We start from the raw sequence: 55140 nt of genomic DNA, 5'->3' as shown, positions 1-55140 counted from the left end.
TGGCGGCACGGCGGTGCGCGATGCCTGGCAGAAGGAACCGGGCGAGGCGCTGCAGGGCAGCGGCCTCACCTGCATTCTCGAAGGCGGCGCGCTGTTCGAGCGCGCCGGCTGCGGCTTCTCACGGGTGCGCGGGCCACGGCTGCCGCCCTCGGCCACGCAGCACCGACCCGAGCTGGCGGGTGCACCCTTCGAGGCCATGGGCGTGTCGCTGGTGTTCCACCCGCGCAATCCGTACGTGCCGACCGTCCACATGAACGTCCGCATGATCGCGGCGCAGCCCGAAGGCGGTGCGCCGGTGTGCTGGTTCGGCGGTGGCATGGACCTCACGCCGATCTATGGCTTCGAAGACGATGCGGTGCACTTCCACCGCAGCTGCCGCGATGCCCTGGCGCCCTTCGGCAACGACAAGTACCCGCGCTTCAAGACCTGGTGCGACGAGTACTTCGTCCTCAAGCACCGCAACGAGCAGCGCGGCATCGGCGGCGTCTTCTTCGACGACTTCTCCGAGCTCGGCTTCGACGACAGCTTCGCGATGCTGCGTGCCGTCGGCGACACCTTCCTGCCGGCCTACCTGCCGATCGTCGAGCGTCGGCGCGACACGCCCTACGGCGAGCGCGAGCGCGCCTTCCAGCTGTACCGGCGCGGCCGCTACGTCGAGTTCAACCTGGTGTGGGACCGCGGCACGCATTTCGGCCTGCAGTCGGGCGGCCGCACCGAGTCGATCCTTCTGTCGATGCCGCCGCTGGCGAGCTGGGCCTACCAGCAGTCGCCGGCGCCGGGCACGCCCGAAGCCGCGCTCTACAGCGACTTCATCGTGCGCCGCGAATGGCTTTGATGCCTGCGCGCCTGGGTGTGTTCGGCGGGGCCTTCGACCCGCCGCACAACACGCACGTCGCGCTGGTCGAAGCGGCGCTGGCGCAGCTGTCGCTCAGCCAACTGCGCATCTTCCCGACCGGCGACGCCTGGCACAAGACCCGCCCCCTGAGCCGGGCCGCCGACCGTCTGGCGATGGCGCAACTGGCCTTCGGCCCATTGCCGCAGGTGGTGGTGGATGCGCGCGAACTGCAGCGCACCGGGCCCACCTACACGCTGGACACGCTGCGCGAGCTGCGGCGCGATTTTCCGGCGATGCAGCCGGTGCTCATCATGGGCAGCGACCAGGCGGTGGCGCTGCCCCGCTGGCACGGCTGGCAGGAGATTCTGTCCATTGCTATTGTTTCCATAGCTGAGCGGTTAGAATCCGCCGGCTCCGATGGATCGGCGATTCGCTTCGATCCGCGGACGCTGCCCGGCCTGCCGGCCGGCGCGCGCTTCGAGACGCTCGAACTTCCCCCGGTGGACACCAGTGCAACCGACATCCGCACCCGCGCTGCCCGCGGGGAGAACGTCGCTGCGCTGGTTCCCCCCGACGTTGCGCGCTATATTGACCAACACCACCTCTACGCTCCCGCCTGATGACCACTGAAGCCGCCGCCAAGAAAGACACCCAGAAACTCCAGCGAGCCATCATCGACGGGCTCGAAGACGTCAAGGCGCAGGACATCCAGGTTTTCGACACCGAGCATCTTTCGCCGCTGTTCGAGCGCGTGATCGTCGCTTCGGGCACGTCCAACCGCCAGACCAAGGCGCTCGCCTCCAGCGTGCGCGACGCGGTGCGGGAAGCCGGCTTTCCGAAGCCGCGCATCGAGGGCGAGGACAACGGCGAATGGATCATCGTGGACTGCGGCGCCGCCGTGGCGCACATCATGCAGCCGGCGATCCGCCAGTACTACCACCTCGAGGAAATCTGGGGCGACAAGCCGGTGCGGCTCAAGCTCGGTGCGGCCAAGCCGGCCGCGGTGAATGCCGACAGCAGCGCGCCGAAGGACAAGAAGGCCGAGAAGCCGGTGACGTCGCTGCGCCGCGCGAGTGCCGCCAAGACCGCCATCCGCGAAGCCGAGCTGGAAGCCAAGGCCGAGAAGCTGAAGGCCAAGCCGGCCCCGAGAAAAACCAGTCGCGCCCCGGCACGCAAGACATCGGCCTCGGGCGCCGCCCCCGCCAAGAAGATTCCGGTGAAGAAGATCGGCGCACCCCTGAAGAAGGCCGCCGCCAAGAAGGCGCCCGCGCGCAAGACTGCTCCGCGCAGCAAATGAAGCTGCTGGTGGTCGCGGTCGGGCAGCGCATGCCCGACTGGGCGCAGACCGCCTGGGACGACTACGCCAAGCGCTTCCCGCCCGAGCTCAAGCTCGAGTTGCGCGCCGTCAAGACCGAGCCGCGCGGCTCGAAGACGCTCGACACGCTCTACGCGGCCGAGCGCGAGCGCATCGAGGCCGCCATCGCCAAGGGCATGCGCATCGTGGCGCTCGACGAGCGCGGCACCGCGCTCACCACCAAGGCATTGGCCGCGCGGTTGCAGAACTGGCAGCTCGAAGGCGACGACGTGGCGCTGGTCATCGGTGGTCCCGATGGGCTCGACCCGGCCTTCAAGGCCGCCGCGCACGAACGCATCCGCCTGTCCGACCTCACCTTGCCGCATGCCATGGCGCGCGTGCTGCTGGTCGAGCAGCTCTACCGTGCCTGGTCGGTCAATGCCGGCCATCCGTACCACCGCGAATGAGTGACCTGTTTCTTTATCTGGCCTCGCAGAGCCCGCGCCGCGCCCAGTTGCTGGGGCAGTTGGGTGTGCGCCACGAACTGCTGCTGGCCGCGCCCGACGAGGACGCAGAAGCGCTCGAAGCGCTGCGCCCCGGCGAGTTGCCGTCGGCCTACGTGCAGCGTGTGACCGGGCTCAAGCTCGATGCGGCGGTCGCGCGGCATCGCCGGCTCAAGCTCCCGCCTGCGCCGATCCTCTGCGCCGATACGACGGTCGCCTTCGGCCGCACGATCCTCGGCAAGCCGGAGGACGGGCGCGATGCCGAGCGCATGCTCTCGCAGCTTGCCGGCCGCACGCACCGCGTGCTCACTGCCGTCGCCGTGCAGCAGGGGCGCCGGCGCCACGCCGCCCTGAGCGTGTCGCGCGTGCGCTTCGCGCCGATGACCCGCGCGCAGATCGCCCGCTACGCCGCCAGCGGCGAGCCGCTCGGCAAGGCCGGCGCCTACGGCATCCAGGGCGCGGCCGCGGCCTTCGTCGAACACATCAGCGGCTCCTATTCGGGCATCATGGGTCTCCCGCTGTTCGAGACGGCCACGCTGCTGCGGCAGGCCGGCCTGAAGCTCTAAGCTCCCACGTCAGAGACACGCATGCAAGACATACTGATCAACTGGTCGCCGCAGGAGACCCGGGTTGCGCTGGTCGAGCATGGGGCGGTGCAGGAACTGCACGTCGAACGCACGCTGGAGCGCGGCCTGGTCGGCAACGTCTACCTTGGCAAGGTGTCGCGCGTGCTGCCCGGCATGCAGTCGGCCTTCATCGACATCGGCCTGGAACGCACGGCCTTCCTGCATGTGGCCGACATCGTCGCGCCGTTCACGCCGGGCTCGCGCCCCGTCACGCAGGCGGCCGACCGCGACCATCGCAACGCCAGTGCGATCGTGCCGATCGAGAAGCAGGTGTTCGAAGGCCAGTCGCTGCTGGTGCAGGTGATCAAGGACCCGATCGGCACCAAGGGGGCCCGGCTGTCGACGCAGATCAGCATCGCGGGACGGCTGTTGGTGTTCCTGCCGCAGGACAACCACGTGGGCGTGTCGCAGAAGATTCCGCTCGACCAGCGCGAGAGCCTGCGCAAGCGCATGCAGACGCTGATCGATGCCGCCGCGGCGGCCGACAGCGGCGGCACGGTGCCGGCGAACACCGGTGGCTTCATCCTGCGCACCAACGGCGAGGATTCGGCCGACGCCGAACTGGCCGAAGACATCGCCTACCTGCGCAAGACCTGGTCGCGCATCCGCGACATGTCGACCCGGCTGCCCGCCATGTCCCTGTTGCATCAGGACCTGAGCCTGCTGCAGCGCGTGCTGCGCGACATGACCAGCGAAGAGACGCAGACCATCCGCATCGACTCGCGCGATCAGTTCGACGTGCTGCTGAAGTTCGGCCTCGAGTTCATGCCGCAGGCCGCCGGCAAGCTGCAGCACTACAAGGGCGAGCGCCCGATCTTCGACCTGTACTCGATCGACGAGGAGATCGCCAAGGCCCTGGGCCGACGCGTCGACCTGAAATCGGGTGGCTACCTGGTGGTCGACCAGACCGAGGCGCTCACCACCGTCGATGTGAACACCGGCGGCTTCGTCGGCGCCCGTAATTTCGACGACACGATCTTCAAGACCAACCTCGAAGCCGCGCAGGCCATCGCACGGCAATTGCGGCTGCGCAACCTGGGCGGGATCGTCATCGTCGACTTCATCGACATGGCGCGCGATGACCACCGTGAACAGGTGCTGGCCGAGTTCCGCAAGCAGCTGGCGCGCGACCGCGTGAAGACCAGCGCCGGCGCGTTCTCGCCGCTGGGCCTGGTCGAGATGACCCGCAAGCGCACCCGCGAATCGCTGGCCCACATGCTGTGCGAGCCTTGCGTGGCCTGCGGCGGCCAGGGCATCGTCAAGACAGCGCGCACCGCGGCCTACGACGTGATGCGCGAGATCCTGCGCGAGGCGCGGCAGTTCACGCCACGCGAATTCCGCATCGTCGCGGCGCCCCAGGTGATCGAGCTGCTGCTCGACGAAGAGAGCCAGCACCTAGCCGGGCTGAGCGACTTCATCGGCAAGCCGATCTCGCTGCAGGCCGAACCCGCCATGGGACAGGGCCAGTTCGACATCGTCTTGCTGTGACGGCGGCTACAGCGTCGGCGCCTGTCCGGGTGCCGCCGTGCTGACGGCCCGCGTCTGCAGCCGCGCATAGAGCCCGTCGAGCGCCATGAGCTGTGCATGGCTGCCCTGTTCGGCGATGCGGCCGCGCTCCATCACGACGATGCGGTCGGCGTGCTGGATGGTCGACAGGCGGTGCGCCACGATCAGCGTGGTGCGACCCTGCATCAGGCGCTGCAGGGCCTCTTGCACCAGCCGTTCGGATTCGGTGTCGAGCGCCGAGGTGGCTTCGTCGAGCAAGAGCACCGGTGCGTCCTTGTAGAGCGCACGTGCGATGGCCAGGCGCTGACGCTGGCCGCCCGACAGCTGGGTCGCGTTGTGGCCGAGCACGGTGTCGATGCCTTGCGGCAGGCCCTTCACGTGGTCCGCCAGATTGGCCGCGGCCACGCAGGCCAGCACGCGCTCGCGATCGATATCGGCACCGAGCGCGACGTTGGCGGCAAGGGTGTCGTTGAGCATCACCACGTCCTGGCTGACCATCGCGAACTGGCCGCGCAGGCTGGCCAGTTGCCAGCCGCTGACCTCGTGGCCGTCGACCGACACCTGGCCCTCGGTGGGCAGCACGAAGCGCGGCAGCAAGTTGACCAGCGTGGTCTTGCCCGAGCCCGAGGGACCGACGAAGGCGACCACCTCGCCCGGTGCGATCGAGAGGCTGACACGGTCAAGCGCCGGCGCCTCGTCCTCGCCGCGATAGCGCACCTCGACGTCGCGCAGCTCGATACGACCTTCGGCGCGCGGCAGCGAGAAGCCGCCTTGCGCTTCCGACGCCACATCGTCGATCAACGCGACACCACGCTCCAACGCCGCCAGGCCTCGGGTGATCGGGTTGGCCATGTCGGCGAGGCGACGGATCGGCGCGATCAACATGAGCATCGCCGTGATGTAGGCAACGAAACTGCCGACCGTCAGGCCCTGCTCGCTGCTCTGCCACAGCGCGATCATCACCACGACCGAGAGCGCGACGGCCGCGAGCAACTGAGTGAGCGGCGTCATCGCGGCAGAGGCGATGGTCGACTTCACGGCGAGGCGGTTGAGGGTCTGGCTGAGCCGGTCGAAGCGCTCCGTCTGGCCGGCCTCCGCGCCGTGCAGCCGCACCATGCGGTGCGCCAGCACGTTCTCCTCGACGACGTAGGCGAGGTCGTCCGTGGCGGTCTGGCCCAGGCGCGTGAGGTGGTAAAGCCGCTTGGAGAGCACCTTCATGATCCACGCCACGCCGGGCACCAGCACGCCGACGATGAGCGTCAGCTTCCAGTTGAGATAGACGAGATAGAAGAGCAGGGCGACCAGCGTGAAGCCATCGCGCGTGAGCCCGAGCAGCGCCTGCACCAGCAGCATCGAGCCGGTCTGCACCTCGTAGACGATGGTGTTCGACAGGGTGCTGGCCGACTGGCGCGAGAACAGGGTGAGTTCGGCCGTGAGCAGGCGCTGGAAGAGCACCCGGCGGAGGCGCTGCATGCCCTCGTTGGCGATGCGCGCGAGCGCGTATTGCGAGACGAACTGCGCCAGCCCGCGCACCGCGAACAGCAGGATGATGGCCGCCGGCACCATCCACAGCGCGAGCTGGCCGCGCGTGAAGCCCCGGTCGAGCAGGGGCTTCAACAACGCCGGCATCAGGGGTTCGGTGAGCGCGGCGACCAGAGCTGCGCCGATGGCCAGCGACCACCACCGCAGCGAGCCACCGAACCAGGACATCAGTCGGGCGAGGCGGCGCGTCAGGCGAGGGCGCGCGATATCGCCGGAGGGGGAAGACTGCATGGCGGCGGATTCTACGGGCGGATGTTTCACCTCTTCTCTGTAGGACCACGCTGATGTATTTGGCGCGCGTCACGAGTTGCGCTTTGGCAATGTGTACCATCGCGGGTTGCCGACATCAGTGATCCCATCCATGAAACTTTGTCGCCGCGAAACTCTCCGAACTGCATGAAAAAGCCGTTGCCAGTATCTTCCTTGCCTACTTCTTCATCGTTCAACGCCCGCCGCGCGCTTGTCGCGGCCATGGCTGCAACGCCCCTGATTCCCGCGCTGGCCCAATTCCGGGTCGAGGTGTCGGGTGTGGGGCTGACCCAATTGCCGATTGCGCTGGCACCCTTCAAGGGTGAGGACGCCTCGCCGCAGAAGATCTCTGCGATCGTCCAAGCCGACCTCGAGCGCAGCGGTCAGTTCCGCGGCGTGGATGCGTCCGGCCAGGCGCTCGACGAGGCCTCGCGGCCCGACCTCACGCTGTGGCGTCAGCGCACCGCCGATTCGCTCGTGGTGGGCAGCGTCACCAAGCTGGCCGATGGCCGCTTCGACGTGCGCTTCCGCCTGTGGGACGTGGTGCGCGGGCAGGACCTCGGCGGTCAGAGCTATACCGTGCCGCAGGGCGACCTGCGCCTTGCGTCGCACCGCATCGCCGACTACGTCTACGAGAAGCTGACCGGCGAAAAGGGCATCTTTTCGACCCGCATCGCCTATGTGACCAAGGGTGGCAGCCGCTACAGCCTGTGGGTGGCCGACGCCGACGGCGAGAACGCGCAGGCCGCCCTGGCCAGCCCGGAACCCATCATCTCGCCCGTGTGGTCGTCCAACGGGTCGCAGCTGGCCTACGTGTCCTTCGAGTCGCGCAAGCCGGTGGTGTACGTGCACAACGTGGCCAGCGGCCAGCGCCGTCTGCTGGCGAACTTCCGCGGCTCCAACAGCGCACCGGCCTGGGCGCCCGACGGCAACTCGCTGGCCGTCACGCTCAGCCGCGACGGCGGCTCGCAGCTTTACACCATCGCGTCGTCCGGTGGCGAGCCGCGCCGGCTCACGCAGAGCAGCAGCATCGACACCGAGCCGACCTTCTCGGCCGACGGCAGCACGATCTATTTCGTGAGCGACCGCGGCGGTGCGCCGCAGATCTACAAGATGGGCGCCAACGGGGGCTCGCCCACGCGCGTGACCTTCAGCGGCTCTTACAACATTTCACCTTCTGTCAGCGGAGACGGCCGGTGGTTGGCCTACATTTCCCGCGTAGGCGGCGCGTTCAAACTGCATGTGATGGAACTGGCGACCGGCAATGTGGCCGCGATCACCGACACCACCGCCGACGAGAACCCCAGCTTCGCCCCCAACAGCAAACTGCTCGTCTATGCCACGCAGCTCGGAGGGCGCGAGGCACTGATGACGACCACGCTCGACGGCAAGATCAAGGCGCGGTTGGCCGGCCAGGCCGGAGATATTCGGGAACCGGACTGGGGTCCGTTTCAAAAGCAATGATTAACTTGAGGAGTCTTTAATGTTGAAACGCACGATTTATTCGCTGGCCATCGTGGCCCTGATCGCCGGTTGCTCGTCCGGTACCAAGCTGAACGACACCCCGGTGGTAGACCGTTCCGGCGGCGCCGGGCAGGGCAGCGGTGCAGCCAGCGGCGTGGCACCCGTCACCATCGACCCGAACGCCGGTACGGCGCAAGGTCCCGTCGGCGTTGCACGCATCGTCTACTTCGACTACGACAGCTACACCCTCAAGCCCGAGTACCAGTCGCTCATCGACGGTCACGCGCGCTTCCTGAAGGCCAATCCGCAGCGCCGCATCTCGGTCGAAGGCCACACTGACGAGCGTGGCGGACGCGAGTACAACCTGGCACTCGGCCAGAAGCGTTCGGAAGCCGTCCGCCGCGCGCTCAACCTGCTGGGCATCAGCGACAACCAAGTGGAAGCCGTGAGCTTCGGCAAGGAAAAGCCGGCCGCGCAGGGCAGCGGTGAGTCCGTCTGGGCGCAGAACCGCCGCGCCGAAATCACCTACCGTTGATGAATCGGCCATTCGGTTTGCGTCACGCCGCGCTCGCGGTGCTGATCGCATGCGCCTCGGTCGGTGCCAACGCCGCCCTGTTCGAGGATGACGAGGCGCGCCGCGCCATCCTCGAACTTCGCCAGCGCGTCGAGGCGATGCGCACGCAGACGGAACAGCGGCTGACCGACGAGAACGCGCAGTTGCGCCGCAGCCTGCTCGACCTGCAAAACCAGATCGAGACGATGCGCGGCGACATGCAGCGCATGACCGGGCAGAACGAGCAGCTTGCGCGCACCGTGTCCGAGTTGCAGCAGCGCCAGACCGACATCGACGACCGTCTCAAGAAGAATGAGCCGGCGAAGGTGGCGGTCGATGGCCGCGAGTTCACCGCCGACCCACGCGAGAAGTCCGACTTCGATGCCGCCCTGGGCGTGTTTCGCAGTGGCCAGTTCGCGCAGGCACAGACCGCTTTTGCCGAGTTCGTGAAGCGCTACCCCCAAAGCGGCTACACGCCCTCGGCGCTGTTCTGGCTGGGCAACGCGCAGTACGCGACGCGCAACTACAGCGAAGCCATCGCCAATTTCCGATCGATGCTGTCGCTGGCGCCGGACCACGCGAAGGCCCCCGAAGCGGTGCTGTCGATCGCCAACTGCCAGATCGAACTCAAGGACACGCGCGCGGCCCGCCGCACGCTGGAAGACCTGACGAAGGCCTACCCGCAGTCCGAGGCCGCGCAGGCCGGCCGCGAGCGTCTTTCGCGCCTGAAGTAAGACAGGGCGCTGCGCCATGGACGCCGCGGCGCTCGCATTTCCCACCGTGGCGGATCCCGACCTGGCACGCCGCTTCGGGGGGCTCGAGCGCCTGTATGGTGTTGCAGGAGCGCGGGACATTCGCGGCGCTCACATCATGGTGGTGGGCATCGGCGGCGTCGGTTCGTGGGCGGTCGAGGCGCTCGCGCGCAGCGGGGTCGATCGCCTCACGCTGGTCGATCTGGACCATATCGCCGAATCCAACATCAACCGTCAGATTCACGCGCTCGCGTCCACTGTCGGCCAGGCTAAGGTCGAAGCGATGCGCGAGCGCATTGCTCAGATCAACTCGGCCTGTGCGGTGATCGCGATCGACGATTTCGTCGAACCCGAGAACTGGCTGGCGCTGGTCGCGCGCGCCGAACAGACGAACGGCCCCCTCACGGCCGTCATCGATGCCTGTGACCAGGTGCGTGCCAAGGTGACGATGAGCGCCTGGGCGCGTTCGACGCGCACCGGCTTCATCACCGTCGGCGCTGCGGGCGGCAAGCGCCTGGCGCACCGGGTCGAGATCGATGACCTGACCCACACCACCCACGACCCCTTGCTGGCCCTGGTGCGCAATCGCCTGCGCAAGGCCCACGGTGCACCGCGAGACGGCAAGAAGATCGGCGTCGCCTGTGTCTTCAGCCGCGAAAGCGTTGCACCGCCGGATGCCTCGTGCGCGGTGGAAGGCGACGGTTCGCTCAACTGCCATGGCTACGGCTCGGTGGTCAGCGTCACCTCGACCTTCGGGCAGTGTGCAGCCGGGTGGGTGATGGACCGAATCGCCTCTCGCGCCACGCTATAATCGTAGGCTTTGCCGGACTCGATGCGACGCCGGTGAACAGTGAAGATCGACAACAAGATCGATTCGGGACGTTAGCTCAGTTGGTAGAGCAGCGGACTTTTAATCCGTTTGTCGTGGGTTCGACCCCCGCACGTCCCACCAATTTACCCGCATGGGTGCTAGAAAGCCTGCTACTGAAAAGATAGCATGCTTTTGGCTTTGGTGGTTCGTTGCCAGAACGTTGCCAGAATGCAAGGGCGTCATTTCTGCACAAATTACTTGCCACTACGCCGGCAACCGCATGACACTCTGGTGAAAGTTCTGAGGGCTCTGACATGTGCAGCTTGTCCGGTTTCCAGATTGCGGCGCAGGCCGAAAAAGACGTCATCCAGCAGAGCAACTGCAGTTTGACGCAGGATGCCGTGCTCGAAAGCGCTTGGGTGAAAGCAGTGGCCGCCTGTCTGACAAGCAACGTTGGGTTGCTGCCCGGAAGAGGCGATCGCGGAGCAACCTATGAGGTCAGATATATCGACGTTAGCGCGTGGAGTGCCAAAGGATTGGCGACTGCGCGAGTAGCGGCTGCGGCGTTTCTGCACAATGGGACGAGTTGCCAAAACGTTCTAGCCGCGGACATCAAGGCGAGCCCTTGGTGGCACGGTAACGATCCGAAAAGCCGGGCAGCATCAAGAGCAGCTTCCTTTTTGCCCTAACTCAAAAGGTGAAACGATGTTTGAATCGGATGAACTCTTGGTGCTCTCAGAGCTATACCCTGAGCACGAACGCACCGCACTTCAACGCTTCGTCATCGAGAACGAGGCTGCCTTCGATGCCTTCCGATTGCTCTTGGAATTGTCCGTAACTGGGGAGGGCGGACCTTTACCAAGATCGGTGAACCTTGTTGGCGGCAATGAGCAGTTGGATCTGCTGAGTAGGCTTGCAGAGGAAAATGACCTCGATGCACAGCAGATTCGCCTGTCGTCAGGAGAGCTTGCGCTAGTTGTCTCTCACCCCACAACAAACCTATCCTTCGCAGCGGTTTCTGCCGAGCCCAACGCAGAATCATTGTTCGCTGTGGGGCAACATGGCGCCTGAATGGCTCGAAGTTACCTCTGACATCGTTGGTTTTGTCAGCGCAGTGGTGCTCGCCATTCCAACGCACAACGTGCTTGCAGCTCGACGGGTAGTACACCAAGCTCGATTAGATCTGTTAGGCACATTCGGCCTAGACCCTAGCAAGGGCATCGAAGCCCAATTGGTGGCCTTTGAGAAGAGTGATCCAACGAGAGCAAGAGTGCTTGTGGATGGTCTTGCTCGTGTCGACGCGAGAGCAGGCCGCTACGAGCCAGGCGACTCAAAGATGTTCCAGTGGGGCACCTGGCTGCTGGTGACATCGTTCCTAATAAAGCTTGTCTCGCACGCCCTTAAATAGGGCTGGCTAGGTCTGTTGCGTCGCGTCGGCGTCTGAAGGAGCGCCTAAGGCCGGCTTTTGCACCACCAGACTGGCGCACCTTCGGCACCGGAGAGGCGTCTCCCCGGGCCCCTAGACCAATGCAGCAGCCCTCCGCACGCTCGTCGCTCCTTACTTGGACGCTGAAGAGTGGCATGCAAGTTAGTAACAAATCGGGCCGTGATCGTAGGGCTTGCCACCAAACATGGCTGGCAGCACAACGCGCACGGCATGAGCAGAGTCAAAATACTCCTTGGCCGCCCCGCTGATCTCCACCGCCAAGGATTGCCATGGCGCGCCGGGAACTGCCGTTGCTTGGCAATCACTCACAAAGGTCTGAGAGGCGTTGAGGCCTGCCAGCGCCAGACGCGTTCCGCCGGCGTTCAAGATTTCAAAGTGAAGGGATGGGAACGGCTGCTGCGATCTGTTAGAGGACCAGTGGTCAAGAGTCACCAAGAAAAAGAGCTTCGGCGCGGGCTGACGTTTAAGACGCAACGTAACGACCAAGTTTGAAATTACTAGCGCGTCGACGGCTTTCGATCCGTCTGAAAACGTGTATCTATATGAGGCTGGCATTTTTGCCAAACGGTACTCCCATTCGACGTCAGCGACTGGCTTTTCAAAGGTTGCAATGGCTTCACTTACAGGCTCAAGACCCCATGAGATCCACCGATTGATGGGATTTTCGAGTGGATCATCGATTGGAAATTGCGCCATGTTGTCGTCCTGGAGTTGACCTTGTCAGCATGACACCTTGCACCGGCGTCGTCCAGCATTCGCTGAAAGGCGGATTTGGCTCCGCCAAAGCGAAGTTCGTCGCTCGGATGGAAGCCGGAGGCTGCGCACGGCAATCTTCAGCTTGCCTCGTCGGCGTGCCCACCTCGAACATGCGATACCAGCGATGCGTTGGCTCGTTTTCAACGCCCTGCTACTCAACGCTAACTAGGTAGCCGCTAGGAACCTGCGGAATGTAGAAGTCGGATTGTTCCTACGCAAAGACCGCACCGGCGGCATGAATGTCCGTCGATGTTCTTCCTCTTTTCCAACCGACTGGGATGTCTCGGCTCGATCGTGGTCTCCGTGCTGCTAAGCGTTCTGGTGCTCTGGCTCGTTAACGTGATTTAAAGCAGCTCGCCAAGGGCTGGCTTGCACCACCAGACCTGGGGCACGCTCGGCGCCTGATAGGCCGGTTGCTCCTCCTGGCCGTAGATCAGGATGCCGCCGCGATCGATCTTCTTGACGTGCGCGTGCACCAGCGGCTCGATCACGTCGATCAGGATCTCGCGGGTTCGGAACAGCCGAGCAGTGGTCTGCGGGTAGAACCTGCGCGAGTCCTGGCTCATCAAAAGCCAGCCGCTCTCTGAGAGCTTTGGGACGACCTCGCTCGGCAGCTTCCGCCAACCTGACGCAGCACGAACACAGTGCAGAGCACGGCTAAAAGGGCACGTCGGCGCGAACTGTGTGGGGTAGATGTGAAGCCCAGCGTTGCCGCGCGGAGGCTCCCATTCCGGCGGGAGCTTGATGCCCCAGCGCTTCTCGTAGTAGCTGCGGCGCTTTTCGGCCTGGTAGTGGCTGCACATATGCCCATTGTGGGGGCGGTCGCGCTGGCGCTGCAGCTATCGAATCAAGCGGGGTCGTGGCATGCTCATCAAAACTCCATCACCGATCCATGAAGCTCTCCGTTGCTCTGCTCATCTCTTTAGCCTCGTCGGCCACGTTTGCAGAGGGGACGGCGCTGTCCGTGCCATCTGACGCCAAGGCAATCTATTACGTGCTCGAAAAGTCAACTAAAGGCACCGTGCGGACGATCGTAACGAAGCGCGCGGGGTCAAGCGGTGAGTCGTTTTCTAAGAGGGAAGTTGACTGTAAAAATGACTTGATCCGGTACATCGGGACGGGCGATACCATCGCTGAAATGAAGGCGTCTCGACCGAACGAGAAGCTGTCGCCGATTGTCCCGGGATCGATTGCCTACTACATAGGTAAGGCCGCCTGCGCGTGACGATGTGGTGTCCGGCTGGTGCCCCTCCAGCGTCTCGCCGAGCCTGTCTAGCGCATAGGTGTTATGGCGGCTATGAGAGCGGTCGGCAGGCGAGCGCAGTCGACTACGGACCTTCTGCGACAACCGCTCTAGCGAGCTTCAATCGAGCATATCGTTGTCGCGCACCGCGAGCCAGTGGGTGTGCTCACCGTGAACGAAGTTCTCGGACATCACGATCAGGCGCAGGCCTACTCGGATCTCGGGGGAATCGAAGAACCAAAAGCCCCCGTCGCGGAAGACGCCTCGCTCTTCGTGCTCAACATCGGGGCTCCAACAAACTCGAATCTCACGCATCGAGCCGAAGCTTACGGTACTCCTTCCCCTGCACTGGTTTTCGAATGACCCGTGGCCACGCTACCCGCTCGCTGAGCACATAGGCGCGCGCTCCGGTAAGCGTGACAAATGTCCGAGATGACGTTTGATTCTGGCTGCGATCGCGTTGCCGTTCGAACGACGACGCCTTGCGCGGATAGAGTTCCCGGGACACACAGCCGCAGCATGCGGTCGAGCGCCGCCCCTGATATGACCTTAGACATGAAATCCATTGTTCTTGCCGCCCTGACGGCTTCGTGCTTCTCTGCGACGGCCGCGCAAGTGGGTGAATGGACCTACCTCCTGACCCCCGGCAACATTGGTCGCACAGCGAGCATGGTTGGAAACCGAAATGGTCACATCTATGGCCAAGCCGAATTATTCAAAGAGGAAGGCGACTCCTACTTTTTCCGCCTTCGAGGCGTGACTGCCGATGAGTGTCTCAACGTCAAAGTCGCTGCGGTCGTCGATGACAGCGAGACCGGTCAGTTGGTCATCACCCCAGCGAAACGCTTTCCAAGCTGCCCCTCGATCCGCCTGGTCATCAAGACTAACGGGTCGGGCGGTGTGGTCCAACAGCTGGTGGGCAAAAAGAGCAGCCAAACGTGGCTTACTGACGAGGACCATGACTACGGGTTGACGCCGCGTTGAGCTGTAGCGGACTGCCGCGATACGATGCCGCTCAACCAACGAGGAGTGAGACATGGCTGTGCCGCCTTGGCTGACCGAGCTGCTGCATTCGATCAGGGATTTACTGCACGACAACCAGACGTTCGCTGCTGCCTTGATCGCAGGGGTCGTGGCCATCGTTGTCGCTCGAACGACGCTGCATGGTGTAAAACTCTCCCTCGAAGCGACCGAGAAGAAGACAGCCATTGAGTTGCGGCACTCTGTCGAGCAGGAGCACCGCAATCGCGAACATTCCAGGCACGAAGCTGAGCGAGAGCGAGAACTCAGCGCGCGCAAGGATCGGCACTCTCGCTTAACCACGATGCGCCGTGATGTGTACCTAGCAGCGGTCTCTGACTTCGTGCGCTTTCAGACTCTCTTGGGGTCGCTGCCAACCCGAGAACTGAAAGACCTCAATGCAGCCGTTGAGATCGGGGGTGTTTCGCTGGCAGCGCAGCGAATCACCTTGGTAGCGGAGCAGGCGACCGCGGTTGTGGCGCGCGAGACGTTCAATGCGTACATGGGCATCCTCATGGAATGCCTGTCGAAAATGATCCCGCTCGCACACATCAAGGGCCAGGTCGTTGTGGCAGAAGCTTCCAGGGCTCGCGCGTATGAGCAGGCGCAAGCTCAACTCGAGACCATGCGGCAGTTCAATTTGGAACGCAGAGACGATCGGCACGCGTTCGATGCCATCAAAGCGCAACGTGACGCATCCTTGAAAGAGGTAGAAGAACAGTCTCATATCGTGGCGAGCGGGTATTCGCAGCTCACTGCCACCCAGCTCGAAATGACCGACTTCATCACCGAGTCGCTTCGGCTGCGAGTCTCCGAGCAGATCGATAAGCTGGCCGTTGCCATTCGAACAGAGCTGGAACTAACGAGTGACCTCAAGGTGTTCCGAGCGCTCAGCGAGGCAGCTTACGAGCAGGCTGCGAGCGCGCTGCACCGATTGAGAGAGGATCTGTCGCGCCAATAGAAACATTTGGCTCGAAGACGCATTGCGACACTTCCCGATGTCGACCGCCCGCAATCGTCGCGCGGTGACGAACGGCCCTGACTTTCAACCCGTAGGAGATGGACATGCGTGACGATTTCATCAATGTCGAGGACCACGGCGAATGGCTGAACTTTCGCTTTCGGGAAGTGGGGGAAACCACCAGCATTCCCGTAAAGATGAGCCGGGAGGCTTTGACGGACCATTTCGGCGCTGGCAGTGAGTCAGGTGAATTGGTCAAGGCCTATGCCCAGAACCAAGAAGAGATCCATGCAGTCGTGCGCACGAAAGCCAAGGGCAGCGGTCCTTACACCGTGGCCAATCCGCTGGAGCTGAGAACGGCCGACTTCTAGGCTCGCAAGGGAGATCAGGGCGTCAAGCGCGTTGCCGCTGAATGCCCCGGCCGTATTGGCGCCTCCGTGGGCACCTTACCGGCCGCCACCACCGGCAGGCGAGCAGTCCTGCCGTCAGCGGGCCGGTGATGGTCTGCTGCACGGCGATGCGCGCCAGGCTCGCGACGATGGAGTTATTGCGTAGATGTGTGATCGGTCTCCCCGACTGCATGGATCACGGTGGCCGTTGACGTTCCGAGGTGCTCAACGAGGAGGATCGCCGGAACCTTCAGTCGCGAGCTAAACCATGTTCCGGACCACTTCCCTGAAAGCGCCGCAACGTTTGGGGGGGGACCACGCCTTCTGGCGGTGCATTGGCGCCCGCGCCGCGAGGCAACGGGGGCGGTCGCAGATACCCGGCCGGCGCCGGGGCATTCTCCGAGCATCCGCCGAGCAAAAAGAGGCTGAGGATGACCCCTGAGCGAACGTGCATGGCCCCCATCGATCACATCTAGAGTCGGGTCACGCCATTCATTGGCGCTGCGGCATCGTCTTTCGGCTTGGTCACTGAGCTACTTCCCGAGGGGACCGACGTCGAGCGGGTTTGACTTGGAACCAGTTGGATTGCCTGGCGTACCCGGAAGGGAGTACTTAATCGTGATCGTGTTCTCCAGAGAGTCAGATCCGCTCACCGAATACCCAATTTTCAACGGCACGTCGACTCCAGCGTTCATTCCCGAACCGCCCTCAGCAGCAATCTTCAGTACGAGCGTGGCTTCGCTCAACGTGAGGGGTGTGGCCGCCTTTTCCCCGGGTGCAAGCTGTGCAGCTATGAGGTCAGATCTGACCCGCTCGATCACCTCTTTGAGATTTGCAGTAGGCCGGGGCCTCGCCGTCTCAAAGCATCCTGAAAGGAAGAAAACGGCGCAAGTGAGTAGCAATTGTCGAGTGAGACGCATGGCAGTTCCCCGAGCTGAGAAACGATTGAGTTCATCGAGAGGTGGAAGCGGCGTCGTCTAACGGTCGCGCCGCGCGGCATTACGATTTAGCAGTTGTAGGGAGCGCTCCAGACGCCGCCCGCTTGGCACCGCTTGCACTGCATCGGTCGAGTACAACCCCCTCCCGCCGTTGGCTCCCCTGAGCACCACCTATGCTCACCTCCAACAGGGTACTCAGTCCAGGGGTTCAGTTGACACCCGCCCGGCCTAATTTGCGTGCTCAGGTCGCCTGAGGATTGGGGTGAAGTGCACCCTGCAATCAGCAGCGCAAGAACGAATATCAAATGGACTCGACAACTTCGCATTGGAAACTTTCAGAGTGCATCATCACGCTAGCACTCGGCAGTGACTTTGGGCATCAACACTTTTGGTTATGCACTGGCCAGGTGCCCCGACATCGTCACGGGTGAGCATGTCGTCTACCCCGCATCCCTCAATTGCCGCACACTGCACGCGAGGTCACTCGCCCCAGCGTCGACAGCCTGCAGTCGTCGCGTGTGACCTCGGCCAGCAGTAGCCGGCCGCCGAAAGGTGCATCAGGGCGCATCACAAGTGCTCTGAGCACCTGCTCGCTTGCGATACAGCGCGCATGACCCGGGGTGCTGGCGTCGATTCCTTCCTGTCCCCAAGATTCGTCCCACGGCGATAGGTAGACGCTGTCCATTTCCTGCATATCGAAGCCGCTTGCGTCTGCAGATTGGTAGGCCACGCAGCACATGCGCCCGCGCGCCATTGAGTACCCCACCAGCGTGACCTCCTGCTGATATAGGTGCTTTTCGAAGTCCAGCCCAAGCGACTTAAGGTAGTCGATCGCCTGAACAAGAAGCTCCGGCATCACTGCCTCGACATCGTCGAACGCTGCGTCCCGTCTCAACTGCAAGATAGAGAACAATGTGTTGAGGAAGAGAGGTGTCCCCCGATTCGCGAGCACCAAGTTCAAGTGAGGCAGATGCAACATTTTGCTGACCTCAAGGAACTCGCCGCCCATGCCTCGCCCTTCGGTGTCGACCACCACCATGGCTCGCGCTGGAGTCATCCAGACATCTAGCAGGCTCACCGAGGTTTCCCCGGGAGGCGCAACGAGCCGACGAGAGGGCTTGCTTGGATCACGATCGTCGGTACGCCGTAGGCAAGCAGCACGCCGCCAAGAAGAGGAACGAGGGCTTGAGGCATATGGTCTTTCAGGTGATGAGTTCGCCCGGGACGACGTCGCCCAGGTCAGTGCACATGAGATAGATACCCCGGCCGCGCAGCAGCATGCCGACGCCGAACGGGATGATGGAGATGCCCAGGTCTGCGCATAGAGCCCTGGTGAGTTGTCGACGGTCTCGCAATGTCATGGTCAAAACCTTGAAATCAACAAATCAAAACAATCAAAAATCAGGCTGCAAGCCGCGCCAGTACTGGTTTCTGTCACCCTGTGCCGTTTGATTGAGTTTGAAACGGGGAGCATTTTCTGCGCGTGAGAGACCAGGTGGTTTCCGGCACCCAGCGGCGGCCGACTTCTGACCCGCCTACCCCCTGTCGGTGCACCCCACAGAGGCGCTCTACGGCTCGCAGGACGCGCCGCACGACCTCGGGGGTCATCGACGAGGGAAGCAGCGACGACACGCGTGCGCGGGCGACGACGAGCGCTGCCGCCTTCCATGCGTCGCGTTCCGTCTCTGGGCGGTGGTCGACTGCCATTGGTCTGGCTCAGTACGACGCTTCGCTCATGTCGGTGATCTCCATCACCATCACGCCCGGGATCGGTGCGATGAAGTTCGAGGAGAGCCGAACAGGTCGCGGCACAGCCTGGTATTCGGCATGGATTGCCGCGGCCATCGCCTGCAGTTCGAGCATGACGTCGTCGGGCAGCGCGGCCTCCAGGCGCATGGCATCAGCGCGAGCGGTGCTTTCCGTCACCAGGCGACCCAAGCGGGCGACCGATTCGAGGGCGAGTTTGGCGGTCTGCGCGACGCGTGCCTCGGTGCCCGGCTCCATCATGAAGAGCTTGCCGTGGGTGCCGCTGTTCCACGTCTCGGCGACCGCCAGCTTGTAGGCCTGGTTAGCCCACAGCTCGAGCGCTGTTGCTGATGTTCTGGCAACTGTGCCGCGCCCGTAGCCCTTCGACCGACGAGGCCCGGAGCGGGTATCCAAACAGGCCGCCAGGCGACCGGACTCAGACCAGGTCTTGGGTGCCGAGACTTGTGTGGACCGAGGAGGAGATCGATGTCACGAGCCCGATCGCGCTCGCGCGAAGCAGTTCGTCGCGCAGGGCCGCTTCGAGTTGGCTGCGCGCCGAATCCGGCCGGTCATGGTCATATTCGTCGTCCAGCTCGCAATGCAGGTAGTAGTCGACCCTCGACATCAGCCGCTCTATGGATGCGGCAAGATCTGCATCATTCATCCGTTTCCTCCGCCAATTTCTTATCTGCCCGCGCCGCCAATGCAGCGTTTACGGTTCAGCGGTTTTAGGGTAGCACGGAGGGGATTAACCGTTCGGCAACTTTGTCATAGAAGAGGCGGGATTCCTGTCCTCCGTTGACGATTGATTCTGAAAACTCATTGTTTCGGCTTAACAATTCCGAGGCGCTCAAAGAAACGAGGTCTTTTTTCTTCAGGGTTTTCGATAGTCGCTGAAATCGCGTTTGCGGCCGTCGGCAATGCGAATTGGACCGCCCGCGCGACCTTGACGCAGTCCTTGATGTGCTGCTCGCCCAGTGCACGCAGGGCCGCATAGCCCAGCCCGGCGGAGATGATCTGGCCGGCCACGGGCACGTACTTGGTGGCCTGTTTGGTCGTCAAACGCAGCCCGGCGTGCTTGGCCATCGTCATGAGCAGGTCACGGGTCACCAGGCGGCCCACCAGCAGCGCACCGACGGTCGTCGCGGCCTTCTGAATACGTTCGCGTTGGTGCGGCGCCAGAGTCTCGACCTGGGTGACGGAGAGGCCGAACTCGGCGCTGACCTGCGGAACCAGCCGCGACAGCAGCGCCGCATCGGCCGCCCAGTCGATGCCCGGCAGCGGCACCGCGCTGGCCGCGGCCGCGAGCAGGGCCTTGCGTGCGATCAGCTTTCGGCTGCGCCGCACTGCCGCAATCAGTGCCGGATCGCCCTGGGCAAGTTCGATGGCAGACGGCATGTGCGATGGCTCCTGTCAGGCGGTGAGTGCCTCCAGTTGACTCGATACGGCCATCCAACGTTCCTCGAGACTTTCGATCTCGTCGTTCAGGGCCTTCAGGCGCTTGCCGGTCTCGGCGATCTCGGTGGCCGGCAAGGTTTGCGCCAACCGGGTCTCGAGGGCCGCCTTGGCGGCGCCGGCTTCCGCCAGGCGCTCGTCGATCTGCGCGATCTCGCGCTTGAGCGGCTTCGCCTGCTCGCTGCGCTGCTGGCGGCCTTGGGCCGCGTCCTGCTTGGCGACGGCCGGTGCGGGTGCCGCCACGGGTTCGCTGGCCTTGCGCACGGCTTCCTTGGCCTCCTCGCGCAGGCGCTTGGCCTCTTCGAGCAGGTAGCGCTGGTAGTCGTCGAGGTCGCCGTCGAAGTCGGTCACGCCGCCGCGGCCGACCATCCAGAATTCGTCGCAGACGGAGCGGAGCAGGGCGCGGTCGTGGCTCACCAGCATCAGCGTGCCTTCGAACTCGTTCAGCGCGACGGCAAGTGCTTCGCGGGTGGCGAGGTCCAGGTGGTTGGTGGGTTCGTCCAGCAGCAGCAGGTTGGGGCGCTGCCAGACCATCATGGCCAGCACGAGCCGCGCCTTCTCGCCGCCGCTCATGGTGCCGACCGGCTGCTTGACCATGTCGCCGTTGAAGTTGAAGCTGCCCAGGAAGCCGCGCAGGGCCTGCTCGCCGGTCGGCTCCTTGGCAGAAGCGCCGAGTTCGCGCGCCATGCGCACCATGTGCTCCAGCGGGTTGTCCTGCGGGCGCAGCACGTCGAGTTCCTGCTGCGCGAAGTAGCCGATGTTCAGGCCCTTGCCTTCTGTCACGGTGCCGGCCAGCGCGCCCATTTCGCGGGCGATGGTCTTCACCAGCGTCGACTTGCCCTGGCCGTTGGCGCCCAGGATGCCGATGCGCTGGCCCGCCTGCACCGACTTGCTCACGTTGGTCAGGATGGTCTTGGGCACGTCGTCGACCATGTAGCCGAAGCTGGCCTGGGTGATCGACAGCATCGGGTTCGGGATGTTGCCCGGCTCCTTGAATTCGAAGGTGAAGTCGGCCTCGGCCAGCAGCGGCGCGACCTTTTCCATGCGTTCGAGCGCCTTGACGCGGCTCTGCGCCTGCTTCGCCTTGCTGGCCTTGGCCTTGAAGCGGTCGATGAACTTCTGCAGGTGGGCGATCTTTTCCTGCTGCTTGCCGAAGGCGGCCTGCTGCTGCTCCATCTGCAGCGCGCGCATCTCTTCGAACTTGCTGTAGTTGCCACCGTAGCGCGTGAGCTGGGCATTGGCGACATGCAGCGTGACGTTGGTCACCGCGTCGAGGAACTCGCGGTCATGGCTGATGACGATCATCGTGCCTTCGTACTTCTGCAGCCAGGCTTCGAGCCAGACGAGCGCGTCCAGGTCCAAGTGGTTGGTGGGTTCGTCGAGCAGCAACAGATCGCTCGGGCACATCAGGGCGCGGGCCAGCTGCAGGCGCATGCGCCAGCCGCCGGAGAAGCTGCTGACCGGCGCGTCGAGCTCGTGGCTCTTGAAGCCGAGGCCCAGGATCAGCGCCTGCGCGCGCGGCGCGGCGTCGTGCTCGCCCGCATCGGCGAGGTCGGTGTAGGCATGGGCCAGCGCCATGCCGAGATCGGCATCGTCGGGGTTCTCGGTGTAGGCGGCCTCGATCTTGGCGAGCGCCTCGCGCAATTCGACCAGCCGGGTGTCGCCACCGACCACGAAGTCGGATGCGCCTTCGTCGGTTTCGGGCATGTCCTGCGCGACCTGCGACATGCGCCATTGCTTGGGCAGGAAGAAATCGCCGCCGTCTTCGTGCAGCGTGCGGTTGAACAACGCGAAGAGCGTCGACTTGCCGGCGCCGTTGCGGCCCACCAGGCCGACCCGTTCGCCGGGGTTGATGGTGGCGTTGGCGCCGTCGAGCAGCAGCTTGGCGCTGCGACGCAGGACGACGTTCTTGAGAGTGATCATGGACGGGACGAAATGAGGCCCAGGGCTTCGACGGCGGCCAGAACCGTCGCGGTCTGGGTGTCGTGGGCAAGGATGAAGGGGTCGCCGTGGATCGTTTCGTCGGGAAACTCGGAAATCAGCGTCAGGGGCGGACCCGGACGGTTGACTTCACTGATCATGCAGGCCGTGCCGTGGAGGAGCTCGAACGGTAGATCGCTGGCATGCGCATTGTAGCTGGCGAGCTGCCGCGCGTTGAAGCCCATCAGCGCCGGACGCTCGGCCAGCCGTCGGCAGACGTGCTCGGCCAGCGCCCGTGCCCGATCGCCCCAGCCTGCGTGATGGCGCAGGATCAGGAAGAAGCCCTTGGGCAGCATCCACGCCTCGAAGCCGCGCGGGATGTAGCCGCTGAACGGGCGCGTCCATTCATGCGCCGGGTAGCCGTGCAGGTTCAGGTGCAGCTGCGCGCCGGTCAGCGCCAGGCCCTGTTCGCGGGCTTCGCGCTCGTACCAGGGCGGCGCGTCGCGGTATTCCAGGTCGTCGCCCAGCGCCGTGTAGCGCGCCGCGTGGTGCATGTGGCGCGGTGCGTGGGCGCACAGGGCGTGGTGCAGGGCGTAGCCGTCGGGGTTCTCGAGCGGGATCAGCGCGAAGTGGGCGCCCTGCGCGGCGAGCTGGTGCGCCGCGCGCAGGGCGCCGACCACGCCGGAGGTCTCGTTCGCATGCTGCGCGCCGCTGATCAGCACGGCGGGGCCGCGGCCAGCGTGGTGGACGCCGTGCATCTTCCGGCCTTCGCGGGTCGTCGCGAAGAAGCGATCACCGGGCACGCGGGCCAGTTCGGCGGCGATGCGCTCGGGCGTCAGCGGCGAGGAACTGCGTTCGAGCGGCACAGTGTCTTCGAGCGCAGACCCGGGTTTCTGCGCAGGGTAGGGCCCGACCGCGATACGCAGTCGAGTGTCGCCCCGGCCGCTGCGCACGTCCGGCACGATCTGGCCCGGCTGCAGGCGGCGGTCGCCGGGCGGCCGGCCGCTGCGGCGCTGAAACAGTTCGAGCAGCGAGAAATACAGGTCTTCATGCAGCGCCTCGCGGCTGTCCATCCATTCGCTCTCGCGCGCCGGCGCATGGGCGATGCCGGGCAGCTCGACGCGCAGGTCGAGGCGCTCGAAGTAGGGCTCGGCCTCGGGCCAGGGGTGCTGCTGCACCCAGTCGATCACGCGGCGGAACACGGCCTGGTGCTCCGATTCGTGCGCGCCTTCCTGCCAAGCCTCGCCCGGCCGCTGCACGCGCAGCCAGGCGGTGGGCGACAGCAGCGTTTCGCCAAGCGCGTCGACGTGGACGTGGTTCGGCGCCAGCACATGGTCGGTGCGCTGGCGGCCATCGCGCCATTGCAAGTCGACGCGGTACACGGGCGCCGCGTCGGATGTCGGAAGCAGCTCGAATCGAAGCGCCGCGCGGCCCAGCATCTCGGCCAGCGGGTAGGCCTCGAGCTGGAAGCGGCGTGGCGAAGCGTTCGGGTGCACCGGGCAGTGCACCGTGACGTGCGTGAGCTGCGCGCGCTCGACCTCTTCGAGGAAGTGATGGACCAGCGGCTTGTAGGTGCTCCGCAGCCGGGCCGCGATGCCGACGGCGGCCAGTCGCGCCTCGGCACGGCGACGTGCGGCGCGGCCTTCGAACAGCCAGCCTTCGACGCGGGTGCCCGCCATCGGCGACCGGCTCAGCGCCTTCACCCAGGCTTCGAGCGTGCGCGGGATGCGAACGTCGAGCAGGGCGGCCATGCGCGCCGCGCTAGCCTTGTGCGGCGACGATGGCGTCGCGCGTCAGCAGCAGCACCTGGTCCTCGCCGGCCGATGTCTCCAGCCACACCGCTTCGAGTGCCGGGAAGGCGGTCTCGAAGTGCGGTCGTTCGTTGCCGATCTCGAGCACCAGCACCGCGCGCTCGCTCATGCTGGCGGGCGCATCGGCCAGCAACTGGCGGATGAAGTCCATGCCGTCGGTGCCACCGGCCGCGTTGCCCGACAGCGCCAGCGCCGGCTCGGCCTGGTACTCGGCCGGCAGCGCCGCCATGCTGTCGGCGTTGACATAAGGCGGGTTGCAGAGGATCAGATCCCACGGTCCGGGCACGGCGGCCATGCCGTCGGAGCGGACCAGCGTGATGCGCTCGTCGAGGGCGTGCCGCGTGACGTTGATCGCCGCGACCTCGAGCGCTTCGGTCGAGATGTCGGCCGCGGTCACGGCCACATCCGGGTAGGTCATGGCCGCCAACACCGCCAGGCTGCCATTGCCGGTGCACAGGTCGAGCACCTGCCGCGTGTGCTCGCCCAGCCAGTAGTCGACGCTGCCGTCGATCAGCAACTCGGCGATGAAGCTGCGCGGCACGATCGCGCGCTCGTCGACGTAGAAGGGCACGCCCTGCAGCCAGGCTTCCTTGGTGAGATAGGCGGCGGGCTTGCGGGTCAGGATGCGGGTGGCGACCAGCGCGTCGACGCGCGCCTGGTCGCCGAAGGACACGGGGCGGTCGGCCACCGCGTCGAGGTCGTCGAGCGGCAGGCGCAGCTGCCACAGTACCAGCCAGGCGGCCTCGTCGAAGGCGTTGTCGGTGCCGTGGCCGAAGGCGACGCCGGCCTCGGTGAGCTGCCTGGCGCCAGCGTCGATGAGTTGGATGACGGTGCGCTCGTCGGCGGCCGGCGTGCTCATGCCGCGGCCCGTGCCGTCTGCCGGGATTCGAGGGCCTCGATCGCGCGCCGGTAGATGTTCTTCAGCGTGTCGATCGCGTCGACGTCGATGTGCTCGTCGATCTTGTGGATGCTGGCGTTGACCGGGCCGAACTCAATGACCTGCCTGCAGATCTTCGCGATGAAGCGCGCGTCGCTGGTGCCGCCGCTGGTCGAGAGTTCGGTCGTGATGCCGGTTTCGGCCTGGATGGCCTGCTGCACCGCCTCAACCAGCTCGGCCGGCTGCGTGAGGAAGGGCAGGCCGCCGATGGTCCAGATCAGCGTGTGATCGAGTCCGTGCGCATCGAGCACTGCCTTCACGCGCTGCTGCAGCGACTCGGGCGTGGATTCGGTCGAGAAGCGGAAGTTGAAGTCGACCACCGCGCTGCCCGGGATCACGTTGCTGGCGCCCGTGCCCGCGTGGATGTTGCTGATCTGCCAGCTGGTCGGCTGGAAGTAGGCGTTGCCGGCGTCCCAGCCGCCGGCGGCGTTGATGGCGACCAGTTCCGCCAGCGCCGGCGCGAAGGCGTGCACCGGGTTCTTCGCGAGGTGCGGGTAGGCGATGTGGCCCTGCACGCCATGGACCGTGAGCTTGCCGCTCATCGTGCCGCGGCGGCCGTTCTTGATCATGTCGCCGCAGCGTTCGACCGCGGTCGGCTCGCCGACGATGCAATAGTCGATCGCCTCGCCGCGTGCGGCCAGCGTGTTGCACACGATGACGGTGCCGTCCACGCCGGGGCCCTCCTCATCGCTGGTCGCCAGCAGCGCCAGCGTGAGCTGCGGGTCAGGCTTGGCGGCCAGGAATTCCTCGATGGCCACCACGAAGGCGGCCAGCGAGGTCTTCATGTCGCAGGCGCCGCGGCCATAGAGCTTGCCGCCACGGTGCGTGGGGGTGAAGGGCGGGCTGGTCCACTGGTCGAGCGGGCCGGTCGGCACCACGTCGGTGTGGCCGGCGAAGGCCAGCGTCTTGCTGCCGGCCGCGCCGGGGCGCACCGCCCACAGATTGGTCACGCGGAAATCGGCCGGGCCGCTCTCGATGGTTTCGAAGCGGAAGCCCAGCGCGGCAAGGCGCTCGCCGAGGATCTGCTGGCAGCCGGCGTCGTCGGGTGTGACCGACGGGCGGGAGATGAGGTGTTCGGCGAGCTGGAGGGTACGGGACATCTTCGAGAAATCAGTGGCGCACGTCGAGCGTGATGTCGGTGAAGCTGGGTTCTTCTTCCTGCGCCATCAGCGCGCGGTCTTCGTCGCGCTTGGTCGGTGCCGCCTGGCGGTTCTGCAGGCGCCACATCAGGTTGGTGGGCGAATCGGCCTGCGACAGGCCTTCCTCGCGGGTCACGCGGCCCTCGGTCACGAGCTGGGCGATGTCTTCCTCGAAGGTCTGCGAGCCCTCGGCCATCGACTGCTCCATGGCTTCCTTGACGGCGGAGAAGTCGCCCTTCTCGATCATCTCGGCGATGAGTGCGGTGTTCAGCATCACCTCCATCGCCGGCCAGCGTTCGCCCTTGGGCGTGCGCAGCAGGCGTTGCGCGACGATGGCGCGCAGCGCGCCGGCCAGGTCACCCAGCAGCGTGGGCCGCACCTCGACCGGATAGAAGCTCAGGATGCGGTTCAGCGCGCGGTAGCTGTTGTTGGCGTGCAGCGTCGCCACGCACAGGTGGCCCGACTGCGCGTAAGCGATGGCGGCCGTCATGGTCTCGCGGTCGCGGATCTCGCCGATCTGGATCACGTCGGGCGCCTGGCGCAGCGCGTTTTTCAGTGCGACCTGCAGCGACTGCGTGTCGCTGCCTACGTCGCGCTGGTTCACCATCGACTTCTTGTTGGTGTAGGTGAACTCGATCGGCTCCTCGACGGTGAGGATGTGGCCCGACGCGTGCTCGTTGCGGTAGTCGAGCATCGACGCGAGCGTGGTCGACTTGCCGACGCCGGTGGCGCCCACCATCAGGAGCAGCCCGCGCCGCTCCATGATCAGCGTCTTCAGGATGTCCGGGAGGTGCAACTCGTCGAAGGATGGGATGGTCAGCGCGATGTGCCGCACCACCACCGCGTAGCTGCCGCGCTGGCGCATCGCGCTGATGCGGAAGTTGCCGGCGCCCTCGAGCTGGATCGCCATGTTGAGCTCGCCGGTGCGTTCGAGCTCGGCGATGCGGCTCTGGTGCACCACTTCGCCCAGCAGGCCCAGCGGCGCCTCCGGCGGCAGCACCTGCGCGTTGATCGGCAGGCAGTTGCCGTTGATGCGGATCAGCGCCGGGGAGTGGGCCGAGAGGTAGATGTCGGACGCTTTGCGCTCCGCCATCAGTCGAAGGATGCGTTCCATCGTGCTCATCGTTCTCTCACTCCTCGGGCGGTTCGGGCGTTCGGGGGCCGAAAAAAGACCGCCGGTCGGCGGTCGGGGGGTCAGTCGCGCAGCAGGTCGTTCAGGCTGGTGGTCGAGCGCGTCTTGGCGTCGACCTTCTTCATGATGATGGCCGCATAGGTGCTGTACTTGCCGCCCGGCTTGGGCAGGTTGCCGGCCACGACGACCGAACCGGCGGGCACGCGGCCGTAGCTCACGGAGTCGGTCGCGCGGTCGTAGATCGGCGTGCTCTGGCCGATGAACACGCCCATCGACAGCACCGAGTTCTCTTCGATCACCACGCCTTCGACCACTTCGGAGCGGGCGCCGATGAAGCAGTTGTCTTCGATGATGGTCGGGCCGGCCTGCAACGGCTCCAGCACGCCGCCGATGCCAACGCCGCCCGACAGGTGGCAGTTGGCGCCGATCTGCGCGCAGGAACCGACGGTGGCCCAGGTGTCGACCATGGTGCCTTCGCCCACGTAGGCGCCGATGTTCACGTAGCTGGGCATCAGGATCGCGCCCTTGGCGATGTAGCTGCCACGGCGTGCCACGGCCGGCGGCACGATGCGCACGCCGGCTTCCTTCAGTTCGGCGGCCGACAGGTGCGAGAACTTGGTCTGTACCTTGTCGTAGAAGCCCAGCGAGCCGGCCTGGATCTGCTCGTTGTCCTTCAGGCGGAACGACAGCAGCACCGCCTTCTTGATCCACTGGTGCACGGTCCACTGGCCGACCGATTCGCGGGTGGCCACGCGCAGCTTGCCGTTGTTGAGTTCGGAGATCACGTGCTCCACCGCTTCGCGCACCTCGGCGGAGGCCTGGGCGGGCGAGAGGTTGGCGCGGTCTTCCCACGCGGCGTCGATGGTCTGCTGGAGTTGTTGGGTCATGAAAGGGCTCGGTTCTGGATGAAATCAACGATGCGGCGGGCGGCTTCGGTGCACTCGTCGGTGCCGGCCACGAGGGCCATGCGGACGCGGCCCCGGCCTGGGTTTTCACCGCCGACCTCGCGCGCCAGGAAGCTGCCGGGCAGCACCGTCACATTGTATTGAGCGTAGAGCGCGCGGGCGAAGGCTTGGTCGTCGCCGTTCCACGCGGCGGGCACGCCGGCCCACAGGTAGAAGGCCGCGTCGGGCAGGCGCACGTCCATCACGGCTTCGAGCATCGGCGTGACGGCGGCGAACTTGGCGCGGTACATCGCCCGGTTCTCGACCACATGCGCCTCGTCGCCCCAGGCCGCGATGCTGGCGGCCGCCACCGCGCCGCCCATGGCGCTGCCGTGGTAGGTGCGGTAGAGCAGGAAGGCCTTGATGATCTCGGCGTCGCCCGCCACAAAGCCGCTGCGCAGGCCCGGCACGTTGCTGCGCTTGGACAGCGAGGTGAGCGCAATCAGGTTCTTGAAGTCGCTCCGGCCGAGCTTGGCGGCGGCTTCCAGCCCGCTGAGCGGCGGCTCGTCGCGGAAGTAGATCTCGCTGTAGCACTCGTCGGCCGCAATCACGAAACCGAAGCGGTCCGACAGCGCAAAGAGCTTCTTCCATTCGTCCAGCGCCATCACGGCGCCGGTCGGGTTGCCGGGCGAACAGACGAACACCAGTTGCGTGCGTTCCCAGATCGCCTCGGGCACGCTGTCCCAGTCGACGGCGAAATTGCGCGACGGCACGCTGGGAACGTAATACGGCTCGGCGCCCGAGAGCAGGGCCGTGCCTTCGTAGATTTGATAGAAAGGGTTGGGCGAAACCACCACCGGCGCGGGGGTCTTGGTGCCGTCGACCACCGTTTGCGCCAGCGAAAACAGCGCTTCGCGCGAGCCGTTGACCGGCAGCACCTGCGTGGCCGGGTCCAGTTGCAGGGCGTAGCGGCGCTGCAGCCAGTCGGTGAAGGCGGTGCGCAGCTTCAGGTTGCCGGCCGTGGCAGGGTAGGCCGCCAAGGTCGACATGCTGGCGGCCAGCGCTTCCTTGATGAAGTCCGGCGTGGCGTGCTTGGGTTCGCCGATGCCCAGGCTGACGGGGGCGAAATCGGCGTTGGGCTTGACGCCCTCGAAAAGGAGCCGCAGCCGCTCGAAGGGGTAGGGCTGGAGCTTGGAAAGCAGGGGATTCATGCGCCCAATTATGAAGAAAGTCCGACTTCTACCGATCTGATGCCTGCTCGTGATCGCCAGTGCCACCCACCTGTTCATATGATCAGGTATGGCCATGGGGCCTCAGGGAAGGAAGAACATGGGCAACAAGCCCCCGAGATCGCGCTCCGCGCGACAAGAAGATCGCATTGACAACTGGCATGTGAGCCGGCCCGCCAGTCGCGGCAGGCGATTTGCTGGTGTCGTGATCGACCAAGCTTTGGTGTTCTCTACGTTTTGGCTACTGACAAAGTCTACGTTGTGGGGTAGCTGGGATCTGGACTCTGGAGCCAACCCGTGGCAACCCCATTTTGATCACGCGTATCTGGGCTTCGTCATCTTCTGGGGCATGCAGGGATATCTGCTTTTCACCCGGAATCAGACCGTTGGCAAGTGGTTGCTCAACATGCGCATCGCTCGACCCGATGGTTCGCATGTGTCGGGCATTCGGATATTTGCACGCTACGGCTTCAGCCTGATGGCGTCGCTTGTTCCTGTGTGGTCTTTGCTGATCAATTGCCTCGTCGACCCTGTTTTTATCTTCGGCGCCTCACGCCGTTGTCTGCACGATGAAATCGCGGACACCGTCGTGCTTGAGATCCGACGTCCTGCCTGACCCGAACACACATTTCGCGACCCAGCACCGGTTGCAGCCGCTTTTACAGGGAATAAGAACTATGACCATGGACATGAGCTTGGGCTTTTTTGTGTTGATCTACGCTTGGGTGACCAAGAAGATCGATGATTTCAGCAACCACTTCATGCACAGCGCCATGTCCGCGGTTGCCGCCGTTGTTCTGGTGCTGTTCACAGCCTGGATCATGGTGCAGGGCTTTCGCATTCTGACGGGCCAATCGCGCGAGCCGATGATGGGCTTGGTGGTCAACGCCAGCCGCACGACCCTCATCCTGATCGCCGCCTCCACGATGGCTTTGGGGGGCTCCAGTATCCAGACCTTCTTCACCGACACCTTGGCCTCGGGCATCAATGGCCTTGTCACGGGGAACGACGACTCGCCGGCGAAGGTGATCGACAAGAATTTGGCCTATACGGCGGTGGCGATGGGCGCCATCGAGGGCGCGCAGGGGCTCAACGCCAGCAACAGCGCCGACAACGTGGCGGCCGCGGGCCGTGCCTCGCTGATCGCCATGCTGGGCGTGGCCGGCCCGCCGATGACGGCGGCGGCTTTGCTGCTGACCTACAAGGTGGCGTTGGCCTTGTTCATCGGGCTAGGGCCGATTTTCATCATCTGCCTGATCTTCAAGGTCACCGAGTCGATGTTCTGGCGCTGGCTGAACTACGGGCTAGGCACCTTGTTCTCATTGGCGGTGCTCAGTTTTATGGTTTCGCTCGTGTTGGATCTGACACTGCGGGTGGCCGCGGCGCTATGGGCGGGCAATGCGATCATGGCCTTGCTCGACCAGCAAGGCGGTGCTGGGCTGACCAATCAGGCGATGCAGCAAGGGGGTATTGGCCTCCTGATGACGGTGCTGCTGGTCACCGCGCCGGCGATGGCGGGGAGTTTCTTCGGGGGGACGTTGGGGCAGTTCCAGCCGTTCTCGCAAATGGGTGGCGCATCGCAACCGGGCACGCAAGGGCCTGCAGGGCAGGCGCCAGGGTCGTATCAGCAGCAAACGACCCACACGACGCAAACGGCCCCTCCCGATGAGGCGGGCCGCGGCCCACTTGGCGGCGCCCGCACTGCAGGCGTCCCCTCTCCCCCTCCGATCGACGCAGTGAAGAGGAGCTAACCATGTCAACACATCTCTTGCGTAGTTTGCTCGTGATTGGCCTGTGGCTGCTGGGAACTGGGGTGGGCCATGCAGAAGGGAGTTGCCCTCCGGGTATGTACCCAAACAACCCTGGTAGCACGAGCGGGGTGAATGGTTGCAACCCCATTCCAAGCTATGGAAATCAGCAGGCGCCGCAGCCACCAGCCCAGCAGTGGGAACGCAGGTGGGGAGCAATTGCGACGGACGGGCCTCAAGGCGCCTTGGGCGTAGCCACCGACAAGCAAAGCAAGCGAGAAGCGTCACGGGTGGCCATGCAGGATTGCCAGTCGAAGGGTGGAGTGAATTGCAGGATTGACATTGCGTACGACAACCAGTGCGCGGTGGTTGTCGTCGGCGACGGTGGGTACAACGTACCGAATGCCCCCACAGCGGACGAAGCCGTTGAGATGGGCATGAAGACATGTCGCAGTGCTGGACGTATCAACTGCCATGTTTACTACTCCGCCTGCAGCTTACCAGTGCGAATTAGGTAAACGGCCATGAAACGCCTCGTTGCCACTACGCTCCTTATTTTTTTCACCCTCACGCTCCCCGCTTGCGGACAGTCCATGAAAAAACCCGATATCAAACTCAATCCGCATCCCAAGATGCGTTATGAATTGACGCTGACCATTCATGATGCCCCCGGGCCGTTTGAATCCGTCACGGGGTTCATGCAGTACGAGGTGCAGAACGAGCAAGAGTGCGTCCCAGCGGATGCCATCAGCGGACACCACCAGCGTCTGTCCAGTGACCCCGACATCGAGTTAAGGCGCGTCGGCGTCAGTCAAACTTACAAGGGCACGGTCTATCTGGATTGGGTGCAGGACGGCGACTACTACGGATTGGGAGTGTGTCGCTGGAAGATGGTCGGCTTCTCGGGCGTGATGAAGGCAGGCGACGTGACCTTCAATCCGTTTATTTCGGGCGACCAGATCGCGACACAGCAGTCAAAGACTGAATTCTTCGCCAAGAAGATCTACGGGGAAAAAATCGAAGCGTCCCAAGCTCCTGTTCCGGACGAGTTGCGCACGACGCCCGGGTTGCATGTTGGTGGAGTGGCGTATTCCGAATGGATTGCCCAACAACCTGAAAAGTTCTTCTCCACCACCCTGAGCGCCAAGGAGGATTTCCAATGAGCATCGACGCCAACGAATATGCGCGCCTGTCCAACGATTCGTACAACGATCGCTCCCAAGAGAAGAATTCCAACAAGACGGTCCCCATCGGAGGCATCGACTACAAGATTCTCGACGTTACCAATGACCCCAAAACGGGTTATCAGGGCACGGCCTACCAGCGCATGGACACCGGCGAAGTTGTCATTGCCCACCGGGGCACTGAACCGGACGCCAAGGACATTAAGGCCGACGCAGGCATGGTCTTCAACGGACGTAACAGCCAACTCGACGGTGCTGTGGCGTTTACGGAAAGGGCCATGGCAAGAGCGCGGGAAACTCAGCCCAATTTTGCCGAGCCCATTGCTGTCTCCATCACCGGCCACTCCCTGGGTGGCACGCTGGCCGAGATCACGGCGGCCAAGTACAGCTTGCATGCCGAAACCTTCAACGCTTACGGCCCAAAGGATTTGAGCCACTTGAAGCGCTATGGCGTCGACGTGCATGCTCAGCATTCGAATATCGTCAACCATGTGCGTGCCACCGACGTGGTCGGCGCCGGCGCGCCGCACTTGGGACAGGTAAAGATTTATGCCGCGCAGCAGGACATCGAAAGTCTCCGCCATGGCCGCTATATCGGGGGCTCGCAGCTGCCGAGCAATCCGCTGTTGGCGGCGGACGTTGCAGCTCACTCGATCACGAATTTCCTGCCAGGTAACGAAGCACTGGGCGAGTCGGTTATGAACGCGGCCAACGAGGCGCGCGCGCGTGCCCATGCCGGTCCCATCGCGCACTACCGCTATGACGTGATGAAGGGGCGGATCGACTTGCGCACGGTGGCGGACCATAGCCTGCCGCCGATCCCGATCCCGATCCCGATCCCGATCCCGACCGCGAGCGGTCTGCGGCTGGGTGTGCAGGCGGCGGATGCAGCCAGCACGGTGGCGGCAGAGAAGGCAACGCAAGCTATGTTGTCGGGTGCACAGGCGGTCGGATACGGCGCACAGGCTGTCGGCGATGCCACGGGACGGGCCTACGACGCCACAAGCACCGCGGTCGTCCACGCAGCCAAAGCGACTGGCAAGGCCGTCGCTTCAGGCGCACAGGCGGCCAGCCACGCGGCCGAGCGAGCCTACGATGCAACGCGCGAATCGGTGATCACGGGTACCCAGCGGGCAGGGCAAGCACTGCAGGAGAGCGGCCAAAAGATCCGCGATGACGCCTCCCGTTCCGTGGGCAAGCTCACCCGTCCGTGGCTCCACAGCCAGACAGAGGCAGCCCCGCTCTTGAGCCAGCCAGAGCATCCTGGCAACGGGTTCTATAAGCAGTCGCTTGCCGGCTTAGAGAAAATCAATGCCGAGCGCGGCATTCCCTCTGATCACCGCACCTGCAATGCCGCTGGCACCTTGGCTGCCGGAGCTTGTCAATCCGGCTTCAAGCAGATCGACCACGTGGCGCTGAATGAAGACGGCAGCAAGCTCATTGCGGTGCAAGGTACGCTTGGTTCGGCGCATTCCAAGGTGATCGACGTGGACACGATGGTGGCGCTGAACACGCCCTTGGCGCAGAGTTCGCAAGCCTTCGCCGATGCGCGCAATCAGCAACAGAACCAGCGATTGCAGCAGGCAAATCAGCTTGTCCAGACGCAGGCTGCGCCGGTTCTGTCTTGAGGATGGTCGTTGGCCGCTCCGGCCTGCTCAGGTGCCGCTGCGCCGGTAGAACGCGAGCGACCCGGCCAGCGCCAGCAGCATCGCGCCGCAGGTGCGGTCGATCCAGCGGGCCGCGGCGGCTGTCAGCAGGCGCATCGCCCGCGCACCGACGAAGGCATAGACCAGCATGACGGCTGCATCGAGCGAGGCGAACAGCACGGCGATGATGGCGTACTGCATGCCTTGTGCGGCCGCCGGGTCGATGAACTGCGGCATCAGCGCCGAGCAGAACAGGTAGCCCTTGGGGTTGGTGACCGCCACCAGGAAGGACTTGAGGAAAACCTTGCGGCCTTCCTTGGGCATGCCCGCAACCGGCTCGCCTGCATTGGCCTGCGGCGCGTCGAAGCTGCGCCCTTTGGAGCGCAGCATGCGAACGCCGAGCCAGGCAAGGTACACGGCGCCCACCCACTTGAGCATGGAGAACCAGAACTCCGAGGCGGCTAGCAGCGCGCCCAGGCCGAGCGCCACCGCGCCGACCAGGACGAAGTCGGACAGCGCGGCACCCAGAATGCCCGGCAGCGCACCGCGCACGCCGCGCCGCGAGCCGTTGCTCAATGCCAGCAGCACGGTCGGGCCGGGCGTGGCAATCGCGGCCAGTGCAACGATGGAGAACAGCAGGGCGGTGGCGAGCGTCATGGCGGCAGGCGTCCTTTTTTCAGGTTCAGATTTTCTTGACCAGGACCTGGCTCTTGCGGTCCCAGTTGTACTTTTTCTTGCGCGCCTCGGGCAGCCAGTCGGGGTCGACCAGCACGAAGCCTCGCTTGATGAACCAGTGCATGGTGCGGGTGGTCAGCACGAAGATGCTGTCCAGGCCCATCGCGCGGGCGCGCTGCTCCACGCGCTTCAAGATGCGTTCGCCGTCGCCCTGCGCCTGCGAGTGCGGCGACACCGTAAGCGCGGCCATCTCGGCCGTTTTCGCCTCGGGGTACGGGTAGAGCGCCGCGCAGCCGAAGATCACGCCGTCGTGCTCGATCACGGTGTACTGATTGACGTCGCGCTCGATCTCGGTGCGGCTGCGCTTGACCAGCGTGCCGTCGCGCTCGAAGGGCTCGATCAGCTGCAGGATGCCGCCGATGTCGTCGGCCGTCGCCTCGCGCAGCGACTCGAGCTTCTCGTCGATCACCATCGTGCCGATGCCGTCGTGCACATACACCTCGAGCAGCAGCGAGCCATCGACCGCGAAAGGGAGGATGTGGTTGCGCTCCACGCCGGCTTCGCAGGCCTTCACGCAGTGCTGCAGGTAGAAGGCGGTGTCGGTCGGGCGTTGTGCCGGTGGCAACGTGGCGAGCAGCTTGCGCGCGGCGTCCAGCGGCAGCTCGGTGTCGATCGGGTTGTCTTCGCTCTCGGGCAGCTCGCTGTCCATGCGGATGCCGGGAATCTCGGTCAAGAAGATCAGCTTGTCGGCCTGGATCGAGATCGCCACGCTGGTCGCGACTTCTTCCATCGTCAGGTTGAAGGCCTCGCCGGTCGGCGAGAAACCGAAGGGCGACATCAGCACCATCGCGCCGAAATCCAGCGTGCGGCGGATGCCCGACGCATCGACCTTGCGCACCAGCCCCGAATGCTTGAAGTCGACGCCGTCGATCACGCCGACCGGGCGGGCGGTGATGAAGTTGCCGGAGATCATGCGCACCGTCGAGCCGGCCATCGGCGTGTTCGGCAGGCCTTGGCTGAAGGCGGCCTCGATCTCGTAGCGCAGCTGGCCGGCGGCCTCCTGCGCCGAGTCGAGTGCCACCTCGTCGGTGATGCGCATGCCGTGCGAGTACTTCGCCTCATGGCCCTTGGCGCGCAGCTGTTCGTTCACCTGCGGGCGGAAGCCGTGCACCAGCACGACCTTGACGCCCATTGACTGGATCAGCGCCAGGTCCTGCGCGATGTTCTGCAGCTTGCCCGCGGCGATCGCCTCGCCGGTCAGCCCCACCACGAAGGTCTTGCCGCGATGCGTGTGGATGTACGGCGCGACGGAGCGGAACCAGGGGACGAAGGTGAAGTTGAAGACAGTGGACATGCGGGCAGGGTGGCAGGGGTCGGGCGGCGCACCGGCGGGGGCGGGCGGGGATAATTCGCGATTCTCTCCGATGTGCCCCGTGCCCGACCGCCTGTCTTGTCCGCTACCGACCACCCCACGCCGCCCCAGATCGCGCTGAAGATCGAATTTCCCGAGTCGCTGCCCGTTTCCGCGCGGCGCGACGAGATCGCCGAGGCCATTTCGGCGAACCAGGTCGTCATCGTCTGTGGCGAAACCGGCTCGGGCAAGACCACCCAGTTGCCCAAGATCGCGCTGTTGCTCGGCCGCGGCAAGCTGAACAAGCCGCCGGGGCAGGGCAAGCTGATCGGCCACACGCAACCTCGGCGCATCGCGGCCAGTTCGGTCGCCAAGCGCATCGCCGAGGAGCTGAAGACGCCGCTGGGCGAGGTGGTCGGCTTCAAGGTGCGGTTTCAAGACCGGCTGAGCCGCGACGCCTCGGTCAAGCTGATGACCGACGGCATCCTGCTGGCCGAGACGCAGACCGACCCGCTGCTCAAGGCCTACGACACGATCATCATCGACGAGGCCCACGAGCGCTCGCTGAACATCGACTTCCTGCTGGGCTACCTGCGCGAGATCCTGCCGCGCCGGCCGGACCTGAAGGTGATCGTGACCTCGGCGACCATCGATGCGGACCGCTTCGCCACGCACTTCGCGTCGCGCAACGGCCCTGCGCCCATCATCTACGTCTCGGGCCGCACCTTCCCGGTCGAGCAGCGCTACCGGCCCTTCGAGGAATCCCGCGAGCACGACCTCAATGACGCCATCGCCGATGGCGTCGACGAACTGTGGCGCGACCCGCACAACGGCGGCGACATCCTGGTCTTCCTACCCGGCGAGCGAGAGATCCGCGAAGCGGCCGATCACCTGCGCAAGCATTTGGCGCAGCAGCCGGTGATGCGCAACGCCGAGGTGCTGCCGCTGTTCGCGCGCCTCTCGCCCGCCGAGCAGGACCGCATCTTCGAAGGCCACACCGGCCGCCGCGTGGTGCTCGCCACCAACGTCGCCGAGACTTCGCTGACGGTGCCCGGCACGCGCTACGTGATCGACACCGGCACGGCACGGGTCAAGCGCTATTCCTTCCGCAGCAAGGTCGAGCAGCTGCTGGTCGAGCCGATCAGCCAGGCCGCCGCCAACCAGCGCGCCGGCCGCTGCGGCCGCGTGGCCAACGGCATCTGCATTCGGCTCTACGACGAGAAAGACTTCCTCGGGCGGCCGCGCTTCACCGATCCGGAAATCCTGCGCTCGTCGCTGGCCGGCGTCATCCTGCGGATGAAGTCGCTGCACCTGGGCGACGTGGCGCGCTTCCCGTTCCTGGAAGCGCCCGCGCCGCGTGCGATCGCCGACGGCTACCAACTGCTCAACGAACTGGGCGCGGTCGACGATGCCAACGAATTGACCGCCATCGGCCAGGAGCTGGCCAAGCTGCCGCTCGACCCGCGTGTGGGCCGAATGATCCTGGAAGCGCGTTCGCGCGGTGCGCTGGAAGAAGTGCTGGTCATCGCCTCGGCCCTGTCGGTGCAGGACGTGCGCGACCGCCCGATGGAAGCGCAGCAGCAGGCCGACCAGGCGCATGCCAAGTTCGACGACGACAAGAGCGAGTTCAGCGGCTACCTCACGCTGTGGAAATGGATCGCCGACGCGCGTGGCGGCAACGCCCCGCAGACGCGGCGCGAACTGCACGGCGATCCGAAGAAGCGCGCCAACGCCGCATTCCTGCCTATCGCACAGCGCACGGTTTCGGCAGCGCCGGAACCCATCGCCGACGCACTGCCCACGCACAAGATCAGCAACCGCCAGTACGAGCAGCTGCTGCGGCAGAACTTCGTCAACGTACGCCGTTTGCGCGAATGGCGCGACATCCATTCGCAGCTGCTCACGGTCGTCACCGAGCACAAGTGGCAGCTCAACCGTCAGCCGGCCAGCTACGAGGCATTGCACCTGTCGATGCTGGCGGGCCTGCTCGGCAACGTCGGCTGGAAGATGGAAGATGACGAGGCCTACCTCGGGGCGCGCGGCATCAAGTTCTACCGGCATCCCGGCGCGCACCTGCGCAAGAAGCCGGGTCGCTGGATCGTCGCGGCCGAGCTGGTCGAGACCACGCGGCTCTTCGGCCGCGGCATCGCCAACATCGAACCGCAGTGGCTGGAAGAGGTCGCCGGGCATCTGCTGAAGAGGCAGTTGCTCGACCCGCACTGGGAGAAGAAGGGCGCGCAGGTCACGGCGCTGGAGCGAGCCACGCTCTATGGTCTGGTGGTCTACAGCGGACGCCGGGTCGACTTCACCAAGGTCGACCCGGTCGCGGCGCGCGAGATCTTCATCCGCGAGGCGCTGGTCGGCGGACAGTGGGAGAGCAAGTACCCCTTCCTCGCGGCCAACCGCAAGTTGGTGAAGGAGGTCGAGGGCCTGGAGCACAAGGCGCGCCGGCAGGACGTGCTGGTCGACGACGAGCTGATCTACGCCTTCTACGACGCGCAACTGCCGCCCGATGCGGCCAGCGGCGCGGCCTTCGAGCATTGGTACAAGGAGCAGTCACGCGCCCAGCCACGGCTGCTGTACCTGACGCGCGACGAGCTGATGCGTCACCAGGCGGCCGGCATCACGACGCAATCCTTCCCCCCGACCATCCGCCTGGGCGGCGTCGACTGCGCGGCCACCTACCTGCACGAACCCGGCGACGCAAAGGACGGCCTGACCGTCACCGTGCCGCTCTTCGTGCTGAACCAGGTGAGCGAGGAGCGCTGTGAATGGCTGGTGACCGGCATGCTCAAGGACAAGATCCAGGCGCTGCTCAAGAGCCTGCCGCAGCGCCCGCGCTCGCGGCTGGTGCCGCTGCCGGAGTCTGCCTCGAAGCTGGCCGAAGCGCTGTCGGTGCCCGAGCTCTTCGGTGCCGGCTCGCTGACCGACGTGTTGCTCAAGCGCGTGCGGGCGCAGACCAGCATCGATGTGCTGCGCGCCGATTTCAAGCTCGACATGCTGCCGCCCCACCTGTTCATGAACCTGCGCGTGGTGGACGAAACCGGCCGCCAGCTCGGCATGGGCCGCAACCTCGGCGCGCTGAAGGCCGAGCTCGGCACGCAGGCGCGTGGGGCCTTCCAGGCGCTGGCGGGGCTCAACGTGCGGGCGGCACCGGCGGCTGCGCCCACCGCTGCCGATGCGCCCAAAGCCGCGAATGTGCCGCTTCCCGCATCGGCCGCGCCATCGGCACCCGCGTTGCCGGCAGGCGCGCGGTACACGGCGTGGACGTTCGGGGAACTGCCCGAGCTGATGGAAGTGCGCCGTGGCGCGCAGTCGCTCATCGGCTTCCCGGCGCTGGTAGATGGCGGCGACGCCGTGAGCATCGAGGTCTTCGACGAGCCCGCCGTGGCGGCCGCCAAGCACCGAGCGGGCCTTCGCCGCTTGTTCGCGCTGCAGATCAAGGATGCGCTGAAGTACCTCGAAAAGAACATCCCCGACCTGCAGAAGATGGCCGTGGCGTACATGCCGCTGGGCACCGCCGACGAGTTGCGCACGCAGATCGTCGACGTCGCGCTCGACCGTGCTTTCCTGCAGGAGCCGTTGCCGACCGACGAGTTCGCCTTCAAGAAGCGGATCGAGGAAGGCCGCGGGCGGCTCACCCTGATCGCCAACGAGGTGGCGCGGCTGGCTGGCGTGATTCTGGTGGACTACGCCATCGCGGTACGCAAGATCAAGGACACGAAGGTCCAGCCCGAGGCCACCGCCGATGCAGCGCAGCAATTGCAGCGCCTGGTGGGCAAGCGCTTCATCGCGGACACGCCATGGCCGCAGTTGCAGCACTTCGCGCGCTATCTGAAGGCGATCACCGCGCGCCTGGACAAGCTGCGCGCCGACCCGGCCCGCGATGCCGCCAAGCTGGCCGAGCTGCGGCCGCAGGAACAGCGCTACTGGCGCCTGGTGGCCGAACGCAAGGGCGTGGTGGACGAGCGCATGCTCGAATTCCGCTGGCTGCTGGAGGAACTGCGCGTGAGCTTCTTCGCCCAGGAACTGCGCACCCCGCAGCCGGTGAGCGTCAAGCGCCTGGACAAGGCCTGGGCCCAGTTGCAGGCATGAACGTGGCCCCCACGTTCGCTCACTGCGTGTAGCTCTCTGCCCCCCGGAGGGGGCGCTTCATGCCTTGAGGCGGCCCGGCGGCATGAAAAAGCCCGCCGAAGCGGGCTTGTGGTGCGGCGGCGTGGGCTATATGCGGCCCATGACCAATAGCACGATGACGACCAGCACGACCAGACCCAGGCCACCGCTCGGGCCATAGCCCCAGCTGCGGCTATGGCCCCAGGTCGGCAGGGCACCGATCAACAGCAGGATCAGGATGACCAGGAGAATCAGCGAGAGGGACATGGAATATCTCCAAAGAGCGTTGCAAGAGCCCTGATATTCGGCACTCATGCCGCCGCAGTTCGAGAGAAAGCAGGCCCATCCGTGGTCAGGGCTTGCCGACGCGCGTTGTCAGAGCTTCGCCAGTCGCTCCAACGCCTGGTTCAGCGTCTCGTCCTTTTTGGCGAAGCAGAAGCGCACCACGCGCTGGTCGAAACCATTGCCGTAGAACGCCGACAGCGGGATGGCGGCGACCCCGATTTCGCGGGTCAGCCACTGGCAGAAGTCGGCTTCGCCGAGCTCGCTCACGGCACCGATGTCGACACATTGGAAGTAGGTACCGGCGCTGGGCAGCAGCTTGAAGCGGGTCCGGGCCAGGCCGGCGGCGAACAGGTCGCGCTTGCGCTGGTAAAAGGCCGGCAGTTCCAGGTACGGCGCGGGGTCGGCCATGTAGCTGGCCAGCGCATGCTGCATCGGTGTGTTGACGGTGAACACGTTGAACTGGTGCACCTTGCGGAACTCGGCGGTGAGCGCGGCCGGCGCCGCCACGGTGCCGACCTTCCAGCCGGTCACGTGGTAGGTCTTGCCGAAGCTGCCGACGATGAAGCTGCGCGCGGCCAGGCCCGGGTAGCGGGCTGCGCTTTCGTGCGGGGCGCCGTCGAACACCATGTGCTCGTAGACCTCGTCGCTGATCACCAGCACGTCGGTCGGCGCAAGCAACGCTTCCAGAGCACGCATCTCGGCCGCCGTCCACACGGTCGCGCTCGGGTTGTGCGGCGTGTTGACGACGATGGCCCGCGTCTTGGGTGAGAGGGCGGCGCCGATCTTCGCGAAATCCGGCCGGAAGGTGCCCGGTGTGAGCGGCACCCGCACCACGACGCCGCCGGCCAGTTCGATGTTGGGCACGTAGCTGTCGTAGCAGGGCTCGAGCACGACGACCTCATCCCCCGGCCGCACGATGGCGAGCACGGCGGTGATGATGGCTTGCGTGGCGCCGGCGGTCACGGTGATCTCGCTTGCGGGGTCGTAGCGCCGACCGTACAGGGCCTCGATCTTGGCCGCCATCGCCTCGCGCAGCGGCAGGATGCCGGGCATCGGCGGGTACTGGTTGTGGCCGGCCACCATGGCGGCATGCACATCCTCCAGCAGCTTCGGGTCGCAGCCGAAGTCCGGGAAACCCTGCCCGAGGTTGACCGCGTTCGTCTCGGCCGCCAGGGCCGACATCACGGTGAAGATGGTGGTGCCCATCGCCGGGAACTTGCTGGCGAGCGCGGGGGTGCGGGGTGTCGAGGGAACGGTGCTCATGGTGTGTGCGCGAAGACGAAGGAAATACGCGAAGGGAAGACGGGTCTAGAGCTCGTAATCCTGCTGCTGGCCGCTGAGCGCCTTGGCGATCAGGTTGCGGTCGAGCCGGTCGCTCAGCAACTCGGCAAACTTGAAGACGAAGTTGCGCAGGTAGGCGCTGCGTTTGAAGGCGATGCGCGCGATGTTCTGGCCGAAGATGTGGCCCATGGGCTTGACCACCAGGTCATCGTTCGTGCTGTCGCGCACCGCCATCTCGGCCACGATGCCGACGCCCAGCCCGAGGCGCACATAGGTCTTGATGACGTCGGAGTCGATCGCTTCGAGCGCAATGCGCGGCGTCAGCTTCTTCTGCGCAAAGGCATGGTCGATGCGCGTCCGCCCAGTGAAGGACGGGTGGTAGGTGATGATCGGCTCGGTCGCCAGGTCTTCCAGCGACACGCGCTCCTTGCCCGCCAGCGGGTGGTCCTTGGGCAGCACCAGCACGTGCTGCCATTCGTAGCAGGGCAGGGTGACCAGCTCGGCGTAGTCCGCGAGCGATTCGGTGGCGATGCCGATCTCGGCCACCTCGTCGATCAGCATGCGCGCCACCTGGTCCGGCGAGCCCTGGTGCAGGCTCACATTGACCTTTGGGTAGGCCTCGCGCAGCTTGGCCACCGGCACCGGCAGCACGTAGCGCGCCTGGGTGTGGGTGGTGGCGATCGACAGGGTGCCGCTGTCCTGGGCGCTGAACTGCTCGCCGATGCGCTTGAGGTTGCCCACCTCGCGCATGATCAGCTCGATGCTGGCGATGACGTGCTGGCCGGGCTCGGTCACGCGCTTGAGGCGCTTGCCGTGGCGGGCGAAGATCTCGACGCCGAGCTCTTCCTCGAGTTCGATGATGGCTTTCGACACGCCGGGCTGCGAGGTGTGCAGTGCCTTGGCGGCTTCGGTGAGATTCAGGTTCCGCCGCACCGCTTCCTGCACGAACTTGAACTGGTGGAGATTCATAACAAATTCCGTCTTATTGCGGTCTTCATTATGCCTTCTCGGTCTATCGATCTGCTTGAAGGTCAACTGCGCAGTGCAATATCCGCCAACAGATCGATGACCTCCGGGGTCTCGCCCACGGTGGGCACCAGAGAAAACACGACATCCGGGTGCGCGGTGCGCAGCGCCTCGACCAGCTGTGGAAGATCTTCGCGCACATGCTTGCCCATGCCGAGGAACAGCGGCACCACGCGCAAGGCGCGTGCACCGTTGGCGATCAGGCGCCCGGCTGCGGTGGGCAGATCGGGTTCGACCAGCTCGAGGTAGGCGCAAGCGACGGGCACCTCCGGCCGGCGCGTCGTCATGCGGCGCGCGACGGCCTCGACGGGCTCGCGCCAGCGCGCATCGCGCGAGCCATGGGCGAAGAGGATGACGGCGAACGGCGCTTCGTTCACAGCGCTAGCGTCTCAGCACCAGCCACCCGAAGGCGCCCAGCGACAGGATGGTGTAGATCAGCCCCGGTGCCGCCGCCGTGAGCCAGGGCATCCAGTTGCTCAGGTTGCCGATGTAGCCGAAGACGTTGTTGAGCAGGAAGAAGCTGATGCCGATAAGCACACCGCCGAACACATAGCTCGTCACACCGCTCTGGCGGAAATGCAGGTAGGCGAAGGGCAGGGCCAGCACCACCATCACCAGGCAGGACAGCGGATAGAACACCTTGCGCCAGAACTGGATCTCGTAGCGCTGGGCGGTCTGGCCGTTGGCTTCCAGGTGGCGGATGTATTCGAACAGGTCCAGCGTGCGCATGCGGTCGGGCTTGAGCAGCGCGACCGAGACCATTTCGCTGGTCACGCTGGTCGGCCAGCGGTATTCCGTCACATGGGTGGTTACCACCTGTGCCTTGTCGCTGGCACGCGTGTCGTACTTCTGATGCTCGGCATTGCTCAGGATCCAGGCGCCGTCGACGATGCGCGCGGTGCTGCCCAGCGTCTGCGACGCCACGAAGCCCCTGCCGTCGAACTCGAAGATGCGCGGACTGGTCAAGGTGCCGTCGCGGCTCATCGCCGCTACGTTCACCGCATAGGACATGTCGCCCTGACGTTCCTTGAGCCAGGCGCCGGTGGTGCCGACGGTGGCCAGCACATCGCCCCGGAAGCGCGCCTTGAGTACCTGTGCGCTGCGGTCCGCTGCCGGCGCCAGGTAGTCGCCAACCGCGAAGGTCAGCAGCACGAAGCCCGCGCCCAGCAGCAGCAGCGAGCGCAAGGCCCGCCAAGGCCCCAGCCCGCTGGTGCGCAGGATGGTGTACTCCGAGCTCTGCGCCAGTCGCGCCATCACGAAGATGGTGCCGATCAGCACCGTGATGGGGAGCAGCTCGTAGAGGTGGCTGGGGATCAGCAGCGCCACATAGGCCAGGGCCTGCGGTGCGCCGTAGCCGAGGCTGTCGGGGCGGCCGATGTCGCTGAGCTCGTCGACGAAGTCGAAGAAGAAGAAGAGGGCGAGGAAGCCGAGCGTGACGAAAGCCACGGCCTTCAGCACCTCGCTGTAGATCAAACGGCGGATGGTTCTCACGCGCGGGTCACCGAAGCACGGAGCGATGCGGTCGGTCGAGCCCGCCGCAGTCCCCAGTTGTGGTTGCGCTTGAGCAGCCACAGGCTGCTGGCCACGAAGATGCCGCCATGCAGCGCGAGCAGGAAGGTGCCCATGCCGACGCGACCGGAGCCGATCCAGTTCTGGCCCAGGTTCAGCAGGTTGAAGTACACGACGAACGCGAACAGCGCCAGCAGCAGGTTGCCGCTGCGGCCGACACGCGGATTCACGTTGGACAGCGTCAGTGCCAGAAGCACGAAGTTGATCCCGGCAAACAGCAGCCCGATGCGCCAGCCCAGTTCACCGAGGTTCGGTGGCGTGCGGTCGGCCAGCAGCTTCATCGTCGGGCGGGCACGCAGCGGCGTGGCGTCGGTGGCCGCGGCGATGTCGCTGCCGACCTTGGTGCCGTAGCTTTCGAACTCGCTGATCTTCAGCGTCTTCTCGTCGAGCGAGCGCTCCAGGCGCTGGCCGTTGGTGAGCATCAGGTAGCGCGTCTCGCCGACACTCTCGACCCGTCCGCTGCGCGCCGAGGTGACGATCTGCAGATTGCGCTCGATCGAGGAGATGAAGACGTTGGACGCGGTCGCGGCATCGGGCGTGTCCTTGTCGATGAAGAACACGCGGTTGCGGCCGGCGGATTCGCGGAACTCGCCCGGCGCGATGCGCTCGAGGTCGCCCCGGCGCTCGTACTGCTCGCGCATGCCCTGGGTCTGCGAGTTGGCCCACGGCCAGCCCACCAGCGCGAGCACCGCGATCATCAGGAGCACCGGCCAGGCGAAGCGGAACAGCGGGCGCACGAAGTCGAGCAGGCCGCGGCCGCTGGAGAACCAGATCACCATCTCGCTGTCACGGTACATCCGCGACAGTGTGCCCACGATGGCCACGAAGAGGCTCAGGCTGAGGATGGTCGGCATGTAGCCGAGCACCGTGTAGGCCATCACCAGCAGCACGTCCGAGGGGTTGACGCTGCCTTTGGAGGCGAGGCCGAGCGTGCGGATCAACATCATCGTCATCACGATGGTGACCAGGACCACGAGCGTGGCTCCGAAGCTGCGCGACAGCTCCTTGCGCAAAGAGGAATGGAATAACATCGTCGAGCGAAAGAAAAGGATTATGGACTTTCAACTCAAGACCCTCAGCACCGCCCAGGCGGCCACCGAAAAGACCGATGCATTGATCGTGCTGGTCACCGATGGTGCAAAGGCCCCGGCGCCTTCCAAGTCCGATGCACTGGCCACGGCCATCGACGCGGCTCGCAAGGCCGGCGACCTGCCGAGCAAGGCGGGCAAGCTGCTCGCGCTGTATCGGCCCGCCGGCGTGACTGCCCCGCGCGTGCTGCTGGTCGGCACCGGCGACGGCTCGGCCGGCGCGGTGCGCACCGCCGTCGGCGCGGCGATCCAGGCGACGAAGGCCGCCAGCGCGAAACGGGTCACGCTGCTGCTGGCCGATGGCGTGAACGCCGGCGCGCTGCGCGCCGCGGTGCTCGCCGCCGCCGATGCCAGTTATGTCTACACGACGACGAAGCCCAAGGCCGAGGCCCGGAGCATCCGACAACTCGTGGTCGGGGTGGCCGATGCGACGGCGGCCAAGGCCGCCTTCGCCGAGGCGAGCGCCACCGTCGCTGGTATCGAGCTGGCCAAGGAGTGGGGCAACCGCCCCGGCAACCATTGCACGCCGACGTTGCTGGCGGGCGCGGCGCAGGAACTCGGCGCCCTGCCGCGCATCCAGTGCGAAGTGCTGGGCCCGAAGGAGGTCGCGAAGCTGGGCATGGGCGCTTTCGCGGCGGTCTCCCAGGGCTCGTCGGAGCCGCTGCGCTTCATCGTGCTGCGCTACCAAGGCGGGCCCAAGGACCAGGCACCGGTCGTGCTGGTCGGCAAGGGCATCACCTTCGACACCGGCGGTGTCTCGCTCAAGCCGGCCACCGAGATGGACGAAATGAAGTTCGACATGTGCGGCGCGGCCAGCGTGCTGGGCGTGTTCCGCGCGCTGGGCGAGATCAAGCCGGCGATCAATGTGGTCGGCCTGATTCCGACCTGCGAGAACATGAACGACGGCAAGGCGCTCAAGCCCGGGGACGTCGTGACCAGCATGAGCGGCCAGACCATCGAGGTGCTCAACACCGATGCCGAAGGCCGGCTCATCCTGTGCGATGCGTTGACCTATGCCAAGCGCTTCTCGCCGGCCGCCGTGATCGACATCGCGACGCTGACCGGTGCCTGCGTCGTCGCCCTGGGTGCCGTGCGCAGCGGCCTGTTCTCCGCCGACGAATCGCTGGCCGCCGCGCTGAGCGCTGCCGGCGACCAGGCGCAAGACCTCTGCTGGCGCCTGCCGCTGGACGACGAATACGGTGAAGGCCTGAAGAGCAACTTCGCCGACATGGCCAACATCGCCGGCCGCGCCGGCGGCGCCGTCACCGCCGCAAAGTTCCTGCAGCGTTTCGCCACCGATTTCCCCTGGGCCCACCTCGACATCGCCGGCACGGCATGGAAGAGTGGCGGCGCCAAGGGCTCCACTGGACGGCCGGTGGGCCTGCTGCTGACCTACCTGTTGGCGCGCGCGGCCGAGGGGTCAAGCGCAGCCACCGCAGCACCCCGCAAGGGTGCACGCAAGGCGCGCGCGACGACGTGACCGAGATCGACTTCCACTTCAACACGCCCGACAAGGTGAACTACGCCTGCCGGCTGCTGCGCAAGGCGGTGGTGGCGCGCGGGGCGCGTGTGGTGGTGGTCGCCGACCCGTCGACCATCGAGGCGATCGACACGGCACTCTGGCAGTTCTCCGCCGTCGACTTCATCGCCCATTGCCGCGCCAGCGCCGAACCGGCGGTGCTCTCGCGCTCGCCGGTGGTGCTGATGGACGGGCCCGGCGCAGCGCTGCCGCACCAGCAGGTGCTGCTCAATCTGGATGCCCCGGTGCCGAGCGGCTTCGAGCGTTTCGAGCGTCTGATCGACATCGTGACCGACGACGAGGCGGACCGGCACGACGCGCGGGTGCGCTGGCGCCATTACGCCGACCGGGGCTACGCCATCACCCGGCATCAATTCCAGGGGAGTGCGGGCCGATGAACGCGCCGCGCACGCCGCCGCGCTTCGTGCCGACGCTCACCACGGTGCTGGAACCGGCGGACGACGAGGTCGCGCCGACGCCCTCTGCAGACGGCGAACCGTCGCCCAACACCGCGGTGGTCGAGGTGGCCGAGCCGGCAGCACCCACCGCGGTGGTCGAACTGCCGTCGGCGCCTGCCGCGCCGGACCTGCGTGGCGCGGTGGCGCTCGACCCGGCCACACGCCTCAGCGAACTGGAAAGCTTCACGCTTGAAGAGCAGTTGCTCCATCGGGTGCTGCAGCGGGTCGACCTCCAGCTCGAGGAGCGGCTCAGCGACGTGGTGGCGGCGGCCGTGCAGGCCCAGCTGGATGAAATGGTGCCGCGGCTGCGCGAGGAAATCGAGGGCGTTCTTCGCACGCTGGTGACCGAGGCGCTGGCCCAGGAGCTGCAGGAAAAACCCGGGTCCAACCCACCCGGAACACCCCCGTCCTTCGGCTAAACTGCGCCCGGTTCAACGGCGCGAGGGCGCCGGAAAACACGGTCCGGCGCGGAATTTGCTCTGCTGTCGTACCCGGTTCAAGAGACCGGTTTTTTACTCTATCCATCATGTTCTGGAGGTTCTCATGCAAATGAAATGGACTGCGGTCGCACTGGCTGCTCTCACGCTAGTGGCTTGCGGCAAGAAAGAAGAAGCTGCTGCACCCGCCGCTGCGCCGGCGCCCACGGCCGCTGCACCCGCTGCTGCACCTCCTGGCGAAACCCTGGTCGTCAAGATCGGCCACGTCGCGCCCACCAGCGGCGCCATCGCCCACCTGGGCAAGGACAACGAGCTCGGCGCCAAGATGGCGATCGAAGACCTGAACGCCAAGGGCCTGAAGATCGGCGACAAGACCGCCAAGTTCGAACTGCTGGCCGAAGACGACGCCGCCGATCCGAAGCAAGGCACGGCCGTCGCCCAGAAGCTGGTCGACAGCAAGGTCAACGGCGTGGTCGGTCACCTGAATTCGGGCACCACCATTCCCGCCTCCAAGCTGTACAGCGACGCCGGCATCCCGCAGGTCTCGCCATCGGCGACCAACCCCAAGTACACGCGCCAAGGCTTCAAGACCACGTTCCGCGTGGTGGCCGACGACACGCAACTGGGCGGCACGCTCGGCAAGTACGCCGTCGAAACGCTCAAGGGCAAGAACATCGCCGTGATCGACGACCGCACGGCCTACGGCCAGGGCGTCGCCGAAGAGTTCGAGAAGGCCGCCAAGGCGGCAGGCGCCACCATCGTGGGCCACGAGTTCACCACCGACAAGTCGACCGACTTCAACGCCATCCTGACCAAGCTCAAGGGCACCAAGCCCGACGTGCTGTTCTTCGGCGGCATGGACGCCGTCGGCGGCCCGATGCTCAAGCAGGTCAAGCAGCTCGGCATGAACGTCAAGTTCATGGGCGGCGACGGCCTGTGCACCGCCGAACTGGCCAAGCTGGCTGGCGATGCGATCGGCGAAGACATGGTGGTGTGCGCCGAAGCCGGTGGCGTCGACGGTGACTTCAAGGCGCCGCTGGAAGCCTGGAAGACCAAGTTCAAGGAAAAGAACGGCGTCGAGGTCCAGATCTACGCGCCGTACGTGTACGACGCCGTGAACGTGCTGGCCGCCGCGATGGTCAAGGCCGGTTCCGCCGAGCCGGAAAAGTACCTGCCGGAAGTCAGCAAGGTCGACTACAAGGGCCTGACCGGCCCGATCACCTTCGACGAGAAGGGTGACATCAAGAACGGTGCCCTGACGCTGTACACCTACAAGGGCGGTGCACGCACGCAGATCGCCGTGGTGCGCTGAGCGACCCACGCTGCCACCCAGCCGAAGGGGCCCGCAAGGGCCCCTTTTTTCATGGCGCAGTGTCAGCCGCCGGGTCGCCAGGAGCCCAATGCGGCGCGTGCGACACCGAACCTGAAAAGCGCGCTTTGACCAGGGCGGCACATTCGGTCGGAGCCACGGGCGGGCTGAAGAGGTAGCCCTGTATTTCGTCGCAGCCGTTGGCGCGCAAGAATTCCAGCTGTCGCAGGGTTTCGACGCCTTCGGCGATGACCTTGAGATCGAGCTCGTGGCCGAGGGAAATGATGGCCTTGGCGATCGCCTTGTCCTCTTCGTCGCCAGGGATCCCGCGCACGAAGCCCTGGTCGATCTTCAGCCTGGCAATCGGGAAGCGCTTGAGTGCGCTGAGGCTGGAATAGCCGGTTCCGAAATCGTCGATGGACAGCTGCACGCCCATGGCTTGCAGGGCCTTCATCGAGAGCAACGCCTTCTCGAGGTCTTCCATGATCAGGCTTTCCGTCAGCTCCAGTTCGAGGAACCGGGCTTCGAGTCCGCTGTCGTCCAGGGCCCGATCGACCTGTTCGATCCAGGTCCGCTCTCTGAACTGCCGCGCCGACACGTTGACCGCCACAGTGAAGGCTGGCAGGCCCGCGTCCTGCCACGCCCTGTTCTGGAAGCAGGCGGTGCGCAGCACCCATTCGCCGATGGGAACGATGAGGCCGGTCTCCTCAGCCAGCGGAATGAATTCGGTCGGCGATACCAGGCCACGCTCCGGATGCTGCCAGCGAATCAATGCTTCCACGCCTGTCACCTGGCCCGAAGCCATCTCGACCTGGGGCTGGTACACGAGGTGGAATTCGCCCCGTGCGATGGCGTTGCGCAACCCTTCGCGCATGGCGAGCTTGTCGCGGATCGTGCCGTTCATCTCGGCGGTATAGAACTGGAAATTGTTCCGCCCCGACGCCTTGGCGCGGGACATCGCGGCATCGGCGTTCCTGAGCAACACGTCGGCGTCGGCCCCGTCCGCAGGATAGGTGGCCACGCCCAGGCTGCCCGTGACCTGGACCCCTTGGCCGCCGATCCGGATCGGCTGCGCAATGGCTTCGAGCAGCCGTTGCAGGGCCGGTGCCACCTCTGCCCCGTCCCCGGGCTGGTCGTACAGAATGATCACGAATTCGTCGCCACCCGTTCGCACCACCGTGTCCACGTTGCGCAGGCATTGGCGCATTCGTTCGGCCATGACCTTCAGCAGTTCGTCCCCGGCCTTGCGGCCCAGGCTGTCGTTGACCAGCTTGAAGCCATCGAGGTTGATGAAGACCACCGTCATCAGCCGGCCATAGCGATCCGCATAGGAAATGGCCTGCTTGAGGCGATCCTCCAGCAGCGCGCGATTCGGAAGCCCCGTCAGGACGTCGTGGGTGGCCTGGTGCTTCAATCGGCCGGCGCTGCTCTCCAGCAGCACCTTCGAGTTCTCGATCGACTCCGCCATCTGATTCATGGCGTTCGCAAGAATGCCGAATTCATCCGCCCGGCCTTGCTGCGCTCTGGCGCTGAAGTCCCCCGCGGCCACACGCCGGGAAAACGCAATGAGCTCGGTGATGGAGCGCGTGATGCGCTGCGAGACGATCCACGCGATCACCGCGCCGAGCAGGCTGGCCAGGACGACCATGGCGATCGCGGCCCATCGCGAGAAGGCGGCTGCGCGTTCGGCATCGGCGCGCGTTTGAAGCGCACGCTTGATCGCCGCGGTGTGAAGGGCCTCCACCGACGATTCGATGGCAGCGGTCGTGTCGACGTAGCGCCTGCCGAACTCGGAGGCCGAGCCCGCTGGGCCTTGGCTGCCCTGCTGCGAGATGAAGGCGAGAACGCCGTCCTCGTATTGTGCGGTCTGGGCCTCGATCCGGGCGACCCGTTCCCTGAACTGCTGATCCGTCGAGAGGATCCGAAGACTCGCCAGGTACTCCCGCATGTCCAGCAAATGGTTCTGCATGGCCGGCAGGAAACGCGCGCTCGCCTCCGACACGCCAAGCCGATCCACCGACCGCAGGAGTTCGTTTTCAGCGTCGCGTGCCTTGTACATTGCCAGCGAACTGCGCAGGCTCAGGTCCGCCATGCGGTTGTCGCTGTTCAACAACTTGTCGATGGCCGTCGAGGACCGCTGGTCGCTGAGATAGAAGGCCACACCCAGGGCGAGCATCAGCGCGATGACGACACCGAATCCGAGCGCGATCTCCACCCGCAGGCTGCGCGATCTTCTCCACCACGAAAAGTCGATCGAGAATTTGCTCAATTGCGATTCGCTCCAGATCACGGTTCGCGAGACGCGTCACTGCCTTCGCTCTGCGTCGACCATCTTCAGGAACGTGCGGACGTTCTCGTCGCCGGCGAAGCGCCTGATCTCCTCGCGGGCGCCCAGCGTGGCCGCACGGAACGGCGCCGGGTCCGGGCGCGTCACCTTCACGCCGGCGGCGGCCATCCTGGCGATGAGCTCATCCTCCTCGGCGATGATCTTCCGGCGCATGCCGTCACCCGCCGCCTTGCTCTCCTCACGCACGATCACCTGCTGGGCTGGTGTGAGCTTGACCCAACTGCGGGCGCTCATGAGGTGCAGCGTGTGGTAGTACACATGACGGGTCAGGGCGAGATGCTTCTGGACCTCGTACAGCTTGTTGTAGTAGATGACATTGAGCGGGTTCTCCTGGCCGTCGACCACGCCCTGCGACAGCGCCTGATGGAGTTCCTTGAAGCCCACCTTGCTGACCTGTGCGCCCAGCGCTTCCATGGTGGCCTCGAGTTCGGCCACCGGCGGAACGCGCACCCTGAGGCCTCGCACATCGTCGGGCCCGTTGATCGGGCGCTTGTTGTTGGTGAGATGCCGGAACCCCCATTCCCAGTTGGACAGGATGATGAAGCCCTGCTTCTCGGCCAATGGCGCGAGCCAGTTCATGGCCGGGCCATCGAGCACGCGGTGGGCATGCGCATAGCTGTCGAAAAGGTAGGGCATGACGACGACGGAGAAGGTCTTCTCGTACTTGATGAGGTAGTTCATCGAGCTCACGTCCATGTCGACCGCCCCGAGCCTGACCTTCTGCAGCAGCTCGTTCTCGCTGCCGAGCTGAGACGCGGGAAAGATCTCGGTGCGGACCTGTCCTTCGGTGCGCTCCTCGACCCGTCTGGCGAACTGCAGCGCCGCCAGATGGGCCGGGTGTGTGGTGGCGGCGGCGTGCACCAGCGACAGCACGACCGGCTCGGCCTGCACCGCCGGAACCCAGGCGGCAAAACCCCACGTCGCAACGAGCATCAGGCGCAGTTTTCGCATGCCTTCGAGCCCCTTCAGGCCGCAGTCCCCTGGTTGCCGACCTTGCTGCGCTCGCTCTGTTCCATGGTGCCCGTGCGCAGAAAGTCACCGGCCTCGTTGGCAACCACGGCCTCGCTGAAGTAGTAGCCCTGCGCCAGCGTCGTCGAACCGGTCGAGTGGAGAAAGGCGAGTTGCGCCTCCGTCTCCAGACCCTCGACGATGATGCCGATGCGCGCTTCCCGCGCCAGATTCATGATGGCCCGAACGGTGGCTGCGCTGTCCGGATCGTCGATGGCGCGCTTGAGCATCGACTGCGCGATCTTCAGGTGATTCACGCGATAGGTGCGCAGGTATTCGAACGACGAGTATTCGGTGCCGAAGTCGTCGATCGCAATGCGAACCCCGAGGGCGCGCAGCTTCGGCAGCACGTCGTTGTGGGTCCACGTCATCTGGGCCAGCGTCGACTCCGTCACGTCGAACTCCAGAGCGGATGGATCGAGCTGCCACCTCTCGAGGCTCTGCGTCACGTCGCGGATCAGCTCGCTGCCTTGCCTGAGCTGCCCAAGCGACAGATTGATGGCCACCAAGGGGGGTGCCACACCCTGTTCGCGCCACACGCTCATCTGCCTGCATGCCTGGTTCAGGACCCAGCGGCCCAGCACGACGATGCCGCCGGTGCGCTCCGCGATCGGCACGAACGCAGCCGCGTCGAGCAGCCCCCGCTGTGGGTGGTTCCAGCGCAGCAGGGCTTCCACGCCCACGATCTTCCCGGACGACAGCTCGACCTGCGGCTGGTAGTAGAGCTCCAGTTCTTCCTGCTCGATGGCCTTCTTCAGGTCTTCGCCGAGCATCACCCGGCTGCGGACTTCCAGGTCGAGCTCTTCCGAGTGGAAGTGGTATTGGTTGCGGCCATGTTCCTTCGAGCGGTAGAGCGCGACGTCGGCTTGCGCCACCATTTCGTCCGGCCCCTCGCTGCCCGGGATGTAAGGGCAGATGCCGATGCTGGCAGACACATGCACCTCGTTGCCGGCAAGCATGTAGGGGCGCGCGAGTTCCTCCAGGATCTTCGTCCCCAACACGCCCGCAGCGGCCGGTTCGATCATTTCGCTCTGCAGTACGGCGAACTCGTCGCCGCCCAGGCGGGCCACCACGTCGGTTTCGCGGGTGCAGGTCCGCAGCCGCTGCGCCACCTCGCGCAACAGCAGGTCGCCGGTCGGATGGCCGAAGGTGTCGTTGACTTCCTTGAAGTGGTCCAGGTCGAGATAGTGCAGCGCGAAGGGCACGGAGCCTCGCTGCGCTGCGGCATGGGACTGATGCAGGCGCTCGGTGAGGGTGGCCCGGTTGGCCAGGCCGGTGAGTCCGTCGGTGCGCGCGAGCCGTGCCAGCTGTTCCTCCGCAGCCTTGCGCTCGGTGACGTCGATGACGATGCCCTCGACTTCGATGAGCCGGCCTTCCTTGTCGCGCACCGGAACGTAGCGGTTCTCGACCCAGCGCCGTGCGCCGTCCCCGGTGCACAGCCGGTATTCGATCGAGGCGCCTTCAGCATCCTTCTCGAGCACGCGTGCCATCGCGGCGGCGACGCCAGGCTGGTCGGCGGGGTCGATCAGCACGTCCGCCCAGTTCGGGTTAGCCAGCAGGGCCGCCGGTTCGTGGCCGAATTTGGTGATGTTGTGCGAGATGTAGATCAGGGGGAACGCCGGCTCGCCGCGCAGGCGGTAGAGGATGGTCGGACTGTTCTGCACGATGATGTTGGCGTCCGACAGCTCCCGTGTCCGCTCCTCGACAGCCTGCTCGAGCTGGTTCATCTTGAAGGCGGCATCCTCCGTCATCTGCCACTTCATCGTGAGCGCACTGGCGAGCTGGCGAACCTCCACCGCGTCGAAGGGCTTCTTGAGCACGAGCAGGCGATCGCGCGCGTCCAGGCGTTCGAAGATCTCGACCCACGACTGGTCCGCATAGGCCGTGCAGATCACGATCTGCAGGCGCGGGTCTTCGCGCCACAACTGCTCGATCGTCTCGACGCCGTCCCATCCCGGAGGCATGCGCATGTCGATGAACGCCATGGCGTAGGGGGCCTCGGCCGCCAAGGCCTCGCGGACCTTCGCGAGCGCTTCCTGTCCCTGGTAGGCGCTGTCCAGCACGAAGTCCACTTCACCCGTCTTGGCCGTGGTGCCGAACAACGCCGACTCCAGGTCATCCAGGTTTGCGGCCGCGACCGCCGGAAGCAGGATCTTGCGGAAGTCCTCGTGGATGGCGGGCGTGTCGTCCGCCAGGAGAATGCGGCGGTTCTGCGGCGTGCTCATGGCGTCTCTGCCGCCTTCCTGATCGGGAGCTCGAGCGTGAAGGTTGCGCCGGTGCCCGGTCCCTCGCTGTGGACCGCCAGCGAGCCCCCCATTTCGCGCGCTGCGATCGCCGCGCTGTGCAGCCCGAAGCCGTGGCCGTCCTTCTTGGTGGTGAACCCGTGCACGAACACCCGGGTCAGGTTTTCGGGGGCGATGCCGACCCCGGTGTCCGTGACGCGGATGCGCAGCGTCTCGTCCCCGACGATCTCCGCATTCAGCATGAGCTGCGCGCTGTCGTCGGCCGCCGCCTCCATCGACTGCCTGGCATTGCGCACCAGATTCATCAGCACCTGCAGGACGCGGCCCTTGTCCAGCGGCAGCGCGGGAATCTGTGCCAGGCCGCCTTCCATCACCACCCGGTGGTGCGCCAGGCCTGTGGCGTTCATGCGCAATGCATCTTCCACCAGCTCATGGATCCGTATCGACTCGACCAGGCTGGAGGCGCCGGCATGGGCCTGCTGCGCGGCGATGATTTCCTTGATGTGGTCGACGCTCTTGGTCAGCGCCGCCAGCTCGTCGGCAACGGCACGCTGCTCGGCCACCAGCAGCGGTGTCAGCTGGCGCACATAGCCAGGAATCATCTGGCCCTTGGCGTCGGACGCCAGGAAAGTGCCCAGGTCGTCCGCATGCTCGTTCATCAGCTGCGCTGCGCGTGCAAGCCCTTCCAGCTTGGAGGCACGGACCCTGGAG

The 55140-nt window shown here is 65.3% G+C and carries 55 protein-coding genes and 1 tRNA gene (2 of these 56 only partly in view); 27 read left to right on the top strand and 29 right to left on the bottom strand.

Going from position 1 to position 55140, the window contains the following annotated elements; translation table 11 throughout:
• The 6 genes in view from hemF to rng are tightly spaced (at most 21 nt apart) and all read left to right on the top strand, a layout consistent with a single transcriptional unit that may run on beyond the window.
• Positions 1-835 carry the 3' portion of an oxygen-dependent coproporphyrinogen oxidase gene (hemF, locus tag ACSFBE_RS03600; protein ID WP_435489008.1) on the top strand. It extends 80 nt beyond the left edge of the window, so the window shows 835 of its 915 coding nt (coding positions 81-915); the start codon falls outside the window, past its left edge; its stop codon occupies positions 833-835.
• On the top strand, positions 826-1455 hold the full coding sequence (nadD, locus tag ACSFBE_RS03595; RefSeq protein WP_435489007.1) for a nicotinate (nicotinamide) nucleotide adenylyltransferase: 630 nt from the start codon (positions 826-828) through the stop codon (positions 1453-1455). The genes hemF and nadD overlap by 10 nt, the downstream gene beginning before the upstream one ends.
• Positions 1455-2132, top strand: coding sequence for a ribosome silencing factor (gene rsfS / locus ACSFBE_RS03590; protein ID WP_435489006.1), 678 nt, complete (start codon positions 1455-1457; stop codon positions 2130-2132). The genes nadD and rsfS overlap by 1 nt, the downstream gene beginning before the upstream one ends.
• Positions 2129-2596: a 23S rRNA (pseudouridine(1915)-N(3))-methyltransferase RlmH gene (gene rlmH, locus ACSFBE_RS03585; RefSeq protein ID WP_435489005.1), complete on the top strand. Its 468-nt coding sequence runs from the start codon at positions 2129-2131 to the stop codon at positions 2594-2596. Before rsfS ends, rlmH begins: the two co-directional genes overlap by 4 nt.
• On the top strand, positions 2593-3198 hold the full coding sequence (locus ACSFBE_RS03580) for a Maf family protein (RefSeq protein ID WP_435489004.1): 606 nt from the start codon (positions 2593-2595) through the stop codon (positions 3196-3198). The genes rlmH and ACSFBE_RS03580 overlap by 4 nt, the downstream gene beginning before the upstream one ends.
• 21 nt (positions 3199-3219) lie before the next feature.
• Positions 3220-4746: a ribonuclease G gene (gene rng / locus ACSFBE_RS03575; protein WP_435489003.1), complete on the top strand. Its 1527-nt coding sequence runs from the start codon at positions 3220-3222 to the stop codon at positions 4744-4746.
• 6 nt (positions 4747-4752) lie between these two features.
• Here rng and msbA read toward each other — a convergent pair whose 3' ends face one another.
• Positions 4753-6537: a lipid A export permease/ATP-binding protein MsbA gene (gene msbA, locus ACSFBE_RS03570; protein ID WP_435489002.1), complete on the bottom strand. Its 1785-nt coding sequence runs from the start codon at positions 6535-6537 to the stop codon at positions 4753-4755.
• 240 nt (positions 6538-6777) lie between these two features.
• Between msbA and tolB the strand changes: the two genes are divergently transcribed.
• The 7 genes from tolB to ACSFBE_RS03535 all read left to right on the top strand — a co-directional run bounded on the left by tolB (position 6778) and on the right by ACSFBE_RS03535 (position 11206).
• Entirely contained in the window at positions 6778-8019 is a 1242-nt protein-coding gene (tolB, locus tag ACSFBE_RS03565) for a Tol-Pal system beta propeller repeat protein TolB (protein ID WP_435489001.1), read from the top strand.
• Positions 8020-8038: 19 nt separating this feature from the next.
• On the top strand, positions 8039-8554 hold the full coding sequence (gene pal / locus ACSFBE_RS03560) for a peptidoglycan-associated lipoprotein Pal (protein ID WP_435489000.1): 516 nt from the start codon (positions 8039-8041) through the stop codon (positions 8552-8554).
• Positions 8554-9306 (top strand): tol-pal system protein YbgF, encoded by a 753-nt coding sequence (gene ybgF / locus ACSFBE_RS03555; RefSeq protein ID WP_435488999.1) that lies wholly within the window; start codon positions 8554-8556, stop codon positions 9304-9306. Before pal ends, ybgF begins: the two co-directional genes overlap by 1 nt.
• Before the next feature lie 16 nt (positions 9307-9322).
• Positions 9323-10135: a tRNA threonylcarbamoyladenosine dehydratase gene (locus tag ACSFBE_RS03550; protein WP_435488998.1), complete on the top strand. Its 813-nt coding sequence runs from the start codon at positions 9323-9325 to the stop codon at positions 10133-10135.
• A gap of 65 nt (positions 10136-10200) precedes the next feature.
• Positions 10201-10276: transfer RNA gene (locus tag ACSFBE_RS03545), tRNA-Lys, on the top strand.
• Between the two features lie 173 nt (positions 10277-10449).
• Positions 10450-10824, top strand: coding sequence for a hypothetical protein (locus tag ACSFBE_RS03540; RefSeq protein WP_435488997.1), 375 nt, complete (start codon positions 10450-10452; stop codon positions 10822-10824).
• 16 nt (positions 10825-10840) lie between these two features.
• Positions 10841-11206: a hypothetical protein gene (locus ACSFBE_RS03535; RefSeq protein WP_435488996.1), complete on the top strand. Its 366-nt coding sequence runs from the start codon at positions 10841-10843 to the stop codon at positions 11204-11206.
• 517 nt (positions 11207-11723) lie between these two features.
• Here ACSFBE_RS03535 and ACSFBE_RS03530 read toward each other — a convergent pair.
• Positions 11724-12278: a hypothetical protein gene (locus ACSFBE_RS03530; protein ID WP_435488995.1), complete on the bottom strand. Its 555-nt coding sequence runs from the start codon at positions 12276-12278 to the stop codon at positions 11724-11726.
• A 404-nt stretch (positions 12279-12682) separates the two neighbouring features.
• Positions 12683-12904: a hypothetical protein gene (locus ACSFBE_RS03525; RefSeq protein ID WP_435488994.1), complete on the bottom strand. Its 222-nt coding sequence runs from the start codon at positions 12902-12904 to the stop codon at positions 12683-12685.
• Between the two features lie 326 nt (positions 12905-13230).
• On the opposite strand from ACSFBE_RS03525, the gene ACSFBE_RS03520 reads away from it, so the two are divergent.
• Positions 13231-13563: a hypothetical protein gene (locus ACSFBE_RS03520; protein WP_435488993.1), complete on the top strand. Its 333-nt coding sequence runs from the start codon at positions 13231-13233 to the stop codon at positions 13561-13563.
• Between the two features lie 138 nt (positions 13564-13701).
• Here ACSFBE_RS03520 and ACSFBE_RS03515 read toward each other — a convergent pair whose 3' ends face one another.
• A complete protein-coding gene (locus ACSFBE_RS03515; RefSeq protein WP_435488992.1) occupies positions 13702-13896 on the bottom strand; it encodes a hypothetical protein in 195 nt (64 codons plus the stop codon).
• 240 nt (positions 13897-14136) lie between these two features.
• On the opposite strand from ACSFBE_RS03515, the gene ACSFBE_RS03510 reads away from it, so the two are divergent.
• From ACSFBE_RS03510 to ACSFBE_RS03500, 3 genes are all read left to right on the top strand, one after another.
• Complete coding sequence (locus ACSFBE_RS03510; RefSeq protein ID WP_435488991.1) at positions 14137-14565, top strand: hypothetical protein; 429 nt, start codon at positions 14137-14139, stop codon at positions 14563-14565.
• Between the two features lie 52 nt (positions 14566-14617).
• Positions 14618-15562, top strand: coding sequence for a hypothetical protein (locus tag ACSFBE_RS03505; RefSeq protein ID WP_435488990.1), 945 nt, complete (start codon positions 14618-14620; stop codon positions 15560-15562).
• Between the two features lie 104 nt (positions 15563-15666).
• Positions 15667-15933 carry a hypothetical protein gene (locus tag ACSFBE_RS03500; protein WP_435488989.1) on the top strand — a complete coding sequence of 89 codons (267 nt, stop codon included), beginning with the start codon at positions 15667-15669 and terminating at the stop codon, positions 15931-15933.
• Positions 15934-16484: 551 nt separating this feature from the next.
• Here the strand turns inward: ACSFBE_RS03500 and ACSFBE_RS03495 are convergent.
• From ACSFBE_RS03495 to dapC, 13 genes are all read right to left on the bottom strand, one after another.
• Positions 16485-16871 carry a trypco2 family protein gene (locus ACSFBE_RS03495; protein ID WP_435488988.1) on the bottom strand — a complete coding sequence of 129 codons (387 nt, stop codon included), beginning with the start codon at positions 16869-16871 and terminating at the stop codon, positions 16485-16487.
• Between the two features lie 472 nt (positions 16872-17343).
• Positions 17344-17928 carry a hypothetical protein gene (locus tag ACSFBE_RS03490; protein ID WP_435488987.1) on the bottom strand — a complete coding sequence of 195 codons (585 nt, stop codon included), beginning with the start codon at positions 17926-17928 and terminating at the stop codon, positions 17344-17346.
• Positions 17929-18091: 163 nt separating this feature from the next.
• On the bottom strand, positions 18092-18250 hold the full coding sequence (locus ACSFBE_RS03485; RefSeq protein ID WP_435488986.1) for a hypothetical protein: 159 nt from the start codon (positions 18248-18250) through the stop codon (positions 18092-18094).
• A 355-nt stretch (positions 18251-18605) separates the two neighbouring features.
• The gene (locus ACSFBE_RS03480; RefSeq protein WP_435488985.1) at positions 18606-19049 is read right to left on the bottom strand and encodes a hypothetical protein; all 444 of its coding nucleotides are present in this window, start codon (positions 19047-19049) and stop codon (positions 18606-18608) included.
• 22 nt (positions 19050-19071) lie between these two features.
• Positions 19072-19299 (bottom strand): hypothetical protein, encoded by a 228-nt coding sequence (locus ACSFBE_RS03475; protein WP_435488984.1) that lies wholly within the window; start codon positions 19297-19299, stop codon positions 19072-19074.
• A gap of 155 nt (positions 19300-19454) precedes the next feature.
• Positions 19455-20033: a hypothetical protein gene (locus tag ACSFBE_RS03470; RefSeq protein ID WP_435488983.1), complete on the bottom strand. Its 579-nt coding sequence runs from the start codon at positions 20031-20033 to the stop codon at positions 19455-19457.
• A gap of 15 nt (positions 20034-20048) precedes the next feature.
• Positions 20049-22013: an ABC-F family ATP-binding cassette domain-containing protein gene (locus tag ACSFBE_RS03465; RefSeq protein WP_435488982.1), complete on the bottom strand. Its 1965-nt coding sequence runs from the start codon at positions 22011-22013 to the stop codon at positions 20049-20051.
• Positions 22010-23761 (bottom strand): M14 family zinc carboxypeptidase, encoded by a 1752-nt coding sequence (locus ACSFBE_RS03460; RefSeq protein WP_435488981.1) that lies wholly within the window; start codon positions 23759-23761, stop codon positions 22010-22012. Before ACSFBE_RS03460 ends, ACSFBE_RS03465 begins: the two co-directional genes overlap by 4 nt.
• A gap of 10 nt (positions 23762-23771) precedes the next feature.
• Positions 23772-24680: a 50S ribosomal protein L3 N(5)-glutamine methyltransferase gene (gene prmB / locus ACSFBE_RS03455; RefSeq protein WP_435488980.1), complete on the bottom strand. Its 909-nt coding sequence runs from the start codon at positions 24678-24680 to the stop codon at positions 23772-23774.
• Entirely contained in the window at positions 24677-25858 is a 1182-nt protein-coding gene (gene dapE / locus ACSFBE_RS03450) for a succinyl-diaminopimelate desuccinylase (protein WP_435488979.1), read from the bottom strand. The genes prmB and dapE overlap by 4 nt, the downstream gene beginning before the upstream one ends.
• A 10-nt stretch (positions 25859-25868) precedes the next feature.
• Positions 25869-27020, bottom strand: a complete 1152-nt coding sequence (locus ACSFBE_RS03445) for a PilT/PilU family type 4a pilus ATPase (protein ID WP_435488978.1) — start codon at positions 27018-27020, stop codon at positions 25869-25871.
• Positions 27021-27091: 71 nt separating this feature from the next.
• Positions 27092-27916, bottom strand: coding sequence for a 2,3,4,5-tetrahydropyridine-2,6-dicarboxylate N-succinyltransferase (gene dapD, locus ACSFBE_RS03440; protein WP_068632812.1), 825 nt, complete (start codon positions 27914-27916; stop codon positions 27092-27094).
• Positions 27913-29124, bottom strand: a complete 1212-nt coding sequence (gene dapC, locus ACSFBE_RS03435; protein WP_435488977.1) for a succinyldiaminopimelate transaminase — start codon at positions 29122-29124, stop codon at positions 27913-27915. The genes dapD and dapC overlap by 4 nt, the downstream gene beginning before the upstream one ends.
• Before the next feature lie 118 nt (positions 29125-29242).
• On the opposite strand from dapC, the gene ACSFBE_RS03430 reads away from it, so the two are divergent.
• The 5 genes from ACSFBE_RS03430 (at position 29243) to ACSFBE_RS03410 (ending at position 33702) form a co-directional block, all read left to right on the top strand.
• Complete coding sequence (locus tag ACSFBE_RS03430; RefSeq protein ID WP_435488976.1) at positions 29243-29758, top strand: RDD family protein; 516 nt, start codon at positions 29243-29245, stop codon at positions 29756-29758.
• 67 nt (positions 29759-29825) lie between these two features.
• Positions 29826-30893, top strand: a complete 1068-nt coding sequence (locus ACSFBE_RS03425; protein WP_435488975.1) for a TrbL/VirB6 family protein — start codon at positions 29826-29828, stop codon at positions 30891-30893.
• Positions 30894-30895: 2 nt separating this feature from the next.
• Positions 30896-31408 (top strand): DUF4189 domain-containing protein, encoded by a 513-nt coding sequence (locus tag ACSFBE_RS03420; RefSeq protein ID WP_435488974.1) that lies wholly within the window; start codon positions 30896-30898, stop codon positions 31406-31408.
• 75 nt (positions 31409-31483) lie between these two features.
• The gene (locus ACSFBE_RS03415; protein WP_435488973.1) at positions 31484-32053 is read left to right on the top strand and encodes a hypothetical protein; all 570 of its coding nucleotides are present in this window, start codon (positions 31484-31486) and stop codon (positions 32051-32053) included.
• On the top strand, positions 32050-33702 hold the full coding sequence (locus ACSFBE_RS03410) for an XVIPCD domain-containing protein (RefSeq protein ID WP_435488972.1): 1653 nt from the start codon (positions 32050-32052) through the stop codon (positions 33700-33702). Before ACSFBE_RS03415 ends, ACSFBE_RS03410 begins: the two co-directional genes overlap by 4 nt.
• 27 nt (positions 33703-33729) lie before the next feature.
• On the opposite strand, the gene ACSFBE_RS03405 is transcribed toward ACSFBE_RS03410, so the two are convergent.
• Both ACSFBE_RS03405 and argA read right to left on the bottom strand, forming a co-directional pair.
• Entirely contained in the window at positions 33730-34377 is a 648-nt protein-coding gene (locus ACSFBE_RS03405; RefSeq protein ID WP_435488971.1) for a LysE family translocator, read from the bottom strand.
• A gap of 25 nt (positions 34378-34402) precedes the next feature.
• Complete coding sequence (argA, locus tag ACSFBE_RS03400) at positions 34403-35749, bottom strand: amino-acid N-acetyltransferase (RefSeq protein WP_435488970.1); 1347 nt, start codon at positions 35747-35749, stop codon at positions 34403-34405.
• Between the two features lie 96 nt (positions 35750-35845).
• Here argA and hrpA point away from each other — a divergent pair, with 96 nt between their 5' ends.
• Positions 35846-39841: an ATP-dependent RNA helicase HrpA gene (hrpA, locus tag ACSFBE_RS03395; protein WP_435488969.1), complete on the top strand. Its 3996-nt coding sequence runs from the start codon at positions 35846-35848 to the stop codon at positions 39839-39841.
• A 126-nt stretch (positions 39842-39967) separates the two neighbouring features.
• Here the strand turns inward: hrpA and ACSFBE_RS03390 are convergent, their stop codons facing one another.
• The 6 genes from ACSFBE_RS03390 to lptF form a co-directional block, all read right to left on the bottom strand.
• Positions 39968-40126 (bottom strand): DUF3309 family protein, encoded by a 159-nt coding sequence (locus ACSFBE_RS03390; RefSeq protein WP_435488968.1) that lies wholly within the window; start codon positions 40124-40126, stop codon positions 39968-39970.
• Positions 40127-40234: 108 nt separating this feature from the next.
• Positions 40235-41407, bottom strand: a complete 1173-nt coding sequence (locus ACSFBE_RS03385; protein WP_435488967.1) for a pyridoxal phosphate-dependent aminotransferase — start codon at positions 41405-41407, stop codon at positions 40235-40237.
• A 45-nt stretch (positions 41408-41452) separates the two neighbouring features.
• The gene (locus ACSFBE_RS03380; protein WP_435488966.1) at positions 41453-42394 is read right to left on the bottom strand and encodes a CysB family HTH-type transcriptional regulator; all 942 of its coding nucleotides are present in this window, start codon (positions 42392-42394) and stop codon (positions 41453-41455) included.
• A gap of 62 nt (positions 42395-42456) precedes the next feature.
• Positions 42457-42828 (bottom strand): sirohydrochlorin chelatase, encoded by a 372-nt coding sequence (locus ACSFBE_RS03375; protein ID WP_435488965.1) that lies wholly within the window; start codon positions 42826-42828, stop codon positions 42457-42459.
• A gap of 4 nt (positions 42829-42832) precedes the next feature.
• Positions 42833-43942 (bottom strand): LPS export ABC transporter permease LptG, encoded by a 1110-nt coding sequence (gene lptG, locus ACSFBE_RS03370; RefSeq protein ID WP_435488964.1) that lies wholly within the window; start codon positions 43940-43942, stop codon positions 42833-42835.
• Positions 43939-45051 (bottom strand): LPS export ABC transporter permease LptF, encoded by a 1113-nt coding sequence (lptF, locus tag ACSFBE_RS03365; RefSeq protein ID WP_435488963.1) that lies wholly within the window; start codon positions 45049-45051, stop codon positions 43939-43941. The genes lptG and lptF overlap by 4 nt, the downstream gene beginning before the upstream one ends.
• Positions 45052-45073: 22 nt before the next feature.
• On the opposite strand from lptF, the gene ACSFBE_RS03360 reads away from it, so the two are divergent.
• The 4 genes from ACSFBE_RS03360 (at position 45074) to ACSFBE_RS03345 (ending at position 48834) form a co-directional block, all read left to right on the top strand.
• Positions 45074-46588, top strand: a complete 1515-nt coding sequence (locus tag ACSFBE_RS03360) for a leucyl aminopeptidase (protein ID WP_435488962.1) — start codon at positions 45074-45076, stop codon at positions 46586-46588.
• Positions 46585-47025: a DNA polymerase III subunit chi gene (locus tag ACSFBE_RS03355; RefSeq protein ID WP_435488961.1), complete on the top strand. Its 441-nt coding sequence runs from the start codon at positions 46585-46587 to the stop codon at positions 47023-47025. The genes ACSFBE_RS03360 and ACSFBE_RS03355 overlap by 4 nt, the downstream gene beginning before the upstream one ends.
• On the top strand, positions 47022-47504 hold the full coding sequence (locus ACSFBE_RS03350) for a hypothetical protein (RefSeq protein ID WP_435488960.1): 483 nt from the start codon (positions 47022-47024) through the stop codon (positions 47502-47504). Before ACSFBE_RS03355 ends, ACSFBE_RS03350 begins: the two co-directional genes overlap by 4 nt.
• Positions 47505-47628: 124 nt before the next feature.
• Complete coding sequence (locus ACSFBE_RS03345) at positions 47629-48834, top strand: branched-chain amino acid ABC transporter substrate-binding protein (protein ID WP_435488959.1); 1206 nt, start codon at positions 47629-47631, stop codon at positions 48832-48834.
• 49 nt (positions 48835-48883) lie between these two features.
• On the opposite strand, the gene ACSFBE_RS03340 is transcribed toward ACSFBE_RS03345, so the two are convergent.
• The 4 genes in view from ACSFBE_RS03340 to ACSFBE_RS03325 are tightly spaced (at most 15 nt apart) and all read right to left on the bottom strand, a layout consistent with a single transcriptional unit that may run on beyond the window.
• Positions 48884-51121: a putative bifunctional diguanylate cyclase/phosphodiesterase gene (locus tag ACSFBE_RS03340; protein WP_435488958.1), complete on the bottom strand. Its 2238-nt coding sequence runs from the start codon at positions 51119-51121 to the stop codon at positions 48884-48886.
• A gap of 15 nt (positions 51122-51136) precedes the next feature.
• Positions 51137-52129 carry a TRAP transporter substrate-binding protein gene (locus tag ACSFBE_RS03335; RefSeq protein ID WP_435488957.1) on the bottom strand — a complete coding sequence of 331 codons (993 nt, stop codon included), beginning with the start codon at positions 52127-52129 and terminating at the stop codon, positions 51137-51139.
• A 14-nt stretch (positions 52130-52143) separates the two neighbouring features.
• The gene (locus tag ACSFBE_RS03330; RefSeq protein ID WP_435488956.1) at positions 52144-54411 is read right to left on the bottom strand and encodes a putative bifunctional diguanylate cyclase/phosphodiesterase; all 2268 of its coding nucleotides are present in this window, start codon (positions 54409-54411) and stop codon (positions 52144-52146) included.
• Positions 54408-55140: the 3' portion of a sensor histidine kinase gene (locus ACSFBE_RS03325; RefSeq protein ID WP_435488955.1), read on the bottom strand. It continues 362 nt past the right edge of the window; 733 of the gene's 1095 nt are visible here — the last part of the coding sequence; the start codon falls outside the window, past its right edge; the stop codon is at positions 54408-54410. Before ACSFBE_RS03325 ends, ACSFBE_RS03330 begins: the two co-directional genes overlap by 4 nt.

It is taken from the genome of Variovorax sucrosi, assembly GCF_051216635.1.
GTDB lineage: Bacteria > Pseudomonadota > Gammaproteobacteria > Burkholderiales > Burkholderiaceae_C > Variovorax.
The sequence above is the reverse complement of the archived record's forward strand: the minus strand, read 5'-3'. Positions and strand labels throughout refer to the sequence as shown.

Bases quoted from the DNA above. Each gene is read 5' to 3' on its own strand.
- ACSFBE_RS03490 (WP_435488987.1), bottom strand. From the start codon at position 17,928: ATGGTGGTGGTCGACACCGAAGGGCGAGGCATGGGCGGCGAGTTCCTT.
- ACSFBE_RS03350 (WP_435488960.1), top strand. From the start codon at position 47,022: ATGAACGCGCCGCGCACGCCGCCGCGCTTCGTGCCGACGCTCACCACG.
- ACSFBE_RS03550 (WP_435488998.1), top strand. From the start codon at position 9,323: ATGGACGCCGCGGCGCTCGCATTTCCCACCGTGGCGGATCCCGACCTG.
- ACSFBE_RS03510 (WP_435488991.1), top strand. From the start codon at position 14,137: ATGAAATCCATTGTTCTTGCCGCCCTGACGGCTTCGTGCTTCTCTGCG.
- ACSFBE_RS03330 (WP_435488956.1), bottom strand. From the start codon at position 54,411: ATGAGCACGCCGCAGAACCGCCGCATTCTCCTGGCGGACGACACGCCC.
- ACSFBE_RS03405 (WP_435488971.1), bottom strand. From the start codon at position 34,377: ATGACGCTCGCCACCGCCCTGCTGTTCTCCATCGTTGCACTGGCCGCG.
- ACSFBE_RS03460 (WP_435488981.1), bottom strand. From the start codon at position 23,761: ATGGCCGCCCTGCTCGACGTTCGCATCCCGCGCACGCTCGAAGCCTGG.
- ACSFBE_RS03445 (WP_435488978.1), bottom strand. From the start codon at position 27,020: ATGAGCACGATGGAACGCATCCTTCGACTGATGGCGGAGCGCAAAGCG.
- dapD (WP_068632812.1), bottom strand. From the start codon at position 27,916: ATGACCCAACAACTCCAGCAGACCATCGACGCCGCGTGGGAAGACCGC.
- ACSFBE_RS03415 (WP_435488973.1), top strand. From the start codon at position 31,484: ATGAAAAAACCCGATATCAAACTCAATCCGCATCCCAAGATGCGTTAT.
- argA (WP_435488970.1), bottom strand. From the start codon at position 35,749: ATGTCCACTGTCTTCAACTTCACCTTCGTCCCCTGGTTCCGCTCCGTC.
- ACSFBE_RS03580 (WP_435489004.1), top strand. From the start codon at position 2,593: ATGAGTGACCTGTTTCTTTATCTGGCCTCGCAGAGCCCGCGCCGCGCC.
- ACSFBE_RS03500 (WP_435488989.1), top strand. From the start codon at position 15,667: ATGCGTGACGATTTCATCAATGTCGAGGACCACGGCGAATGGCTGAAC.
- ACSFBE_RS03535 (WP_435488996.1), top strand. From the start codon at position 10,841: ATGTTTGAATCGGATGAACTCTTGGTGCTCTCAGAGCTATACCCTGAG.
- ACSFBE_RS03385 (WP_435488967.1), bottom strand. From the start codon at position 41,407: ATGAGCACCGTTCCCTCGACACCCCGCACCCCCGCGCTCGCCAGCAAG.
- nadD (WP_435489007.1), top strand. From the start codon at position 826: ATGGCTTTGATGCCTGCGCGCCTGGGTGTGTTCGGCGGGGCCTTCGAC.
- dapE (WP_435488979.1), bottom strand. From the start codon at position 25,858: ATGTCCCGTACCCTCCAGCTCGCCGAACACCTCATCTCCCGCCCGTCG.
- ACSFBE_RS03345 (WP_435488959.1), top strand. From the start codon at position 47,629: ATGCAAATGAAATGGACTGCGGTCGCACTGGCTGCTCTCACGCTAGTG.
- pal (WP_435489000.1), top strand. From the start codon at position 8,039: ATGTTGAAACGCACGATTTATTCGCTGGCCATCGTGGCCCTGATCGCC.
- ACSFBE_RS03430 (WP_435488976.1), top strand. From the start codon at position 29,243: ATGGGCAACAAGCCCCCGAGATCGCGCTCCGCGCGACAAGAAGATCGC.
- ACSFBE_RS03470 (WP_435488983.1), bottom strand. From the start codon at position 20,033: ATGCCGTCTGCCATCGAACTTGCCCAGGGCGATCCGGCACTGATTGCG.
- ACSFBE_RS03505 (WP_435488990.1), top strand. From the start codon at position 14,618: ATGGCTGTGCCGCCTTGGCTGACCGAGCTGCTGCATTCGATCAGGGAT.
- ACSFBE_RS03360 (WP_435488962.1), top strand. From the start codon at position 45,074: ATGGACTTTCAACTCAAGACCCTCAGCACCGCCCAGGCGGCCACCGAA.
- ACSFBE_RS03335 (WP_435488957.1), bottom strand. From the start codon at position 52,129: ATGCGAAAACTGCGCCTGATGCTCGTTGCGACGTGGGGTTTTGCCGCC.
- ACSFBE_RS03380 (WP_435488966.1), bottom strand. From the start codon at position 42,394: ATGAATCTCCACCAGTTCAAGTTCGTGCAGGAAGCGGTGCGGCGGAAC.
- ACSFBE_RS03390 (WP_435488968.1), bottom strand. From the start codon at position 40,126: ATGTCCCTCTCGCTGATTCTCCTGGTCATCCTGATCCTGCTGTTGATC.
- rlmH (WP_435489005.1), top strand. From the start codon at position 2,129: ATGAAGCTGCTGGTGGTCGCGGTCGGGCAGCGCATGCCCGACTGGGCG.
- ACSFBE_RS03465 (WP_435488982.1), bottom strand. From the start codon at position 22,013: ATGATCACTCTCAAGAACGTCGTCCTGCGTCGCAGCGCCAAGCTGCTG.
- dapC (WP_435488977.1), bottom strand. From the start codon at position 29,124: ATGAATCCCCTGCTTTCCAAGCTCCAGCCCTACCCCTTCGAGCGGCTG.
- ACSFBE_RS03540 (WP_435488997.1), top strand. From the start codon at position 10,450: ATGTGCAGCTTGTCCGGTTTCCAGATTGCGGCGCAGGCCGAAAAAGAC.
- tolB (WP_435489001.1), top strand. From the start codon at position 6,778: ATGGCTGCAACGCCCCTGATTCCCGCGCTGGCCCAATTCCGGGTCGAG.
- ACSFBE_RS03425 (WP_435488975.1), top strand. From the start codon at position 29,826: ATGGACATGAGCTTGGGCTTTTTTGTGTTGATCTACGCTTGGGTGACC.
- ACSFBE_RS03525 (WP_435488994.1), bottom strand. From the start codon at position 12,904: ATGAGCCAGGACTCGCGCAGGTTCTACCCGCAGACCACTGCTCGGCTG.
- lptF (WP_435488963.1), bottom strand. From the start codon at position 45,051: ATGTTATTCCATTCCTCTTTGCGCAAGGAGCTGTCGCGCAGCTTCGGA.
- ybgF (WP_435488999.1), top strand. From the start codon at position 8,554: ATGAATCGGCCATTCGGTTTGCGTCACGCCGCGCTCGCGGTGCTGATC.
- ACSFBE_RS03420 (WP_435488974.1), top strand. From the start codon at position 30,896: ATGTCAACACATCTCTTGCGTAGTTTGCTCGTGATTGGCCTGTGGCTG.
- rsfS (WP_435489006.1), top strand. From the start codon at position 1,455: ATGACCACTGAAGCCGCCGCCAAGAAAGACACCCAGAAACTCCAGCGA.
- ACSFBE_RS03520 (WP_435488993.1), top strand. From the start codon at position 13,231: ATGAAGCTCTCCGTTGCTCTGCTCATCTCTTTAGCCTCGTCGGCCACG.
- ACSFBE_RS03475 (WP_435488984.1), bottom strand. From the start codon at position 19,299: ATGAATGATGCAGATCTTGCCGCATCCATAGAGCGGCTGATGTCGAGG.
- rng (WP_435489003.1), top strand. From the start codon at position 3,220: ATGCAAGACATACTGATCAACTGGTCGCCGCAGGAGACCCGGGTTGCG.
- ACSFBE_RS03495 (WP_435488988.1), bottom strand. From the start codon at position 16,871: ATGCGTCTCACTCGACAATTGCTACTCACTTGCGCCGTTTTCTTCCTT.
- ACSFBE_RS03515 (WP_435488992.1), bottom strand. From the start codon at position 13,896: ATGCGTGAGATTCGAGTTTGTTGGAGCCCCGATGTTGAGCACGAAGAG.
- prmB (WP_435488980.1), bottom strand. From the start codon at position 24,680: ATGAGCACGCCGGCCGCCGACGAGCGCACCGTCATCCAACTCATCGAC.
- ACSFBE_RS03530 (WP_435488995.1), bottom strand. From the start codon at position 12,278: ATGGCGCAATTTCCAATCGATGATCCACTCGAAAATCCCATCAATCGG.
- msbA (WP_435489002.1), bottom strand. From the start codon at position 6,537: ATGCAGTCTTCCCCCTCCGGCGATATCGCGCGCCCTCGCCTGACGCGC.
- ACSFBE_RS03485 (WP_435488986.1), bottom strand. From the start codon at position 18,250: ATGACATTGCGAGACCGTCGACAACTCACCAGGGCTCTATGCGCAGAC.
- ACSFBE_RS03410 (WP_435488972.1), top strand. From the start codon at position 32,050: ATGAGCATCGACGCCAACGAATATGCGCGCCTGTCCAACGATTCGTAC.